Below are 56,396 nucleotides of genomic sequence, written 5' to 3'. Positions count from 1 at the left end.
CCCGGTCACCGTGTTCGCACACGGTCTGGGCAACGGCATCGCCACCACCCGCCCGTTCGGCAGCGGGGTGAACGGCCGCAAGGTGTTCTTCCAGTTCCGCGGTCACGGCCGATCCGATTCCCCGGACGGTCCGTGGGACTACCTCGACCTGGCCCGGGATCTGCGGGCGATCGCCGACCTCGGGCGGGCCAGCCGGGCGTTCGGCGCGAGCCTCGGGGCGGGTGCCCTCTGCCGGCTCCTCGCGGAGAGCCCGGAACGTTTCGACAGGCTGGTCTTCTTCCTGCCGGCGGTCCTCGACGAGCCACGCGGGCCGGCCGCCCGGGAACGCATCACCGACCTGCTGGAGGCGGTGGAGAGCGGGGACGCCTCGGCGGTCGCCGACATCGTCACGCTGGAGCTGCCCCCGGCGGTGCGCAACACCCCGGCCGGCTGGGCGTACCTGCGGCAACGGCTCGACCAACTGCTCCGTGACGGTCTGGCCGACGGTCTGGCCACGCTCACCGACCAGACGCCGCTGCGCCGGATCGGTGACCTGGCGGCGGTCACCGCGCCGGCACTGGTGATCGGTTGCGCCGGCGACGACCTGCACCCGGTCGAGGTCGCCGAGCGGCTCGCCGCCGCGCTTCCCCAGGCCACCCTGCACGTGTACGACCGGCCCGGTGTGCTCTGGTCGGAACGCGCCGACCTGCGCGAGCGCATCTCCAGCTTCCTGAACGAGTAACCTGCCCTGTCATGGGCGTCACACAGCACGGCCGGACGCACCGGCTGGACCTTGCCGACCCGACACTGCGCGAATGGACCTGCACGGTGCTGCACGCCGATGCGGAGCAGGGCATCGTGCTGGACCGTTCGGCGTTCTACCCGGGCGGCGGGGGTCAACCACCCGACCACGGCGTGCTGCTCTGGCAGGGCGTGCAGACCCGGATCGTCGGCACCCGCAAGGGCGACGACCCGTACCTGATCCCCGCCGAGGGTGACCCGTTGCCGCCGGTCGGCACCGCTGTCGTCGGCGCGGTGGAGGACGAGCGCCGTACCCGGCTGATGCGCACCCACTCCGGGCTGCACGTGCTCTGCGGTGTGGTGTTCCGCGACTTCGGCGCGCTGGTCACCGGCGGCAACATGGAGCCGGGCGAGGCCCGGATGGACTTCAACCTGCCCGAGGTGCCCCCGGACTTCAAGGCCCGCATCGAGGAGCTGGTCAACGCCGAGGTGGCCGCCGACCGCTCGGTCGCCACGCGGGTGTTGCCGCGCACCGAGGCGCTGGCCCTGCCGGACATCATCCGCACCCAGTCCAACCTCATCCCGCCGGACGAGCAGGAGGTCCGCATCGTCGACATCGTCGGGCTGGACGTGCAGGCCGACGGCGGCACCCATGTCGCCTCCACCGCCCAGATCGGCAAGGTGCAGGTGGTCAAGGTGGAGAGCAAGGGCCGCGCCAACCGTCGGGTCCGCGTCCGGCTCGTGGATTAGAACGGGTAACCGAATTCGGACGTCGGCTGTCAGGTATTCCTGACACCGTCGCAGGCATGACGCAACCGCTAACCGGAAAGATCGCGCTCGTCGCCGGTGCCACCCGGGGTGCCGGGCGGCAGATCGCCGTTCAGCTCGGCGCGGCCGGTGCCACTGTCTACGCCACCGGTCGCAGCACCCGGGCCGGCCGCTCCGAGATGGACCGGCCGGAGACCATCGAGGAGACCGCCGAGCTGGTCAGCGCGGCCGGCGGCACCGGCATCGCCGTTCAGGTCGATCACCTGGTGCCCGAGCAGGTCCGCGACCTGGTCGCCCGGATCGACGCCGAGCACGGCCAACTCGACGTGCTGGTGAACGACATCTGGGGCGGTGACCCCCTGGTCACGTGGGACAAGCCGGTCTGGGAGCAGCCGCTCGACGCCGGCTTCCGCACCCTGCGACTGGCCGTCGACACGCACATCATCACCAGCCACTTCGCCCTCCCGCTGCTGATCCGCAAGCCCGGTGGGCTGGTGGTGGAGATGGGCGACGGCACCAAGGCGTACAACGACGAGAACTACCGGCTGTCGGTCTTCTACGACCTGGCCAAGGTCTCGGTCAACCGGCTCGCCTTCAGCCAGGCGCACGAGCTGAAACCGTACGGCTGCACTGCCGTCGCGCTCACCCCCGGCTGGATCCGCTCCGAGGCGATGTTGGAGCACTTCGGTGTGACCGAGGAGAACTGGCGCGACGGCGCCGCCACCGACCCGAACTTCCTCATCTCGGAGACACCTGCTTTCGTCGGCCGGGCGGTGGCCGCGCTCGCCGCCGACGAGGACAGGGCCCGCTGGAGCGGCAGGTCCGTCGACGCGGGCAGCCTGTCCAAGGTGTACGGGTTCACCGACCTCGACGGCAGCCAACCCGAGGGCTTCCGCTACATCACCGAGGTGGTCGACGCGGGCAAACCGGCGGACGTGACCGGCTACCGGTAGAGCGCGGCGAGCCGGTCGGCGCTCTGCGCGAACAACTGCCGCAGCTCGGGTGGGTCGAGGACCTCCACCTCGGGGCCGAGCCCCAGCAGTTGGTGGTACGCCACCGGGACCGACTCGACGGGCAACCGGGCCACCACCCACCCCTGCCCGTCGGGTTCGCTGGCGGCGGCGACCAGTTCGTCGTACACGAAGGGGGCATCGACCAGGTGCCGGAGCTGGCGCAGGCCGGCGGGGCTCAGCCGGACGGCGACCTCGGCCCGTAGCATGGTCCGCAGGAACGACCCGGCCTGCTCGCGCCAGTGCCCGGCCAGGTCGAAGCCCTCGTCGCGGTCGAAGTGCTCGTCGCCCACCTCGACCCCGGTGACCCGGTCCACCCGGTAGGTGCGCACGTTCTCACCGACCCGGCCGACGAGATACCAGACCCCGCTCTTGAGCACCAGGCCGTACGGCTGCACCCGGCGGGTCACCTCCCGGTCGCCGCGTCGGTAGCGCAGCTCCACCACCCGGTCCGTCCAGACCGCCCGCGCCAGCTCGGGCAACCACTGCGGTGCCGCGGTCTCCCGGAACCAGCCCGGCACGTCCAGGTGGAACCGCTGCCCGGCGCGGGCCGGCGCGTCGCGCAGCGCGGGTGGCAGCGCGGCGAGCACCTTCAGCTCGGCGGACGCCACAGCGTCGGCGAGTCCCATCTCGCCCGCCGGCCCGGGCAGCCCGGCGAGGAACAGCGCCTCCGCCTCGTCCCTGGTCAGCCCGGTCAACCGGGTGCGGTACCCACCGAGCAGGCGGTAACCGCCGGCCCGCCCCCGGTCGGCGTAGACCGGCACGCCAGCGGCGGAGAGCGCCAGCACGTCCCGGTAGACGGTCCGCTCGGAGACCTCCAACTCCCGGGCCAGCTCGCTCGCGGTCATCGACCCGCGCGCCTGGAGCAGCAACAACAACGAGATCAGTCGGGACGCGCGCACCCGCCCATCCTGCCCGGCCCCGTTCAGCGCCCGCCGGGGGTCAGCAACCCCCTGTCGTATGCGGTGGCCACCGCGGCGGCCCGGTCGTTGACCCCGAGCTTGGCGTACACGTGCAGCAGGTGGGTCTTGACGGTGGCCTCGCTGATGAACAGGCGGGTCGCCGCCTCCCGGTTGGAGGCGCCGCGCGCCACCATCGTGAGCACCTCCAGCTCACGCTGGCTCAGCGGCTCCTCGACCGGCGCGCGCAGCCGGCCCATCAGCCGGCCGGCGACGCTCGGCGCGAGCACCGAATCGCCCCGGGCGGCGGCCCGTACCGCGCGAACCAGGTCCTCACGGGGGGTGTCCTTGAGCAGGTAGCCGGTGGCACCGGCCTCGATCGCCGGCAGCACGTCGGCATCCGTGTCGTAGGTGGTGAGCACCAGCACCCGGGCGGTGCTGCCGGCGCGGGCCAGGCGACCGATGGCGGTCACCCCGTTCATCCCGGGCATCCGCAGGTCCATCAGCACCACGTCCGGTCGCAGCGTCGCGACCAGGGCCAACGCCTCCGAACCGTCCGCCGCCTCGCCGACCACCTCGAAATCGGGGTCGCCGGTGAACATCCCCCGCAGGCCGTCCCGCACCACCGGATGGTCGTCGACGATCAGCAGCCGTATCGGGGTGGTCAACCGGCACCTCCGGGTAGCGCCGGAACGGACGCCGAGATGGCGGTGCCGCCGCCCGGCTCGGACTCGACCGCCAACTCGCCGCCGACCCGGGTGACCCGCTGCCGCATGACGGTCAGCCCGTACCCGCCAGTCGGCTCCCGGGACGTCGGTTGGTCGGTGACCGCGAAGCCGGCCCCGTCGTCGCGCACATCCAGGGTCACCACGTCGGCCATGTACGACAGGGTCAGCCCGACCCGGGACGCCGCGGCGTGCCGGGCCACGTTGGCCAGCGCCTCCTGGGCGGCCCGCAGCAGGGTCACCTCGATCTCCGGGTGCAGTGGACGGGGCGTGCCGGTGGTGGCGACCTCGGCCCGTACCCCGTGCAGGGCCGACCAGCGGCCGCCCAGCTCGACCAGGGCGTCCGGCAGCCGGGCCGTCTCCAGCGACTCCGGGCGGACCGCCCGCACCGAGCGGCGGGCCTCGGTGAGGCTCTCCCGGGCCAGCGCGAGCCCGTTGTCGACGTGCCGGCGCCAGTCGGCGGACCGGTCGCGGGTCTGCTCGGCCGCCTCCAGTTGGGTGATGATGCCGGCCAACCCCTGGGCGAGGGTGTCGTGGATCTCCCGCGCCATCCGTTGGCGTTCGTCCAGCACGCCTGCCTCCCGTGCCTGGATGAGCAGTTGGGCGTGTAGCCCGGCGTTCTCCCGGACCGTCTCGGTGAGTTGGCGGTTGGCTTCGCCGAGTTCCACCACCAACCGCTTTCGTTTGGCGTCCTCCTGTTCGGCGATCATGGCGAACCAGCTCACCGAGCCGGCCACGACCAGGTTGAAGAGCACCAGCAGCAGCCAGAGCGGCCAGTGCGACATCGCTATCGTCAGGCCACCGCCCTGCGAGGTGGCGATGAGGGTGGCTGTGGCGATCACCCCGGCGATCCGCCAGCGCCTGGGCAGGACCGGAAAGGCGTGGATGTAACCGATCCAGGCGAAGAAGCCGTACCACGGGCTGGCCACCACCAGCGCTGCGGCGAAGGTGAGCAACCCGGCGTAGTAGACCGCCATCAGCCCGCGCCGGCTCTGCCAGCCGGGGTGCACCGTGACGAACCAGGCGACCCAGCATCCGGCCGCCAGGGCGATGGCGAGGGTGGGCAGCGCGCCGAGATGGTGGGGTGCCGGTGCGACGAGGGCCAGCAGGGTGCCCAACGCCAGACCGCCGTAGGGAACCACGCGATAGAGAGTCGCCTCGTTCCTGCGCCACCTGGTCAGACGGTCGTGCTCACCGCTGCTGGCCATCGAATCCCCGATCACTCCCAGCGGAACAATTTTGCCGCGCCGGCGCCGGCCGCCATGGCGACCACCGCCATTATCCCGAGGTGCGACAGGTGTGGCGACGCCCCGGTCCACGCGTCGAGCAGCGCCTGGACCCCGGGTGGCGTGTAGTCGCCGATCCGGACCAGAAAGTCCGGCAGGAGGAATCGGGGCACGTAGACGCCACCGAAGAACATGACCGCCATGAACAGCGGCACCGCCATCGCCTGTGCCGACTTGGCCGTCCGCGCCACCGCCGCCACGAGCAGGCCGAGCGCCAGCAGGGCCCCCGTGCCGAGCAGGAGGGCAAGTGCGAAGCCCAGCGGATGCCGGGGCAACGGCACGTCGAACGCCAACCGGCCCACCGCGATGAGCAGCACCGCGCTGACCAGGATGGTGGCGAGCGAGATGAGCAGTTGGGCGGTCAACAGCGCGGCGGGGCTGGCCGGGGTGGTGGCCAGCCGGCGCAGCACCCCGCGTTCCCGGTAGGTGGCCAGCACCGTGGGCAGGATGTTGACCGCCGACATGGCGAGCGTGATCACTAGCAGTGAGGGGGCGAAGTACTGGATGAAGGACAGGCCGTCGAACTGGGTCTCCGGCTGACGTGTCGCCGGGATCAGCCCGAACACCACCAGCAGCGCGAGCGGCAACACGATGGTGGTCAGCGGGGAGCCGAAGTCCCGCAGGAAGAGTCGTGTCTCGATCTTCAGGATCTGCCCGAAGGCGTGCATGTCGGTTCTCCCTCAGGCGACGGGCCGGTGCCCGGTCAGCTCGACGAACGCGTCGTCGAGGGTGGACTGTTCCAACCGCAGGTCGGCGGCGACGATCTGGTGGCGGGCGAGCACCGAGGTGACCGCGTGCAGCAACTCGCCGGTGCCGGTCACCACCACCTGGCTGCCGGCGCGCTGCACCGCGGAGACCTCGGGCAGGTCGGTGAGGAGCCGGTCGTCGATCGGAACGGAGGGCCGGAACCGGACCCGCTGCTCCGGCGCCACGGACGCGACCAGGCCCGCCGGGGTGTCCAGCGCGACCACCCGACCCCTGTCGATCACCGCAATCCGGTCACAGAGCCGTTCGGCCTCCTCCATGAAGTGGGTGACCAGCACGATCGTCACCCCGCTGCTGCGCACCTGCTCGATGAGGCTCCAGGTGTCCCGTCGAGCCTGCGGGTCCAACCCGGTCGTCAGCTCGTCGAGGATCGCGATCTCCGGGTTGCCGACCAGCGCCAGCGCGATGGAGAGTCGCTGCTTCTGACCACCGGAGAGCTTCTTGTACGCGGTGTTCCGCTTCGCGCCGAGACCCAGCTTCTCGATCAACTCGGCCGGGTCGGCAGGATCGCGATAGAACGAGGCGTACATTTCCAAGGCCTCGGCCACCCGGAGTTGGTCCGGCAGTTGGCTCTCCTGGAGTTGCACCCCGACCCGCTGGCGTAGCTGGGCCGCGTCCCTGCGGGGGTCGAGCCCGAGGACCGACACCCCGCCCCCGTCGGGGACGCGCAGCCCGGCGACACACTCCACGGTGGTGGTCTTGCCTGCGCCGTTCGGGCCGAGGACACCGAAGATCTCACCCGCCTCCACTGCGAACGACACCTCGTCCACCGCCACCAGATCGCCGTATCGCTTGTGCAGTCTGGTCACCTCGATGACCGGCATCTCGCCGCCCTTCTGCCGCTTTTCCCGTACCCCTCAAGGGTTGTCGGGGTGGCCCGGCGGCGAATCGACCGGTCGGTGATGATCACCGGAGGCCCCGGTTGATCACATCCATCCGTCAACCGGTTGATGCGCGACGCGGGCATCGTTGCTAGCACTGCGCCCGGCGGATTCGATGGCCGCTCGTTAGGCTGCTCGATCGTGGACGTCAGCAGAATCGCCAGCCCGGTGACCGGGGCCGCCGGACGCTTCCTCGCCGGGGCCGGCCTGCTCCTGCGCGGCCTGGGCCTCTACGTTCGTAGCCCCGGTCTGATGCTGCTCGGCGTCGTGCCGGCCCTGATCTCCGGCGCGCTCTTCGTGGCGGCGTTCGCCACCCTCGTGTACTTCGTGGACGACCTCGCCGCGCTCGTCACACCGTTCGCCGACGACTGGTCGAGCACCGCCCGCAGCCTGGTCCGGGTGATCGCCGGACTGGCCTTCCTCGGAGTGGGTGGCCTGCTGGCAGTGCTCACCTTCACCGCCGTCACCCTGGTCATCGGAGACCCGTTCTACGAGAAGATCTCCGAGCAGGTCGAGCAGCGGTACGGCGGCACGCCGGGCGCGGTGGACGTGCCGTTCTGGTCGTCGCTGCGCCGCAGCGTCGCCGACTCGGTACGCCTGGTGGCGCTCACCGCGCTGGTCGGCATCCCCCTCTTCCTTGCCGGTTTCATCCCGGTGGTCGGCCAGACGGTGGTTCCGGTGATCGGGGCGGCGGTGGGCGGCTGGTTCCTCGCCGTGGAACTTGTCGGAGCGCCGTTCTACCGACGGGGAATGCGGCTGCCACAGCGTCGGGCGATCCTGAAGGCCGACCGTCCCACCGCGCTCGGGTTCGGGGTGGCGGTGTTCCTCTGCTTCTTGATCCCGCTCGGTGCCGTGCTGGTCATGCCGGCGGCGGTGGCCGGCGCGGCGTTGCTGGCCCGCCGTTCGCTCGGCCAGCCGATCGACGGTCGGCTGTCCGCGCCGGCTACCGACCGGCCGGTCGGGGAGCGCTGACATGGAGATCGTCCTGGTCGAGGGCGACATCACCGCCGAGCGGGTGGACGCCGTCGTGAACGCCGCGAACTCGTCCCTGCTCGGCGGCGGCGGGGTCGACGGTGCCATCCACCGCCGTGGCGGCCCGGCGATCCTGGCCGAGTGCCGGGCGCTGCGGGCGTCCCGGTACGGTCGGGGCCTGCCCACGGGTCAGGCCGTGGCGACGACGGCCGGTGAGCTGCCGGCCCGCTGGGTCATCCACACCGTCGGGCCGGTCTGGTCGGCCGACGAGGACCGCTCGGCGCTGCTGCGGGACTGCTATGCCAACAGTCTGCGGGTGGCCGACGAGTTGGGCGCGGTGACGCTCGCCTTCCCGTTGATCTCCGCCGGCATCTACGGCTGGCCGGTCGACGACGCGGTCCGGCAGGCGCTGTCGGTGCTGCGCTCGGCCTCCCCGGCCACCGTCACCGAGGCTCGGCTGGTGCTCTTCGGCGCCGACACGCACGCGACGGCCCGCGAGGTCTTCGAGGCGGCGTAGGCGGCAGCGTGATCACGTGATCCCGACCAGTCTCCAGTCACCGTGGGGAGCTGGCCAGCATCACTGATCGAGGATTCGACACGCGACGGGCCTCGCGCGGCGCTTCCGGTCCCGTCGCCACCGCCGGTCGCGCCGGTTTCGCCGGTCGCGCTGGTTCCGCCGGTCCGCCGGTTCTCATGGTCGCCTCCCACTGGACGTCCCTAACGTCTACCGAACGTATATCTACGGGGTGTAGCCGTCCAGCTCCGCTCGGCAGTCTTCAGGTGAGCGGCACTGCTGCTGGAGGTGTAGCCCGGCGGCGGTGTCAGCCGGGGTCGCCCCGTGGGCGAGCACTCAGGGGCGGCCTCCTAGTCCACCGGGGAGACATGGCCGCAGCACCAGGATCGACGTTCCGGGCAGGCGACCTGCTACGCCTGTCGGCCACCGCGAGCGTGCAGTTCCTGCGCCCGATCACCGTGCGGGTCATCCGCGAGTTGGAGTGGAACACGTACGACGACTGGCGGCCTGGCCGGCGTCCACGGTCAGCTCGTCCAGGCTGTTTCGCAGGATGTCGTGTGGTGGGGGCGACACCTGCACACGTCCATCTTGCCAACAGCATGTTGGTAACATGTCGACATGATGTCGATAAACTCTGTGGGTGGGCTCTGATGTTCCTCGCTATTCGTGAGCTGAACTTCGCCCGGTTGCGGTTCGCTCTGATGGGCGCGGTGATCGCGCTGATCGCCGTGCTGATGGTGATGCTGTCCGGGCTGTCGGTCGGGCTGGTCCGCGATGGTGTGTCCGGGTTGCAGAACCTGCCGGTCACGTCCTTCGCCTTCGCGCAGGACGTGCAGCGCGACTCCGCGTTCTCCCGCAGCGTGGTGGACATGACGGCGGTGGACGAGTGGGCCGCCCAGCCGGGCGTCGCCGACGCGACGCCGTTCGGCAACACACTCGTGAACACGCGTACCGATCGGGGAACCGAGGTCGACCTGGCGTTGTTCGGCGTCCAGCCCGACTCGTTCCTGTCGCCCCCGGTCGGCCAGGGTGACCGGCTGGGCACCGAGGACGGCATCGTGGTGAGCCCCACGGCGCTGGACGCGGGCCTGCAGATGGGCGACATCGTCACCATCGACCGGCTCGGCACCCGCCTGCGGGTCGTCGGCGTCACCGAACAGCAGGACACCTTCGGGCACGTGGACGTGGCGTACGTGCCGCTGGCGGCGTGGCAGGCCATCAAGTCCGGCACCGCCCCGGGCACGGCGGTGCCGCAGCGCGCCGCAACGGAGATCACTGCGGTGGCGGTGCGCGCGGCCGACGGGAAGTCCGTCGATCTGACCGCGGGGGACACCGCGGCCGGCACCGAGAGCCTGACCCTGAAGGAGTCCTACGGCGCCTCGCCGGGATACACCGCCGAGACGACGACCCTGCAACTGATCCAGGGATTCCTCTACGCGATCTCCGCGCTGGTCGCCGGAGCGTTCTTCGCGGTGTGGGCGATCCAACGCAAGCCCGAGGTGGCCGTCCTGCGGGCCCTGGGCGCCTCGACCGGTTGGGTGCTGCGGGACGCGCTGACGCAGGCGTTCGTGCTGCTGGCGGCGGCTGTGGCCACCGGCGTCGGGCTCGGTCTCGCGCTCGGCGCCCTGATCACCGGCAGCGGCATCCCGTTCGCGTTGAGCATGCCGAGCATCTCCGCCGCCGGGGTCGGCCTCGTCGTCCTCGGCCTGGTGGGGGCCGGCGCGGCGGTCATCCGCATCACCTCTGTCGACCCTGCCACCGCTCTGGGAGGAAACCGATGAGCAGCCGTCCCGCTCCGACCGCTTCGACCGCACCCGCCGAAGACGCGTCCGACCGGCTCGGGCTGGTGATGCGTGCGGTGTCCCTGCGGCACGGCAACGCCGCCGAGACCGTACAGGCGCTCGACGACGTCGACCTGACGGTGCGACCCGGCGAACTCGCCGCGGTCGTGGGTCCGTCGGGTGCGGGCAAGTCCAGCCTGCTCGCCGTCGCCGGCGGCCTGGCCCGGCCCGACCAGGGCACCGTCACCGTTGCCGGTCAGGACATGACAGTGCCGAGTCGCCGGACCCGGACGGAGCTGCGCCGCCAGCACGTGGGGTTCGTGTTCCAGTCGGGCAACCTGCTGCCGGCGTTGACCGCCGCCGACCAGGTGCGGCTGCCCCTGCGGCTGGGGTCGAGGTCGCAGCGGTCCGGCCGTGACCCGCTGGAACTGCTCGCGGACGTCGGCATGGCGGACAAGGCCGACCGGCGCCCCCACCAGATGTCGGGCGGTGAGCGCCAGCGCGTCGGGATCGCCCGCGCACTGGTCACCGAGCCCAGCGTGCTGTTGGTCGACGAACCGACGGCGGCGCTGGACCGGGCACGCAGCCACGAGATCGTGCGACTGCTGGCCCATGAGGCCCGGCAGCGGTCGGTCGCGGTGGTCATGGTCACTCACGACCACGATGTGCTGCAGTACTGTGACACCGTTTACGAGATGGTCGACGGCAAGCTCGCGGCCAGCAGCTGACCACGACGGCAGGGTGCGGGCGCAGGACCAGGTAGGTCACGCCCGTCCGGGACAAGGGGGTGGCGTGCCGAAGATCCAGGCCGCGACCGTCGCCGAGCACCGGGCATCCCAACGTGCGGCGCTGCTCGACGCGGCCCGCACCCTGCTGTCGAAACACCCCGAGCAGATCCCCGGCCTGGCCGAGGTCGCCCAGCACGCCGGCCTGGCCCGCTCCAGCGTCTATTCGTACTTCAAGTCCCGCGCCGACATGTTCGACGCCCTCGTCGCCGACACGTTCCCCCGCTGGTCGGCCTATGTCGAGAAGCGCATGGAGGCGGCCGGCACGCCCGGCCAGAAGATCCAGGCGTACGTGGACTCCAACCTGCAACTGGTTGCCCGAGGCGACCACGCGTTGGCCCGCGCGCTCGCGTCAGCCGGCAGCAGCGAGGCACTCGCCAGCTCCAGCCGGCTCATGCACGACCGCCTGGAAGCCCCGCTGCGCGCCGCGCTCACCGACCACGGCTCCTCGGACCCGGTCCGGGTGGCCGAACTGGTGCAGTCGATCGTCTACGCGCTGAGTCGAATGATCGAGGGAGGGCTCGCGCTGAACAAGGCGACCAGCCTCGCCCGCGAACTCCTCAGCCCGTACCTCGACCGCGACAGCCGCTGAGGCTCCGGCCCACCGGTCAGGTCAGCTCCGCCAGACAGGTCCACTGGGACGCCACCGGGCGGTAGCCGAGCCGGGCGTTGATCGCCAGCATCGGTGCGTTCGCCTCGTCGTTCGAGGTGTACGCGACGCGCACGCCGTTGGCGGCGGCCCGGTGCAGCGCCGCCGTCTTGGCCAGTCGGGCCAGCCCGCGCCCCCGGTACGCCGGGATGCTGCCGGTGTAGTCCGACCACATCCGGTCCCCGTCTTGCTTCACCAGACTGAACGCGACGACCTCGCCGTCGACCTCGGCGGCGACGCTGGCCGTCTTGTCCAGGCCGAGGTTGTCCCAGACGTCGTACTGCCAGCTCTGGTAGCTCTTGCTGTCGACCGGCACGTCGCCCGGCTCGTCGACGGCCGAGGCCACGTCCGCCGCGTACAGCAGGTGCGGGTCCAGGTCGGCGATCGGGTGCAGCCGTACGCCCGGCGGTGGCTCGGGCAGCGCGGGCGCCTGGTCCAGATCGAGCGCCGAGTAGCGCACCTCGCGGCTGGGCTCGTAGCCGTGCCGGCGGGCGAACGGCAGCGCCTCCGGTTGTGCGGTGGCACGCACCCGGCGGACTCCCAACGGGCGGAGGTAGTTTGTCGCGGCTGTCAGCAGCCCGCTGCCGATGCCGCGTCGCCGATGTTCCGGGTGTACGTGCAGCAGGTTGATGCCGCCGACGTTCGCTATCGACGTCGTGCCGATGCGTTCGGCGGACACCCAGCCGACCACCTGGTTGTCGACCTCGGCCACGAAGGCGGTCCAGTCCTCCTCGGGCGGCGGTTCGGCGATCATCGTGCGGGTCGACTCGACCCCGCGCACCAGGTACGGGTAGACCGTCGCCCGCAGTGCCACCACGCCCGGCGCGTCGTCGGGCCGTGCCGCCCGGATCCGCATGTCAGGCCCCCGTCCGGACGGCGGCGACGGCCTCGACCTCGACGAGCTGGTCGGTGTAGCCGAGCACCGCCACCCCGAGCAGGGTGCTGGGCGGATCGTGGTCGCCGAAGAAGTCCCGCACCACCTCCCACACGGTGACCAGGTCCTTCTGCTGCGACGACGCCACGTAGACGGTGGTCTTCACGACGTCGGTCAGCCGCGCGCCGGCCGCGTCGAGAGCGGTCGTCAGGTTCGTCATCACCTGCCGGGCCTGCGCCGCGTGATCGCCCGGCGCGACAGTGCGTCCCTCGGCGTCCAACGGGCACGCCCCAGCGGTGAACACCAGTCGGGCGGGTGCGTCGACGGTGGCCGCGTAGGCGTACTCGGCGACGTCGGAGAGGGCGGGGACGCGCAACAGCGCGACAGGTTCCGGCATGCCGCGAGGCTAACGACGATCGCGCACGGCGGCGACGCATTAACGCGCCAGGCAGCAACTTCAGTGTTGTTGCTGCCTCCCGACGCCGGGAAGCAGCAACAACACCGAAGTTGCGCGGATCTTGAAGCGGGGCGGGAGACGGGCGAAGCAGGTCACGCCGACGCGCGGCGGATGAACTCGGTGGGGAGCATGACCGCCGGCTCGATGGTCTCCCCGGCGGCCAGCCGGAGCAGTTGGCGGGTCATCCGACGGCCGAGTTCCACGATCGGCTGCCGGACGGTGGTCAGTGGCGGCTCGGTGTACGCGGCGGTCTCGATGTCGTCGAAGCCGACCACCGCCACGTCCTCGGGCACCCGCCGACCGGCCTCGCGCAGCGTCCGCAGCGCGGCGTGCGCCATCAGGTCGGAGGCGGCGAAGACGCCGTCCAGGTCGGGATGCTCGGTGAGCAGGCGCCGCATCGCCGCCGACCCGGACTCCCGGGTGAAGTCACCGATGGCGACCAACTCGGGCAGCCCCGCGTCGGCGACAGTGCTGCGGTAGCCGCTGAGACGTTCGATCCCGGCGACCATGTCCTGTGGGCCGGCGATGGTCGCGATCCGTCGGCGACCGCTGTCGATCATGTATCGGACGGCTGCCGTCACCCCGGCCACGTGGTCGACGTCGACGTACGGGACGGGCACGTCGCCGAGGGGCCGACCACTGACCACCACCGGGATGCCGAGCCGGGCCAGTGTGCCGGGCAACGGGTCGGCACCGTGCAGCGACGCGAAGAGCACACCGTCGACATGCCGGCCGGTCGTGTACCGCTCGACCCGTTGGTGCCCGGCCGGCGAGCCGGCGAGCATCAGCACCAGTTGCTTGTCGGCCGCCTCCAGCTCCTGACTGACACCCCTGATGATGCCGGGGAAGACCTGGTCGTCGGAGAAGACCCGGGTGGCGGCCTCCGGCATGACCAGGGCGACCGAGTCGGTGCGTTGGGTGACCAGGCTGCGGGCGGCCAGGTTGGGGACGTACCCCAACTCGGCGACCGCCCGGGTGACCGCCTCGCGGATCGGCTCGGCGACGGTGGTGGAGCCGTTGACCACCCGCGAGACGGTGGCGCGGGACACCCCGGCCCGCGCCGCCACCGCCTCGAGCGTCGGCCGCTGCGCCGTCGTCATCGCGCCTTCCCCCCGCTCGTCACAGCCCGTTCCGGGAGATCACCTCCTGGTACCACCGGGCGCTGGCCTTCGGTGTGCGCCGCTGGGTCAGGTAGTCGACGTGCACGATCCCGAACCGCTTGCGGTAACCCTCCGCCCATTCGAAGTTGTCCAGGAATGACCATACGAGATAACCACGCAGGTCCACGCCCCGGGAGATCGCCTCGTGCGCCGCGCGCAGGTGCCCGTCGAGGTAGGCGATCCGATCGGCGTCGATCACCTGGGCCGGGCCGTCGGGCGAGTCGGTGCCGGGCTTGTCGGGGAACGCCGCACCGTTCTCGGTGATCAGCAGCGGCACCCCGGGGTAGTCGGCGGCGATCCGCTCCAGCAGCCGGGTGAGACCCGCCGGCTCGATCATCCAACCCATGTCGGTGAGCGGGCCGGCCGGCGGCAGGAAGTGCACCGCGCCCTCGGTGCCAGGGTACGCGTCGTTGCCGGCCCCGTCGGGCCGCCCGGCCACGTAACCCGGGGCGTAGTAGTTGATGCCGAGCAGGTCGATCGGGGCGGCGATCAGCTTCTCGTCGCCGTCGCGGATGAACGTCGGCTCGACGATCCGGGCCACGTGCTCGCGGACGTCGTCCGGGTAACCGCCGGCCAGCAGCGGGTCCAGGAAGATCCGGTTGTGCAGGCCGTCCACCAGGCGGACCGCGGCGGCGTCGGCAGCGCTCTGCGGGTCGGCCGGGCGCACGTCGGCCGGGTTGACGGTGATGCCCACGCTGCGCGCGCCGGCCGCCCGCAACGCCCGCGCCGCCAGGCCGTGCCCGAGCAGAAGATGGTGTACGGCGGTGAAGGCCGCCGCCGGGTTCCGCTCACCCGGAGCGTGCACGCCGTTGCCGTAACCGAGGTAGGCCGAGCACCACGGCTCGTTGAGCGTGGTCCACACGTCGATCCGGTCGCCGAGGCGGGCGTACACCGCCGTGGCGTAGGTGGCGAAGTGCTCGGCGGTGTCCCGGTTGGTCCAGCCACCCCGGTCTTCGAGGGCCTGCGGCAGGTCCCAGTGGTAGAGGGTGACGATCGGGTCGATCCCCCGGTCGAGCAGCGTGTCGGTGAGCCGGTCGTAGAAGTCCAGCCCACGGGGGTTGGCCGGGCCGGTGCCGTCGGGCTGGATCCGGGGCCAGGCGACCGAGAACCGGTACGCCCGCAGGCCCAGCTCGGCCATCAGCGCCACATCGTCGGCGTACCGGTGGTAGTGGTCGCAGGCGACGTCGCCGGTGTGGCCCTGGTAAACCTTGCCCGGCGTACGGCTGAAGGTGTCCCAGATGGACGGACCGCGGCCGTCGTCGCGGGCCGCACCCTCGATCTGGTACGCGGCGGTGGCCGCCCCCCAGAGGAAGTGCTCGGGAAACCGGATCTCGTTGTCGTGCTTGTCGGATTGCTCGCTGTGCTCGCTCACGCCTTGACCGCACCTTCCATGATCCCGCCGATGATCTGCCGGCCGAACAACACGAAGACCAGCAGGAGGGGCAGCGTCGCGATGGCAGTTCCGGTGAACACCTGCGACATGTCCTGGTAGTACCCGTCCGACAGGGCTCGTAGGGACAGTTGCACTGTCGGATTCGCCGGATCGTTCAGCACAGCGTACGGCCACAGGAAGTCGTTCCAGGTGGTCATGAACGTGAGCAGGCCGAGCACGGCGGCGGCCGGACGCAGCGCGGGAACCACCACATGCCACCAGATCCGGGCGGTGCCGCAGCCGTCCATCCGGGCGGCCTCGATCAGTTCGTCGCTGATGGCCTGGCCCGCGTACTGCCGCATCATGAACACCCCGAACCCGGTGACCAGCACCGGCACGATGACCGCCGGCAGCCGGTCGTTCCAGTGCAGCTTGCTCATCAACAGGTAGAGCGGGATCAGGCCGAGCTGGGTCGGCACCATCATGGTTGCGATGATCACCAGCAGCAGGGCGTTACGGCCCCGGAACCGCAGCTTGGCGAAGGCGAACCCGGCCAGACTGGAGAAGAACACCACGGAGACGGTCACCGTGCTGGCGACGATCACCGAGTTGATCAGGCCGGTCGCGAAGTACGCGTCGGTGTTGTCGAACAGTCGGGCGATGTTCGCGCCCAGGTTGCCGCCGGGGGTGATCGGCGGTGGCAGCTGACCCATCGCGTCGTTGGAACGGCTGGCGACGACGAGCATCCACCAGATCGGAAAGATCGACAGGCCGGCCGCGACGACCAGGGCCAGGTAGGTGAGCGGGCTGGCCCGCCAGAGCCGGCTCATCGCGCCGCTCCCTTTCGTCCGTCGGGCCCCGACCGGCCGCCGAGCCGGCGCAGGATCAGCACGTTGACCAGCGCCACGATCGCGATGAGCGCGAAGAGCAGCCAGGCCACTGCCGAGCCGTACCCGAAGTTGTAGTGCGGGGCGAAGGCGTTCTCGAACATGTACATGGTCAGGGTCTGCGACTCCCGCAGCGGTCCGCCGCGGATCGGGTTGGTGCCGGAGTGAAACATCCGGGGCTCGGTGAAGAGCTGGAGACCGCCGATGGTGGCGATGATGGTGCAGAAGATGATCGTGGGCTTGAGCAGTGGCACGGTGACCGACCAGAACTGTCGGACCCGGCTGGCGCCGTCGATCGCCGCGGCCTCGTACAGGTCGCGGGGGATGGCCTGCATCGCGGCCAGCAGAATCAGCGCGTTGTAGCCGGTCCACCGCCAGTCGACCATGGCGGAGATGGCCACCCAGGAGGCGAACCGGTTGGACTTCCACTCGATCGCGTCCAGCCCCACCAGGTCGAGCAGCCAGTTGACCATCCCGAACTCGCGGCCGAACAGGACCCCGAACACGATCGCCACCGCGGCCGTGGAGGTCACGTTGGGGACGAGCACCGCCATCCGCCAGCCGGTGCGGGCCCGCAGGCCGCGGTTGAGCAGGTTGGCCAGCCAGAGCGCGGCGAGCAACTGCGGGACGGTCGAGATGACGAAGATTCCGAGCGTGTTGACCAGCGCGTGCCAGAAGTCCGGGTCGGCCAGCAGCCGGGTGTAGTTCTCCGCCCCGATGAAGGGGTGGTCGGCACCGAGCAGGTCCCAGTCGTGCAGCGAGACCCAGAAGGTGTACGCCAGCGGGTAGGCCCCGAAGATCGCGAAGATCAGGAAGAACGGGGCGATGTAGAGGTACGGCGAGAACCGGGTGTCGAGTCGGCTGAGCCGACCCGAGGAGCGGCGGGGGGTGCCGGCCGCCGGTGCGACCGGTGGGCGGGCGTCGAGCTGGACTGTCATGCCCGGAAACTCCTTTCCGCCGTGCGGGCGGGACTCCGGTCGCCGGAGCCCGCCCGCACGCTGGTTGGGCTACTTGGCGGCGGCCTTCTTCGCGTTGGTCACCGCGTCGGTCCAGCCCTGCGCCGGGCTGCGCTGGCCCAACTCCACGGTCCGTACGGCGTTCTCCACCTCGGTCCGGACGGCCTGGTTCTTCGGGCCCATGTAGACCGGCTTGAGGCTCTTCGCACCAGCGCCGAAGATGGTGCCCACGGGCGCGTCGGAGAAGTACGCGTTCTTCGCGCCGGTGATCGCCGGGTCGTCGAGCGCCTGCGGCGAGGAGGGCAGCGGACCCTTGGCCTTGAACGCGCCGATCTGACCCTTGGCGCTGGTGAGGAACTTGGCCAGCTCGATCGCCTCGGCCTGGTGCTTGCTCTGCTTCGGCACGGCGAGGTGCGACCCACCCCAGTTGCCACCGTTGCCGGGCACCTGGGCGATGTCCCACTTGCCCTGGGCGCCGGTGCCGGCGTTGGCCTCGATGACGCCGGTCATCCAGGCGGGGCAGGCGATTGTGGCGAACTTCGACTGCTTGAAGGCGGAGACCCACTCCTCGGACCACGATCCGTACTTTCCGGAGAGGCCGGAGTCGATGATGTCCATCGTGGTGTCCCACGCCTGCCGTACCGACGGGTTGCTGTCGACGACCAGGTTGTTGCTGGTGTCGTAGTAGCTGTAGCCGGTCGTGTTTCCAGCGGTCTGCAGCAGGATGGTGTTGAAGGTGTTGGTGGCCGCGTCGAGGAAGGACGCCCCGGTCTTGGCCGCGACGAACTTCTCGCCGGTGGCGATGTAATCCGGCCAGGTGGGCCAGAGCTTGGAGACGGCGTCCCGCTCGGTGGGCAGGCCGGCCTTCGAGAAGAGGTCCTTGCGGTAGCACATGGCGATGCCGCCGACGTCGGTGCCGAGGCCGATGAGCTGCTTGCCGTCGGCGGTCAGGCCGGCGTTCCACTTCCACTCGAGGAAGTTGCCCTTGAGGTCGGCGGCCCCGTGGTCCAGCAGGTTGACGAAGTTGTCGGGGTTGGCCTTGTACTCGACCAGCAGCCCTTCCTCGATGGCCACCACGTCACCGGCCCCCCGGCCGGCGGCGAGCCACTGGGTCAGCTTCGGCGAGTACTCGTCGAGGTTGGTGCCGGTGCCCCGCTCGACGATCTTCACGTCCGGGTTCGCGGCCATGTACTCCTGGTAGAGCTGCTCGTAGCCGAACTGGCCGAAGACGTCGACGGTCAAGGTGATCGGCCCGTCGCCCTGCTCGTCGCCGCCGCCGCAGCCAGCGGTGACGAGCAGGGCGGTGGTGGCGGCGAGGGCCACCGCGGCGAGGCGGCGGCGCGGGAAGACAGCCATGGGTTTCGACCTCTCTCAAGGCGGGCGGGTGGTGGCAGATGATTCAGAGAGCGCTCTCACGACACTGTGGTAGGTCGCTGACCCGCTGTCAAGAGAGCGCTCTCACGAGGTCACGAGGCCGGCCCCACACCGACGAGGGCGCCACCCCCGGATGGGGGTGACGCCCTCGTTCGTGACGGGTCGGTCAGCCGGTGCGCAGACCGTCCAGCAGGGTGCGGTCGCCGACGACATCAAGCGTTTCGAAACTCACCCGCCCCCACAACGCCAGCAGCAGATCGCTCGCGGTGCCGCTGACCTGGGCACGGGCGTGATGATCGTCGTGGTCGAAGATGGTCGCGGTGTCGAGCAGCGCCACCCCCTCGCCGCGCAGCCGCAGATACCACTCCTGGGCCGCGTCCGTCGCGCAGAGCTGCACCACCCCGTGCCAGTCACCCGGCACCTGCCGCCGGCCCGCCGGGAGCCAGGTGTCCAGCACCTCGCTCACCCCGTCGGCGGCGAGCTTCGCCTCCACCGGGTCACCAGCCGCGATGGCGAGCTGCGCGTCCCAGCGGTGCACAGCCGTCTCGTGCGCCATCCGACGCGGCCAGAAACCGGCCTTCTTCGGCTGGGGCGCCCAGTTCCACGCCGGTGCCTCCGGGTCGAGCCCGTCGAAGAGGGTCATCACCCGGTCGTAACCCTGCTGCCACAACTGGAGCGCGTCCACGCCCGGATCGGCCTCAAGCTTCTCCCGCCGAGGCGGCTGGCTGGTCTGGCCGGTCCCGGCAAACGACGAAACCCACTGGTAGATGCCGGCCATGTGCAGCGTGAGGTCGTTCACCGTCCAGCCCGGACAGGACAGCACCGGTGTCTCCGGCGGCGCCTCGGCCACCGCCGCGGCGAAAGCCGGACCCTCCGTCCGGAGCGCCCCGATCCAGAAATCCTTGCTGCCCTGCAGTCTGCTCATCGCCATCCTCCCGGGGGTGCCGGGCGACCAGTGGGTGCCACGGCTAATTGTCAGCCTAAGGTGAAGGGCGTGCCAGACGCCTCCGCCCAGCCGACAACCGACGCCGATCGTGCCATCCCCGGTCCACTCGCCGGCTACACCACCCTGCGAACGGGTGGACCGGCCGCGCGGATCGTGGCCGCCGGCAGCGCCGACGAGATCGTCCGCGCGGTGCGGACCGCGGCAGAGCCCGTCCTGATCCTCGCCGGGGGCAGCAACGTGGTGATCGGCGACGCCGGCTTCCCCGGCACCGTCGTCCTGGTGCGCTCCCGTGGCGTGCGGGTCATCGCCGAGGACGCCACCTCGGTCACCGTACGGGTCGACGCCGGCGAGCCATGGGACGACCTGGTGGCCACCACTGTCGCCAACGGCTGGTCCGGGCTGGAGTGCCTCTCCGGGATCCCCGGCTCGACCGGCGCCACCCCGATCCAGAACGTCGGCGCGTACGGCCAGGAGGTCGCCGAGACGATCACCGGCGTCGAGGTGTACGACCGGATCCAGGGCACCCGCCAGGTCATCCCCGCCGCCGACTGCGGCTTCGCCTACCGGGGCAGCATCTTCAAGTACGTGGACCGGTGGGTGGTGCTCTCGGTCGACTTCCGGCTCACCAGATCCCCACTGTCCGGGCCGGTGCGCTACGCGGAACTGGCCAGGGCGCTCGGCGTCGAGGTGGGTGACCAGGTGCCACTGGCGGACGCCCGGGCGGCGGTGCTGCGGCTGCGCGCGGGCAAGGGGATGGTGCTCGACGCCAACGACCCGGACACCCGCTCGGTCGGCTCCTTCTTCACCAACCCGGTGCTCGACCGGGCGACGTACGACCACCTGGTGGAACGCGCCACCGAGTTGGGCGACCCGCCCGCCTGGCCCGGCGCGGACGGCCTGGTGAAGGTGAGCGCCGCCTGGCTGATCGACAAGGCCGGCTTCGCCAAGGGCCACCCGGGCGAGGGTGGGGTGGCCATCTCCAGCAAGCACACCCTGGCGCTGACCAATCGCAGCGGCACCGCCCACACCAGCGACCTGCTCGCCCTCGCGGCCACCATCCGTGACCAGGTGCACGCCCGCTTCGGCGTGACCCTGCACCCCGAACCCGTCCTCGTCAACTGCACCCTCTGACCTGGGAGCGGGCCTAAAGCGGGCCTACCTCCGGGTCAGGGGAGGGGCCAGGGGAGGGTCAGCTCGCCGTGGCGCCAGCGGGTGCGGGTGTCGAGGATCGGCCAGCCCTCCTCGCGGAGCTGGGTCACCGCTCGCAGCCAGCGTTGGCGGGGGCCGAAGGTGGCGTACGGGGCGGCGGCCTGCCAGGCGTCGTCCAGGGCGCGGATCAGCGCGTGCACCGGCTCACCGGGCACGTTCCGGTGGATCAACGCCTTGGGTAGCCGCTCGGCCAGCTCGGCAGGGCTGCCCAGCGTGGTGAGCTTCGCGGCCAGGGTCAGCGTCCGTGGGCCCTCGGCGTCGATCAGCAGCCAGCTGGCGAGCCGCCCCAACTCGTCACACGTGCCCTCGACGAGCACTCCACCGGGGGCGAGCGCGGCGGTCATCGTCCGCCAGGCTTCGGCCACCTCGCTCTCGTCGTACTGTCGCAGCACGTTGAACGCGCGGACCAGCACCGGCCGGAGCCCGGCCAGCTCGAAACCACCCCGGGCGAACGTCAGCCCGGGTGGATCGGCGGCCGGTGCCGCAGCTGCCACCCGGGCCGCGTCGATCTCCAACCCGACCAGCCGAACGTCCGGACGCACCCCGGCCGCCAGCCGGGCGCGCAGCTCCACGGCGGTCACCGGGGTGGCGCCGTAACCGAGGTCGACCACCAGCGGGTCGTCCGCCGCCAGCAGCCGGTCGGCGCAGGTCGCGACGATCCAGTTGTCCACCCGGCGAAGTCGGTTCGGGTTCGTCGTGCCGCGCGTGACCACCCCGAACGGTCGCCGCCGCGCTGTAGGGCTCATGTCGACCTCAGGGCCAATCTCCGTTCGCGGCTGCGGGCTCGCAAACGGCTCACTCCTCGCGCTTCACTGTGCGGGTCTCTGTTCGCGGCTGCGGGGCTCGCAAACCCGGCTCACTCCTCGCGCTTCACTGGCCCACTCGGTGCACCTTGTACTGGGCCGCCTGGGCCCGTGGCCGGACCACCAGCCGGTCGACGTTGACGTGCTCAGGTCGGGTGGCGCACCAGGCGATGCAGTCGGCGACGTCCTCGGCGACCAGTGGCCCCGGCACCCCGGCGTAGACGGCGGCTGCCCGTTCCGCGTCACCCTCGAAGCGGACCAGCCCGAACTCGTCGGTCTTCACCATGCCCGGGTCGATCTCGATGACCCGCAGCGGCCGGCCACACAGCTCCAGGCGGAGCGTGCCGGCGATCGCGGTCTGCGCGTGCTTCGCGGCGGTGTAGCCGCCCCCGCCCTCGTACACGGTCAGGCCGGCGGTGGACGAGACCACCACGATGGTGCCGGAACCGGAGGCTTCCAGCGCCGGCAGCAGCGCCTGGGTGACCCGCAGGGTGCCGAGCACGTTCACGTCGTACATCCACTGCCAGTCGGCGACCGAGCCGGACTCCACCGGGTCCAGTCCGCGTGCCCCACCAGCGTTGTTGACCAGGAGGGTGACCGGCCCGGGTGCCTGCGCGGCGGCTTCGGCCAGCCGGGCCACCGACTCGTCCGAGGTGATGTCGCAGGTCACCGCGGTGGCCTGCCCGCCGGCGGCGGTGATCTCGGCGACCAGGTCGGTGAGCCGTTCGGCGCGGCGGGCGGCGGCGAGCACGTGGAATCCCTCGGCGGCGAGCCGGCGGGCGGTGGCCGCGCCGATCCCGCTGGACGCTCCCGTGACGATGGCGACTGAGGTCATCCCGACATTGTCACAGTGGGCGTGCCACCGGCCCCGACCGGGCGTGCGGCAGCCATCGGCGGGTGTCCGGGTGATGAGGTCCGTCACCCCGGGGGGCCGCGCCCGGGAATTTCCGTAGGCCGATGGGGAAGATGGCACCGGGCGTACAGGTTGACCGAGAAGCGCCGGTCGTGCGAGACGGCATCAACCGTGACGAAGGAGCGGATGTGGCGGAAATGCACACCGGTGTCGGACGTCAGCGAGGTGCCCAACCGTGGCCCCGGCCTCGCCGCATCGCCACCCTGTCGGTACACACCTCGCCCCTGCACCAACCCGGCACGGGTGACGCCGGCGGCATGAACGTCTACATCCTCGAAGTCGCCCGGCGTCTCGCCGAGGCCAACGTGGAGGTGGAGATCTTCACCCGGGCCACCTCTGGTGACCTTCCCCCGGTGGTCGAGATGGCGCCCGGGGTGCAGGTCCGGCACATCACCTCCGGCCCCCTGGAAGGGCTCACCAAGGAGGACTTGCCCGGTCAGCTCTGCGCCTTCACCGCCGGGGTGCTGCGCGCGGAGGCATCCCGCCCGCCCGGCCACTACGACCTGATCCACTCGCACTACTGGCTCTCCGGCCAGGTCGGCTGGCTGGCCAAGGAGCGCTGGGGTGTGCCGCTGGTGCACACCGCGCACACCCTCGCCAAGGTCAAGAACGCCCAGCTCGCGGCCGGTGACCGGCCGGAGCCCAAGGCCCGGGTCATCGGCGAGGAGCAGGTCGTCGCCGAGGCCGACCGGCTGGTCGCCAACACCCGGGTCGAGGCCACCGACCTGCTCGACCGCTACGACGCCGACCCGACCCGGGTCGCCGTCGTGCAACCGGGCGTCGACCTGCGCAGGTTCCGGCCCGCGTCGGGCGACCGGTCCGCGGCCGCCCGCCAGGCCCGTCGCCGGCTGGGGCTCCCGGTCGACGGGTACGTGGTCGCCTTCGTCGGTCGGATCCAGCCGCTCAAGGCCCCCGACGTGTTGATCCGCGCGGTGGCCGCGCTGCGGGAGCGCGATCCGGTAGTGGCCGACCAGGTGACAGTGGTGATCTGTGGTGGGCCCAGCGGCAGTGGGCTGGACCGGCCGACCGCTCTGATCGAGTTGGCCGCCAAGCTGGGGGTCACCGACGGGGTGCGGTTCCTGCCACCGCTCACCGGGGACGACCTTCCCGCCCTGTACCGGGCGGCGGATCTGGTCGCGGTGCCGTCGCACAACGAATCGTTCGGGCTGGTCGCCCTGGAGGCGCAGGCCTGCGGTACGCCGGTGCTGGCCGCCGCCGTCGGCGGGCTCGTCACGGCCGTACGGGACCAGGTCAGCGGGGTGCTGATCGACGGGCACGACCCCGTCGACTGGGCGCGTGCGCTGGGCAGCCTGCTGCCGAACCGGGCACTCCGGTCGGTGCTGGCCCGAGGCGCCGAGCAGCATGCCCGGCATTTCTCCTGGGACCGTACGGTCGCGGGTCTGCTCGGGGTCTACGGCGAGGCGATCGCCGCGCACCGCGCCCGGCTCGCCGCCGACCTGGCATGCGACCCGGCGCTCTCCTGCTCCTGGTGACCGACGACGTCGGTCGCCACCCGGTGCGCGGGCCGGGTCGGTCGTAGAGTGGGTCCGGTGAGCCCGAAGAGCGATCTTGCGACCCTGATCGAGTCGGTCTGTGCCGAGCGTGACCTGGCCTGGGAGTCGACCGGCCCCAACTCGTACGCGGTGACGCTGCCGGGCACCCACAAGCTCAAGACGGTCTGCAACCTGATCGTCGGCGAGCACGCGCTGCGGATCGAGGCGTTCGTGATGCGTCAGCCGGACGAGCGCCGCGAGGAGCTGTGGGCGTGGCTGTTGCAACGCAACGCCCGGATGTACGGCGTCTCCTTCTCCACCGACGCGGTCGGCGACGTGTACCTGACCGGTCGGGTCAACCCGGCCGGCGTGGACGCCGACGAGTTGGATCGGCTGCTCGGCGCTGTCCTCACGTACGCCGACGAGTCGTTCGACACGATGCTGGAGATCGGCTTCGGCAGTTCGATCCGGCGCGAGTACGAGTGGCGGGTCAAGCGGGGCGAGTCGACAGCCAACCTGGCCGCCTTCGCCCACCTCTTCGAGCCCTCCGGCGCCGGCCCCGACCCAACCTGACGCGACATCCGCGCCGTTGGTGTCGTGGATGCGGCCGTCGCGGTGTGCGGATACCGAACACCGGTAGTCCCTGGAGCGTGATCCACTCGGTTTTCCTGATAACGCGGTATCCGAGCGACGCGGATGGCGCGACTTCAAGAAAACCGAGTGGATCACGGGCGGGGCTCAACCCGCCCGACGGCCGACGCCCCTGCGCGCCGGATCCAGCATGGCGAACTGTCGGTGGTTCGGAGTGCTCCTGACGGGTATGCCGCACCGCGCGGTGCGGCAAGGGACCCCCGCGCGCCGATGACGGAGTGCCAAGGAGCGGAGCGTCCCATGGCTCAGCGGAACAGCTCAGGTCGCGGCGCGACTGCGACCAGGACGAAGCGACAGGCCGGCAACCAGACGCCGGGTACGCCAGGAGTCTCCGAGTCGGAGATCTCCCGCATGCGGGTGGACGACATCCGCGGACAGCTGCGCAAACGCGGGGTCTCCGGGATCTCCGCCCTGCGCAAGCCCGACCTGGTGAAACAGTTGGTGCGCTCGATGCGGGCCGGCGCGGGTCGGAGCAGCACCGGCCCGTCGGGTCGGGCCACCGGCACCCGGGCGTCGGCGGGTCGCGCCGCGGCCACCAAGAAGTCGGCGGCCAGGCCGGCATCGAGCCGGGCGAAGGCCGCGCCGGCGAACAAGAGCGCGCCCGCGAAGCGGGCTGCCGCAACGAAGGCGACCGCCGCGCGGAAGTCGACGGCGGCCGCGAAGAGGGCACCGGCGAAGAAGGCGACCGCGAGGAAGACGACGACGGCGTCGACGGCCGCACGTAAGACCACGACCGCGAGCAGGACGACCGCCGCCCGCAAGACCGCGGCGGCGCGGAAGACCACGGCGGCCCGTAAGACAGCGGCGGCGCGTACGGCGCCCGCGCGGAAGGCGCCGGCGAAGAAGGCACCGGCGCGGCCGGCGGCGAAGCGTGCGGCGCCGGCCAAGCGCACGGCGGCGAAGCGTGCGGCACCGGCCAAGAGCGCGACCAAGCGTGCGGCGCCGCCCAAGAGCGCGGCGGCCAAGCGTGCGGCGCCGGCCAAGAGCACGGCGGCCAAGCGCACGTTCACGCGATCGACCGGTGGCGGCACGGCGGCCGGCGGGATTCGGACCGGACGGGGTACGGGTCGGTCGGTCCGCAGTTCGCAGGTGATCTCGTCGACCATGGATCGGCCGGAGCGGCCGGGGCGGAGTCTGATCACGGCGAACCACGAGGTGATCAAGCGCTGGGCCCGGGACCGCGGGGCGAAGCCGGCGACCATCGCCGGCACCGAGCGGGATGGTCGGGCGGGGGTGTTGACCTTCAACATTCCCGGATACCGGGAAAGCAGCCGGATCCGCGAGATCACCTGGGATGAGTGGTTCTACACCTTTGACCTGCGGCGACTGAACCTGATTTATCAGGAACAGTTGCGAGACGGTCGGCAGAGCAACTTCTTCCGGACCGAGTCACCCGATCGGGAAGACGGTTGAGGTGTTTGCGGGAATGGCCGGCGGGTAGACGGCTGTTGCCAACGGACGAGGCCGGAGCAGCGGATACTCGCCAGTTGTGACCGGCGAGACAGCCGTTCTGGGTTGAATCCAGAATCCGGGCGAACTAGCTTTATTGCACCGCGCCACGTTTGGAAACGTTCGGGGGAGCGGCGGATCGATCAGATCCGCGCACCAGACGAGGCGCGAGGGGACGGGTGGAATAACCGTTGGGGGACGGTTCCCACCTGTTTGGACCGGCGGCGTGAGCGGGCGATGCTTACGGGGGTGAGTGTTGCCCGCCGCCGCCGGCCCCGCCGGCAGGCGCCCACCACGACCTCAGGGACGTGGTGGGCGCTTTGCGTCGTTATCCGGTCGGTACGCGGTCTGCGGCGTTCTTCGGTTCCGGGTCGGTGACCCGGCGCAGGGCGGCCACGTGCCGCTCCCGGGGCGGTCCGGCGAGGAGGTGCCCGAGCGCGGCCAGTAGGCCCAGCCCACCCACGATCAGCCAGTGCCGGTCGCCGAGGTGCTGAAGGCTCACCCCGCCGAGGGTGGGCGCGACGAACGCCGCGGCCGGGAAGGTCAGGTAGAAGACCGACTGGTAGCGCGCCCGTAGCTGTGGTGGTGCCAGGTCGGCGTTGATCTGTGCGTTGGGCGGGGCGGCGAGCATCGAACCGACCGTCCAGATCACCGCGGCACCCAGGTAGACGGCCAGTTCGTCGGCGATGGCGAGCGCCCCGAAGCCGAGCGCGAGCAGCGCGGTGGAGGCGGCCAGTACGACGTCCTTGCGGTGCCTGTCGATCAGTCGGGGCACGAACAGCTGCCCGACCACGATCAGCGCGCCTCCGAGCGCCACCACCAGCCCGTACGCCGATGGCCCCAGGCCGTCCGCGCGCATGGCCAGCGGCATGATCGTCGACGTCTGCATGGTGAGTACGGCCAGCACGAAGGTGAGCCCGACGAAGACCAGGAAGGTGCGGTCGGTGAGCGCGGTGTGCAGTCCCGGTCGACGCACCCGGACGGACCTCGGTGCCGCGCGGGTGGCGGGCGGAAGGCCGGCGGCCGGCTGGGCCAGCCGCAGGGTTTCCGGCACCTTCCAGGCGATCACGGCGGCGGCGGTGAGGGTGGCACCCGCGTCGACCAGGAACAGCGCCGTGAAGCTCGCCTCGGCCAGGATGCCGGCGAGCAGCGAGGCGACCGCCATGCCCAGGTTGAACGCCCAGAACTGGAGGTTGAACGCCCGCGAGCGGCGCTCGGCGGGCACCACGTCGACGATCGCGGCGACGAACGCCGGGCTGGGCATCGAGTGGACCACGCCGATCAGCGCGGAGAGCACCGCGATCAGCAGCAGTGGCCGGGTGAAGGCGAGCGCCACCATCAGGCCGACAGTGGCCAGGTGCGCGGCGAGCAGGGTTGCCCGGCGTCCCCAGCGGTCGGCGAGCACCCCGCCGAACAGGACGCCGGCCGCCCCACCGGCCCCGTACGCGCCGACCACGGTGCCGGCCAGACCTTCGCTCGCGCCGCGTACGTCGGTGAGGTAGAGCGACAGGAACAGCATGGCGAACGCGCCGGCCCGGTTGATCAGGAGGCCGGCCCAGAGGTACCAGAAGGTGGCGGGGAGCCCGCCTGCGGTGTCGTCCCACCAGCGCCGCAGGGCGTGCACCCGACCTCCCGACAGTTCAGACTGTTAACTGTTTCCACTGCACAGTAGGAAGTCCGGCCCCGACACGCCAGCCGTTAAGCCTCGGCGGGCAACGGTGACCGGGTCGCGGTGGCCGGTGCCAGTGCCTCACCGGAACGGCGCAGCGCGGCTGCCCGCCGCTCCCGGGCCGGGCCCGACACCAGGTGGGCGACAGCGGTCAGGAGGCCGAGCGCGGCGCAGCCGTACCAGAGCGTGTCATTGCCGGCATGCTCGCGGACCAGGCCACCGAGGATCGGCGCGCTGGCCCCGGCGATCTGCCACGAGAGGGAGAACACGCCCTGGTAGCGCCCGCGTAGCTCGGCCGGGGAGAGTTCGGCGATCAGCGTGGAGTTGGAGGGCGAGTTCAGCATCTCGCCGACCGTCCAGATCAGCACTGTCAGCCCGTAGAACCAAGCCGTGCCGGCGAACGCGGTCAGCCCGAACCCCACGCCCATCACCACGGAGGCCAGCGCGAGCACGTGCGAGCGGCTCCGGCCCCGGATCAGTCGGGGTACGAAGAGTTGGCCGACCACGATGAGGATGCCGTTGAGCGCGATCACCGAGCCGTAGGTGGCCGGGCTCAAACCGTCGTCGCCCATCGCGATCGGCAGCATCGAGATGTGCTGGAGGAACACCAGCGCGGCGAACAGGTTGAGCGCCACGAAGCCGAGGTAGACCCGGTCGGTGAGAATCGTGCGCAGGGCACCGCGTGGGGCAGCCTTCGTGGCGGTGGCGGGGCCGACCTGGCGGGTCTCCGGCACCTTGCTGAAGATGATCAGCGCGGTGATCAGCATGGTGGCCGCGTCGACCACGAACAGCAGCAGGTAGTTGGCCTGCGCGGCGAGACCGGCGAGGACGGCGGCGCAGGCGAAGCCCAGGTTGATCGCCCAGTAGTTGAGCGAGAAGGCGCGCAGTCGGTCCTTGGCTGGGACGACGTCGATCATCATCGCCCCGAACGCGGGCCGGGCCGCCTCGGCGAACATGCCGAGCAGCAGTGCGCCCAGCGCCACCGCCCAGAGGTCCCGGGCCAGCCCGAGCGCGAGCATCATGGCCGCCGCGCCCACGTGCGCGGTCAGCAACGTCGGTCGGCGGCCCCACCGGTCCGCGAGAGTGCCTCCGGCGGTGGTGCCGAACGCCCCGCCGACGCCCCAGAGGCCAATCACCAGGCCGGCCTGGGAGGCCGAGAAGCCACGTTCCTGGGTCAGGTAGATCGCGAGGAAGACCAGGACGAACGAGCCGAGCCGGTTGATCAGGGTGCCCGACCACAGGTACCAGAAGGTGGTCGGTAGGCCGCCGGTGGTGTCCCGGAACCAGCTCCGCATCGTCCGCATATGGCGCCCCGCTTGCAAGTAATGACCGATGTGACTGCTGCGCCTTACAACCCTAGTGGCGGGCGGATCCGCTGGTCACCCGCTTTTTCACGTGGTGGTCGTCACGACGGCTGCCCGCGTGTCCCCGCAGCGGTTGAGGCAGGATGATCCGCATGACTGCGAGCGAAGGGCCCACCATCGGGACGCTGGTCCTGCTGCGACACGGTGAGAGCGACTGGAATGCCAAGAACCTCTTCACCGGTTGGGTCGACGTCGACCTGACCGAGAAGGGCGAGGGCGAGGCGCGGCGCGGCGGCGAACTGCTGCGCGAGCACAGCCTCCTGCCGGACGTCGTGCACACCAGCGTGATGCGCCGTGCGATCCGCACCGCCGAGCTGGCGCTCAACGCCGCCGACCGGCACTGGATCGCGGTGCGCCGGTCGTGGCGGCTCAACGAGCGGCACTACGGCGCCCTGCAGGGCAAGAACAAGAAGCAGACCCTCGACGAGTACGGCGAGGAGCAGTTCATGCTCTGGCGCCGGTCGTACGACACGCCACCGCCGCCGATCGACGACAACGACGAGTGGTCGCAGGTCGGTGACCCGCGCTACGCGCTGCTGCCGACGGAGCTGATGCCGCGCACCGAGTGCCTCAAGGACGTCGTCGAGCGGATGCTGCCCTACTGGTACGACTCGATCGTGCCGGACATCCTGGCCGGCCGGACGGTGCTGGTGGCCGCGCACGGCAATTCGCTGCGCGCCCTCGTCAAGCACCTCGACCAGATCTCCGACGAGGCGATCGCGAAGCTGAACATCCCGACGGGCATCCCGCTGCGCTACGACCTCGACCCGCAGCTGCGCCCGCTGACCCTGGGCGGCACCTACCTCGACCCGACCGCTGCGAAGGCGGCGGCCGCGGCGGTGGCCAACCAGGGGCGCTGAGCTACCAGAAGGGGCCCCTCGTTCATCGCGCAGAGCGATGGCGAGGGGCCCCTTCTCGGTGCGTCAGTTTCCGCTGGGCGTGCTCTCCCCGGTGATCAGGTAGATCACGTGCTCGCCGGCGTTGACAGCGTGGTCGGCGAAGCGCTCGTAGAAGCGACCCAGCAGGGTGGCGTCGATGGCCGTCTCCACTCCGTACGGCCAGTCGTCGCCGAGCAGCACCGCGAACAGGTTCTTGTGCAGCTCGTCCATGGCGTCGTCGTCGCGGTCCAACTCACCGGCGAGGTCGGCGTCGGGCTTCGCCAGCACCGAACCGATCTTCACGGCCATCCGGTCGGCGATCTCGGACATCTCGGTGAAGACCGTCCGCAGCTCGGCCGGGACGGCCGGGGAGGGGTGCCGGCGCAGCGCGGTCTTCGCCACGTGCTCGGCCAGGTCGCCCATCCGCTCCAGATCGGCGGCCACGTGCAGCGCGGTGATCATCGCCCGGAGGTCGGAGGCGACCGGTGCCTGTCGGGCGAGCAGGTCGCAGACCCGCTCCTCGACGTGCCGGTAGAGGTCGTCGATCTCGGCGTCCCGCTCGATGACCGTCTCGGCGGCCTGCCGGTCGGCGGTGAGCAGGGCCCGGGTGGCCTGGCGCATGGCGGCGCGGACGCCCTCCGCCATGTCCACCAGCAGTTGGCTGACGATCTGGAGGTCGGCCCGGAACTCGTCGCGCATCATCACGTCCTGTGGTCGGTCGCCGCCGACGGGTGCCGGCGCAGGGGTTTTGAGCAGGTGCGACGCCAACGGTAGGGCGCGCGGACGGACCCCGGATGAACCACGGTGAACGACGCCAGACGTGGGGGTGAACACTTGTGTAAGTGAGGGTATTTCGTCCCGTTCTGTGTGGTAGCCAGGTTAACAATGACCCTACGATCGCCGGGTGGAGTGGGCAGTGGCGGTCATGGTGGTCGTGGCGTTGGTGGCCGGGATGGTCGCCGGTCTGCTGCTGCCCCGGTTCCTGCCGAGGCGGGACGACCGCTCCGCGTCGACGGGGAGCGTCAGCTTCCGCTGGAACAGGGGGAGGCCCGCGATAGCCGACGAGCAACAGGCGGGGCTCGGCCGCCGGACGATCGACTCGCTCCGGGCCGGTGTCGTGGTGCTGGACAACGACGACGTCCCCGTGTTGATCAATCCGGCCGCCCGCGCGATGGGGCTGTTGCGTACCGGCAGCACCCCCGGCTCGATCGCCGCGCACCCACTGATCCGCACCCTCGCCGGCCAGGTCCGACGCACCGGCGTGCGGCGCGAGATCGAGCTGGACCTGCCCCGTGGTCGCGACAGCGCGGGGGAGAACCCGCTCGGCGTGCACCTGCGGGCGATGGGCCTCGGCAACGGCTTCATCGCGGTCGAGGCGGTCGACGTGACCGAGTCGCACCGGCTGACCCGGGTGCGACGCGACTTCGTGGCCAACGTGAGTCACGAGCTGAAGACCCCGATCGGGGCCCTGCAACTGCTCGCCGAGGCGTTGCTGGACGCCACCGAGCCGGCGGACGCCGCGGCCTCCGACCTCCCCGAGGACCTGGTGGCCGCCCGCCGGTTCGCCGAGCGGATCCAGCACGAGTCGACCCGCCTCGGCCGGCTGGTACAGGAACTGCTGGAACTGACCCGGTTGCAGGGCGCTGAGCCGCAGCCGCCACCGGAGCCGGTCGCGCTGGACTGGGTGATCGCCGAGGTGGTCGACCGGACCCGCACCACAGCCTCCGCCCGAGGGGTCACGGTGGCCGTGGACGGTGAGCGTGGTCTCACCGCGTACGGCAGCGACTCCCAACTCGCCACTGCGGTGGCGAACCTGGTGGAGAACGCCATCAACTACTCGGGTGAGGACACCACGGTCCGAGTCACCCTGCGGGGCGACGACGAGCACGTCGAGGTCGCCGTCGCCGACCAGGGCATCGGTATCGCCCCCACCGACGTCGACCGCATCTTCGAACGGTTCTACCGGGCCGACCAGGCCCGCTCCCGTGCCACCGGCGGCACCGGGCTCGGCCTGGCGATCGTGAAACACATTGCGAGCAACCATGGCGGACGGGTCGAGGTGTCGAGCACTCTTGGTGGTGGATCGACGTTCACCCTCCGGCTGCCCGCCAGTCCACCGGATGACCTCCTGGCGACACTGCCGCCGGTTGGGATCGAGTCCGGTCCGACTGGGCTACGGCAGGTCTGACAGCAAATGGAAAGGAAATCCCCGTTGAGCCGCGTTCTCGTGGTCGAGGACGAGGAGTCGTTCTCCGACGCCTTGTCGTACATGCTCCGTAAGGAGGGCTTTGAGGTTTCGGTCGCTGCGACCGGCACCGACGCCCTCACCGAGTTCGACCGGACCGGCGCCGACATCGTGCTGCTCGACCTGATGTTGCCCGAGATGTCGGGCACCGAGGTCTGCCGGCAGTTGCGGCAGCGCTCTGCCGTGCCGATCATCATGGTCACCGCCCGGGACAGCGAGATCGACAAGGTTGTCGGGCTGGAGATCGGTGCCGACGACTACGTGACGAAGCCGTACTCGCCGCGGGAACTGGTCGCCCGGATCCGGGCGGTGCTGCGCCGGCAGAGCCCGGAGGTGGCGGAGGCGGGTGCGCCGACGCTGGCCGCCGGCCCGGTGCGGATGGACATCGAACGGCACGTGGTGACCGTCGACGGCGGTGCGGTGCAGCTGCCGTTGAAGGAGTTCGAACTGCTGGAGCTGCTGCTCCGCAACGCCGGCCGGGTGCTCACCCGAGGCCAGCTCATCGACCGGGTCTGGGGTGCCGACTACGTCGGTGACACCAAGACGCTCGACGTGCACGTCAAGCGGCTGCGCTCCAAGATCGAGCCGGAGCCGTCCGCGCCGCGGTTCATCGTGACCGTCCGGGGTCTGGGCTACAAGTTCGAGCCGTGATCGGCGTACGCGAAGGGGGCCCGCGCGCGACGCCGGCCCCCTTCGGCCTGTTCCCGCTCGGTCAGCGGACGACCTTGGTGTTGAAGTTGGCGGTGTCGAGTCACAGAGGTGTCGGTATGCAGCTCTCTCTGGACGCCCGGAGGGTGGCAGTGTGGTTGGCAGTCCTTTGGAGCTGATGTCACAAACAAATCATCCGCCGTCGCCGGCTGGTGTCTTCCGCTGATGCCATGAACGATTCAGCTCCAAAGCGCCCTCGACCCATGTCCTGTCCTCTCGTCGGCGGGGGCCGTCGCAAGGCCGTCGCGAAGTCGTCGTGCCACGGTCGCGCGGCCCCTGCGACGTCGCCGGTGTGCTGGACGGGGACCCACTGATCGCCGACGCGGCCCAGCGCAGCGCCCGCACGCTTGTCGACGACGCCCTGCGCTGATCAGCTACAGCTCGTCGGCGGGGTGCGGGGCGATCATGCCCTGCCGCGTCCGGGCCGCGCACAGCTCGGCCAGTCGCTCGTACGCGGCAGCGCCGATCAGGGCGGTCAGCTCCGGCCCGTACGACAGGTACATCGGCTCGGCGCCGACGTGCGCGTCCGTCGAGGACGTGCACCACCAGTCCAGGTCGTGCCCGCCGGCTCCCCAGCCCCGCCGATCGAACTCGGACAACGTGGAGACCAGCACCTTGGAGTTGTCCGGTCGCTTCACCCAGTCCTGATCGCGGCGGATCGGCAGCTGCCAACAGACGTCCGGCTTGTACTCCAACGGGTGCACCCCGTCGCGCAGCGCCTGCGCGTGCAGCGCGCAACCGCCCCCACCGGCGAAGTCCGCGTCGTTGAGGAACACGCACGGACCGTCGGCGCCCTGGGTGGCGGTGCGGCGGGCCGGGTTCTTGCCGTCGATGGTGTCCTCGTCGGTCCAGTTCTTGAACCCGCGCCGGAAATGCTGCCAGGTCGACGGGGTGAGCCGCCGGACGGCGTTGCGAACCCGCTTCTCGTCGTCCGAGTCGGTGAAGAACGCCCCGTGCGAGCAGCAACCGTCCGCGGCCCGGCCGGCGATGATGCCGTGGCAGCCCTTGCCGAAGATGCAGGTCCAGCGGGAGAGCAACCAGGTCAGGTCGGCCCGGATCAGGTGCGTCTCGTCGGCGGGGTCGGTGAACTCGATCCACTCCCGAGGGAAGTCCAGGGGCACCTCACGGCTACGCGGGTCACCCGGGTCGTCCACCAGCACACGGAGCTCCATCGTCACTCGGCCCAGCGTACGCGCGGTGCCGTCCGCAGGTCGGTGAGCCGCGCAAACGTGTTGCGCCTAGGGTCTTCACCATGCGACTGGGTGTCCTCGACGTCGGATCCAACACGGTGCACCTCCTGGTGGTGGACGCGCACCACGGGGCGCACCCGTGGCCGGCGCACTCCGAGAAGGTGGTGCTCCGGCTGGCCGAGCAGATCGGCCCCGACGGCGCACTGACCGAGGCGGGTGCGGACGGCCTGGTCAAGGCGGTGGGCATGGCGAAGGCGGCGGCCACCGGGCTGGCGACCGACGACCTGATCGCGTTCGCCACGTCAGCGGTGCGCGACGCCACCAACGCGGCCGAGGTGCTGGCCCGGGTCCGCGACGAGACCGGCGTACGCCTGGCGGTGCTCTCCGGCGCGGACGAGGCGCGGATGACCTTCCTGGCCGTACGACGGTGGTTCGGTTGGTCCGCGGGCCGGCTGCTGGTGCTGGACATCGGTGGTGGCTCGTTGGAGATCGCCGCCGGCATCGACGAGGACCCGGACGTCGCGGTCTCTCTTCCGCTCGGTGCCGGCCGGCTGACCCGCGAGCGGCTGCGGGTCGATCCGGCCAGCGCGGCCCCGCCGTCGGCAGAGGCCGTCGACAAGCTCCGGGAGTACGTGGACGGCCGGCTCGACAAGGTCGTCGACCAGATGACGGAGGTGGGCTGGGGCCGGGCGGTGGCCACCTCGAAGACGTTCCGGACCCTGGCCCGACTGGCCGGGGCGGCCCCGTCCGGTGCCGGGCTGTGGGCGCGACGCAGCCTGACCCGGGCCGGCCTTCGGCAGGTCATCGGTTTCATCCGGCACATCCCACCGGCGCAGTTGATGGAGCTGGAGGGGGTCAGTGCGGGTCGGGCCCACCAGTTGTTGGCCGGTGCCGTGGTCGCCGAGGCGGTGATGCGCCGCCTGGACCTGGAGTCGCTGGACATCTGCCCGTGGGCGCTGCGGGAGGGTGTCATCCTTCGTCGGCTCGATCAACTTGAGCCGATCTGACCCCACGACCGTTTTGGGACTGTTTGCCGGCGCTCGTCACGATGCCCCCGGCGTCGCCGGGCTACGCTGGCTGATGTGACTTCCCGCGTTCCCGTGCTCCTGTCCAGCTCGTCGGTCTTTCCCGAGCCGACCGCGGCGGCGTTCCAACTGGCCGCGGCGCTCGGCTACGACGGCGTCGAGGTGATGGTCTGGACCGACGTGGTCAGCCAGGACGCGGGCGCGCTGCGCGGCCTCTCCACGCACTACGACGTCCCGGTGCTCTCGGTGCACGCGCCCTGCCTACTGGTCACCCAGCGGGTGTGGAGCCCGGACCCGTGGGAGCGCCTGCGCAAGGCCGCCGAGCTGGCCGAGACGCTTGGCGCGCCGACCGTCGTGGTGCACCCACCGTTCAGCTGGCAGCGGGACTACGCGCGCAACTTCGCCGAGGGTCTGGCCACCGTCGCGGACCGGTTCACCGGGCTGCGCTTCGCGGTGGAGAACATGTACCCGGTACGCATGGCGGGCCGACAGTTCGTCCCGTACGTGCCCGGCTGGGACCCGACCGACACCGGCTACCCGTCGTACACGCTGGATCTGTCGCACTGCGCGGCGTCGCACAGCGACCCGCTGGAGATGGCCGACCGGATGGGTGCCGGGCTGGCGCACGTGCACCTCGGTGACGGCACCGGCGAGGGCCGCGACGAGCACCTGGTGCCCGGGCGCGGCACCCAGCCCTGCGGGGAGCTGCTCTCCTCGCTCGCCGGGCGGGGTTTCACCGGGTCGGTGGCGGTGGAGGTCGCCACCCGGGGCGCGAAGAGCCGCGCGGTGCGCGAGGCGGACCTGCGCGCCGCGCTGGAGTTCGCCCGCCAGCACCTGACCGCGTCGTCACCTGTCGACGCCTGACCCGTCCGCCCCGCCCGGGGCGGTGGCGGTGTCAGCGGACCGGTGAGAGGGAGTCGACGCCGGCGGTCGGCTGCGCTGCGACAGTCACCTGCTCGCCGACCGCGGCCCGCTTGCGGGCCCGGTGCGCCGCCACGTGCGAGCGGGTGGCGCACCGCTCCGAGCAGAACCGCCGGCAGCAGTTGGACGACGTGTCCAGGTAGACGTTGCCGCACCGCTCGTCGGCGCAGACCCCGAACCGGGCGCTGCCGTACTCGCAGAGCCAGACCGACAGCCCCCAGACCGCGCCGGCCAGGTATTCGGCGCTGACCGAGGCACCCCGACTGGTCACGTGCATGTGCCAGTCGCTGGAGTCGTGCCCGGAGATGCGCGGCTGCACCGGGAACGCCTCAAGCAGCGCGTTCAGCTCGGTGACCGCCTGGGCGTCCCGCCCCGAGGTGCCGTACTCGAAGACGTCGCGCAACCGCTTCTGGGCCCGGCGGAAGATCGCGACGTCCCGGTCCGCGACCTCGTCGCGCATCCAGGCGTTCTCGTCGGGGAAGAGGGCCCGCAGGTCGTCGAGGTCGTCCAGGCGGGCGTTGACCAGGTCAACGCCGGTCCGGGCGTACGCGTCGAAGTTCACGCCCTCAAAGGTAGACGACTCACGCGGCGCGTGGCGCGTCGATGTAGTGCGGCAGGAACCGCGCGTAGCCGTCGGTGATCAGACTGGCGCTCTCCCGCACCCCCACACCGGCCGACTCGCCGTCGACGATCCAGCTGCCCAGCACCATCCGGTTGCCGGCGAACTGCGGCAACGCCCGGAACTCCTGGTAGCACCAGCCCTCGTCGCCGTAGATCCCCGGGTTGGTGATCTCCTCGCCGGCGGTGACGATGCGCACCGAACCGCCCTCGCGGCCGAGCAGCGGCTTGGCCACGTACTCCGGCATGCCGCGCGGCGAGTCGAGATACGCCGGGAGCAGGTACTCGTGGCCGGGGTACAGCTCCCAGAGGACCGCGAGCAGCGCCTTGTTGGAGAGCAGCAGTTTCCACGCCGGCTCGATCCAGGTGGTGGGTGTGCCCGGGGCCAGGGCCGCCGGCCCGTACGGCTCGGCCAGCATCCACTCCCACGGGTAGAGCTTGAAACAGGTGGTCACCGGTCGGTCGTCGGCGTCGACGAAACGTCGGCCGTCCCAGCCGATCTCCTGGATGGGCTGCAGCTCGACGTCCAGGCCGGCCTGGCGGGCGGTCTCGGCGAGGTAACCGGCGGTCATGTGGTCCTCTCCGGACTCCTCCTCGTTCGACCAGAGCACGTGCACCAGCGGGTCGTGCAGCCCGGCCCCGATCTTGGCCCAGGCGCCGACCAGCCGTTCGTGCAGGCTGTTCCACTGGTCCAGATCCGGCCGGGTGTCCTCCAGCCAGTACCACTGGATGATGCTCGCCTCGACCAGCGCGGTGGGGGTGTCGGCGTTGTACTCCAGCATCTTCGGGGGCCAGGTGCCGTCGTACGCGAGGTCGAAGCGCCCGTAGAGGGTCGGTGGCGCCTCCCGCAGCGACCGGGCCACCGCCTCGGCCGCCCACTGCGGGATGCCGAACTCGGCGTACCGGTGCCGCGCCACCACGTGCTCGGCGGCGGCCACCGACATCCGGTGCAGTTCCTCGGTGGCCTCCTCCAGCCGCAGCACCTCGTCCAGGTCGAAGGCGTACGCGGCGGTCTCGTCCCAGTACGACATGATCCCGCCGTCGGGTAGTTCGGTGTCGACGTAGACCAGACCCTGGGAGCGGATGGTGGCGTCCCAGTCGGTGCGCGGGGTGACCGTCTCGCGGCGCACGTCAGCCGCCGCAGGCGGCGAGGTGGGTGCCGAACCCGCCGCGCTCGGGCAGGGCCGTCGTGGCCGGTTCCGGGGCGGTGCGGCCAGCCGCCGGGTCGCTGACCCGCATCGCCAGCGCGACGGTCCCGCCGCCGCCGACCGGCCCGAGGGCGCAGTCGTCGTCATCGTCGTCGTCCGAGGTCATGTTGCAGCCGGAGAGGGCGAGCGCGAGAGCGGTGAGCGCGCCGAGTTGCACGGAGGCCGATCGGAGCCGGCGGCGGGGGCGTTGGTCCACGGCATCGTTGTAGCCGATCGACGCCAGCGCCGCCGCCCCGCCCCGGGTCGAGGTGGCCCCGCCGCCCCTCGGCGGGGGCCCTGGCAGGGGCGTTACGCTCGGCTCATGCTCCGTTCCGTCATCCTCGCCGCCTCCCGGTCATCCCAGGTCGAGCGGCTCGTCGCGACCGCCCCGTACACCCGGGACGTCGTCCGCCGGTTCGTCGCCGGCGCCGCCACCGACGACGCGTTGCGCGCGACCCGCGGGCTCGTCGACGACGGCCTCGCGGTCACCCTCGACCACCTCGGTGAGGACACCGTCACCCCCGAGCAGGCCACCGCCACCCGCGACGAGTACCTGAAGTTGCTGAAGATGCTCGCCGGTGCGGGGCTCACCCCGGCCGCCGAGGTCAGCGTGAAGCTGTCCGCCCTCGGCCAGATGTTCGACGAGCAGTTGGCGTACGACAACGCGCGGGCGATCTGCGCGGCGGCCGACGCGGCGGGCACCACTGTCACCCTGGACATGGAGGACCACACCACCACCGACTCGACGTTGGAGGTGCTGAGCCGGCTGCGCAAGGATTTCCCGTCGACCGGCGCGGTGCTCCAGGCGTACCTGCGCCGGACCGAGTCGGACTGCCGGGAGCTTTCCTCGGCCGGGTCGCGGGTGCGGCTGTGCAAAGGCGCCTACAAGGAACCGGAGTCGGTGGCGTACCAGTCGGCCCGCGAGGTGGACAAGTCGTACGTGCGCTGCATGAACATCCTGATGTCCGGCGACGGGTACCCGATGCTGGCCACCCACGACCCGCGCATGATCGCCATCGGTGAGGACCGGGCCCGCTGGTTCGACAGGGGGCCGGAGCGCTTCGAGTTCCAGATGCTCTACGGCATCCGCCCCGAGGAGCAGGCCCGGCTGGCCGGCGAGGGCTACACGGTGCGCACCTACGTCCCGTACGGCGACGAGTGGTACGGCTACCTGATGCGTCGGCTCGCCGAGCGCCCCGCCAACCTGGTCTTCTTCGGCCGCGCCCTGGTCTCCAAGAAGTAACTTCCGCGATTCGGCCGACGGGCCGGTGGCGACCGCTCGGGTCACCGCCGGCCCGTTTCGACTGTCCGGCTTGCCAACCTCGGCTAAGTGCCTTAGCTTTAAGGCTATGACAACTAGCCAGGTGCGGCGGGACGGCGGACACATCGCGTACGAGGTGCGGGGCGAGGGGCCGTTGGTCGTCCTCGCGCACGGCATGGGCGAGAACAGGGCGAGCTTCCGGCACCTCGTGCCCCTGCTGGTGGCCGCCGGTCACCGGGTCGCCTCGGTCGACGTCCGGGGACACGGGCAGTCCAGCGTCGGCTGGCCCACGTACGCCCCGGCGGAGGTCGGCAAGGACCTGCTGGCCGTGGTCCGTGACCTCGACGCCGGCCCGGCCGTACTGGTCGGCAGCTCGTCCGCCGCGGCGGCGGTGGTCTTCGCCGCCACCGACGCACCCGAGCTGGTCACCGGCATCGTGCAGATCGGCGCGTTCGTCGGTCAGCCGAAGCTCAACCCGATGCTGCGGATGGCGATGTGGTCCGTGCTGCACAGCCCCCGACTGTTCGGGATGTTCCACAACACCCTGTTCCCGGTGCGCCGACCCGCCGACGACGCGGCCTACCGTCGCTCCATGGTGGCCAACCTGCGCGAACCCGGCCGGATGGCCGCGACCCGCGGCGTGATCGCACCGGCCGAGCCGCACTGGACAGCCCGCGCCCCGCAGGTGCGGCAACCGGTGCTGGTGCTGATGGGGTCCAAGGACCCGGACTTCCCCGACCCGGGAGCCGAGGCACGAGCCGCCCGGCGGCTCTTCGGCACCGCCGAAGCCCGGATGATCGAGGAGTCCGGCCACTACCCGCACGCCGACCAGCCGCAGCGCACCGCCGAGGAACTGCGCGGCTTCCTGGCGGTGTGCGCCGGTGCCTAGGGTCGGCCTCAACCAGCAGACCGTCGTACGGGAGGCCGCCCGGCTGGCCGACGAGGTCGGCTTCGGCCAGCTCACCCTCGCCGCGCTGGCCAGCCGGCTCGGTGTCGCGCTGCCCAGCCTCTACAAGCACGTGCGGGGGGCGGACGCGCTGGCCCAGAAGCTTGCCGCGCTGGCCACCGCCGAGCTGGCCACCGAGATGACCACCGCCGCCGTCGGCCGCTCCGGTGGCGACGCGCTCCGCGCCATGGCGGACGCCTACCGTGGCTACGCCCACCGACACCCCGGCCGCTACCCGGCCACCCAGCGGGTGCCCGACCCGGCCGACCCGGAACACGTCGAGGCCGGCGAACGCGCCGTCGGTGCCGTCGTCGCGGTCCTTCGGGGCTACGGGCTCACCGGCGACGACGCGGTGGACGCCACCCGCGCGCTGCGCAGCGCTCTGCACGGCTTCGTGACCCTGGAGGCCGCCGGTGGCTTCGGTCTGCCCCGCGACGTCAACCGCTCGTACCAGCAGTTGATCGCGAGCATGGACATCTCCTTCCGCTCCTGGCCGGGCACCGGCGCGTGAGCTGGCGGCCGGGGCGGCCTCGCCGCGTCCAGGTATTGGTCGTACCCTTCGGCGGGTGACTGACGAGGTGCAGCGGCCAGCACCACGGCGGCTCTGGCCGCTGTGGACGGTGCTCGTGGTGGTGTTCCTGCTGCTGGGCTGCGGCCTGCCGGCGGCGCTCGTCGTCGGAGTGATACGGGAGACCGGCGCGCGCCCCACCGTCAGCCGGGTCGGCGCCTCGGCTGCCGACGACCCGGCCACCGCCGTGGCCCGCGGGTTGTCCGACCGGATCACCGCCCAGCTCCACCGTCAGTCCGCGGCGCTCCTCGCCGGCGACCGCGCGGGTTTCCTCGCCGTCGCCGACCCCGTCGCCCACAACGACCTGCGCCGACGCTTCGCCGCGCTTCGCGAGCTGAAGGTGACCGGGTGGCGGGCCGAGCCGAGTGGTCTGCCCGTGCCGGTCATCGGCAAGCCCGGCGAGTGGCGGCTGCTGGTGCGCTTCCAGTACTGCTTCGTCACGCCGAACTGTCGGCCCAGCCCAGTGCTGATCGGCACCCGGTGGCGGGAGAACGGTGACCAGCCCCTGATGGTCGCCATGGAGGAATCCAAGTCGGTGGAGACCGGCACCCGACCGTGGGAGATCAGCGACCTGGCGGTCGCCGTCGGCGCGCGGACCATCGTCGCCACCACGCCGGCGCTGCGCGGCAAACTGCCCGGCCTGCTCGCCCAGGCCGAGGCGGCGGCCAAGGTCGCCGACGGGTACGCGGTGACCGGGTCACCGCCGGACCGCTACCGGATCTTCTACGCCGGGCGCACCGAGTGGCAGCGCTGGTACGGCGGGGAACGCCCAGAATGGACCGGCGGTTACGCGGTGACAGTGGGCGGCGGCCACCACGAGGTGGTGCTCAACGCCGAAGGGCTCACCAACAGCGGCACCGACGACCTGCTGCGGCACGAGCTGACCCACGCGGCGTCGTTGCCGGAGCGCGGCTACCCCGGCAAGCTCACCTGGTGGTTGGTGGAAGGGCTTGCCGAGTTCGCCGGTGCCGGCGGCCAGGCGGTCGACAGGTACGAAGGGATCGCCGACGTCCGCAAGATGGTCCGGGGCGGCTGGGACGGCAAGTTGGAGGGCATCAACCCCGCTGACGATGCCCCGGCCGAACGGGTCGCCGGCAGCTACGGCATCGGCTACCTGGCCGTTCGGCACCTCGTCGACAGGTACGGGCCGCTGCGGCTGCTCACCTTCTTCAAGACCGTGGTGCACGACGGCAGGACCCTCGACGTGGCGTCCGAGAAAGCGTTCGGCGAGCAGTGGTCGACACTGCACGACGAGTGCGTGGCGTACGTCCGCGCCACCGCCGGCTGACGCAGCTCAGAGGTGGTGCGAGGGCACGCCGTACCATCGATGGGGTGCGCCGCACCCAGTCGTCACGGCCCGCCGGCACCACGCGGCCCCGCCTGCTCGTCGCCCTGACCGCCGTCGTCGTCCTCACCGCCACCACCGCCGCGTCCTGCGGCGACGAAGGCCCCGACCTCGCGTTGGCGTCGGCCGCCCGTAACCCGGTCACCGAGGTGATCGACGCCCCGGCCACGGTCACGGCCCGCGCCGCCGCCACCCTCACCGCTCCCGCCGACGGCACCCTGGCCAGCCTGCGCGTCCAGCCTGGACAGCGGGTCAAGCGCGGACAGGTGCTGGCCGTTGTCGACTCACCGAGTGCACAACAGCGTCTCCGCCAGGCGAAGGAGGCGCTGTCCGCCGCGAAGCGCGCTGGCCGGGGCGTCGGAGCGGGCAGTCTGACCAGCAGCCGGCGCGGCACCGACAAGGCCGCCGACGAGGCGTTCGACGCGGCCCGCAAGGCCGCCGAGAAGATCGCCGACCCGCAGTTGCGGGACGCGCTGCTGACCCAGGTGACGTCCGCTCAGAAGCAGTACGCCGCTGCCGCGCGCAGCGCCGACCAGGCGGTCCGGGCGGTGCAGCGGGGGATCAACGGATTGAGCTCCGCCGTCGGCGCGCTCTCCGCGGCGCAACGGCTCCAGGCCCAGCAGGCGTACGACCTGGCGAAGGCGACTGTCGACGCGCTGACCCTGCGCGCCCCGATCGCGGGGGTGGTGCAGCCGGGCGGCACCCGGGCCGGCGGCGGCGCGAGCGCCGGTCTGGCCGGGCTGTTGGAGCAGGCCGGGGGCGCCGGCCTCGACCCGTCCGTGCTGACCCCCGGTCAGGGCGGCCCGCCCGCCGGGGTGGACGACGCGGTGGTGGTCGGCGGCCTGGTCACCGCCGGCGCGCCGGTGCTGACAGTCGTGGACACCGGGCAGTTGGGTCTGCTCGCCGAGGTGGACGAGACCGACGTGCTCCTCGTCAAGGCCGGCGTGCCGGCAACTGTCGAGTTGGACGCCGTCACCGGTGCCAGCTACGACGCCACCGTCCGGTCGGTCGACGTGCTGCCCACCAGCTCCGCGCAGGGTGGGGTCACCTATCGGGTACGGCTGGCGCTGGGTGCCGGAAAGCTGGCCGAGGACGAGCCGGCCCCGACGCCCCGCCCCGGCATGAACGCGATCGTTCGCCTGCGGGTACGTGAGGCTGTCGACGCGGTGACCGTCCCCGCCTCGGCGGTGTTTTCCGCCGACGGCCGGGACGCGGTCTGGGTGGTCCGCGACGGCAAGGCCGGCCGGGCGTCGGTGACGGTGGGCGTCCAGGGGTCCGACCTGGTGCAGATCCTCGACGGGGTGCAGCCCGGCGACCGGATCGTGGTGCGCGGCGCTGACCAGGTTCGCGACGGCCAGGAAGTCCGGTGAGCGAACCCGCCGGAGCGGGTCCGCGCGGCGACCGGTCGCACCAGGAGCGCGCCCCGGCCATCGAGGCGGTGGACGTGTCCCGGACGTACCAGCTCGACGGGGTGTCGGTGGCGGCGCTGCGCGGGGTGTCGTTGACCGTGCAGCCGGGGGACTACGTGGCCCTGGTCGGGCCGTCCGGGTCGGGCAAGTCCACCCTCATGCACCTCCTCGGTGGGCTGGACCGGCCCACGGGTGGCCGCCTGGTGATCGGCGGGCGGGACGTCAACGCCCTCGCCCCACCGGAGATGGCGACCCTGCGCAACGAGACGATCGGCTTCGTGTTCCAGGCGTTCCACCTGCTGCCGCGTACCTCGGCGGTGGAGAACGTGGCCCTGCCCCTGGTCTACCGGGGGGTGTCGGCCCGGCAGCGGCGGGAGCGGGCGGCGGCGATGCTGGGCCGGGTCGGCCTCGGGCACCGGCTGGACCACCGGCCCAACCAGATGTCCGGCGGTGAGCAGCAGCGGGTGGCGATCGCCCGCGCGCTGGTCACCGAGCCGACAGTGCTGCTGGCCGACGAACCGACCGGCAATCTGGACAGTGTCACCGGCGCCGCCGTGCTGGAGCTGTTGGAGCAGTTGAACGCGGAGTCCGGGGTGGCGCTGGTGATGGTCACCCACGACCAGGAGGTCGCGGCCCGCGCCCACCGCCGCATCACCATGCGCGACGGGGTGGTCGTGGCGGACAGCGCCGACCCGCACTCCGCCCATGATCGACCGCCGTCCGTTGATCACGGTCGACCTGCGACACTGGTCCCCGCTCCCAGCGCGGAGCCCCGGTCCGCGTCCGGAAGCGGCCCGGGGCACCCGTCCGGTGGCTCCGGTGGCGCCGCCGGAGCCACCGGGCGCCTTCCGCATGAGACCGAGCAGCCAGAGGTCGACCCGCGCGGGGCGCGCGACGCGGCTGCCGGTGAGCGCGCAGCCGAGCGTCCCGGGGGTATGGCGTGAGGGTCGCCGAGGCGTGGCGGGTGGCGTTGGATGCCCTGCGGGCCAACCGGCTGCGCAGCGCGCTGACCATGCTCGGGGTCATCATCGGGGTGGCCTCCGTGGTGCTGCTGGTGGCCATCGGCACCGGCACCAAACAGAAGGTCGAGCAACAGGTCGAGGGCCTCGGCTCCAACCTGCTGCTGGTCGTCCCCGGTCGGATCGAGGTGGGCAACGCGCCGGTCGTGTCGCCGCTGACCCTCAAGGACGTGGACGCGGTCAGCCGGGTCGTCGGTGACCCCGAGCGGGTGGCGGTCACCGTCGCGTCCGGGGCGACAGCGCGGGCCGGCGGCCGTTCCGACTTCACCACCGTGCAGGGCGTCCTGGAGACCACCCCGGCGGTGTTCACCCGGTCGCTGGCCCGGGGCCGCTACCTCACCGGCACCGACGTGGACACCAGTCGTCGGGTGGCGGTGCTCGGCGACTCGGTGGCCCGCGCGCTCTTCCCCGACCGGGACCCGCTCGGCCAGCAGGTGGCACTCGCCGGGGTGCGGTTCCGGGTGATCGGCGTCTTCGCGCCGCTCGGGCAGAGCCTCGGCGTGGATCGGGACGATGAGGTGCACGTGCCGGTGACCGCCGCGCAGCGACTCTGGGGCACCCAGCGGGTCGACGGCATCGCGGTGAAGGCACCGGACCGGGAGCGCATCGACGAGCTGGGCGAACGGATCGTCGCCGAGCTGAACCGCCGCCACCCGGACACCGAGTTCAGCGCTGTCACCCAGCAGCAGATCCTCGGCGTGCTCGGCGACATCCTCGGTGTCCTCACCGGTGTGCTGGCCGCCATCGCCGGCATCTCACTGCTCGTCGGTGGCGTCGGCGTCTCCAACATCATGTTGGTCAGCGTTCGGGAGCGGACCCGGGAGATCGGGCTGCGCAAGGCCGTGGGTGCACGTCCCCGCGACATCGGCGTGCAGTTCCTGCTGGAAGCGGTCCTGCTCACCACGATCGGCGGGGTCACCGGGATGGCGCTGGGCGTGGGAACCGCTCTGCTGGTCGACGCGCTGTCGCCGATCCCGGCCGCGATCACCTGGTGGTCGCTGGCGCTCGCCTTCGGCGTGTCGGCGGTGGTGGGCATCGTCTTCGGGGTGGTTCCCGCGCAGCGCGCCGGCCGCCTCGACCCGGTCGTCGCGCTGCGCACCGAATGAGCACCGCCGGAACAACCGGACGGTGCACGCGCGCGGGCGGATACCGGGAGCACGGATCGGGTGAACCGGCCACCGAAATATGATCAGTTGCAGGAAGGGATCGCGCCGGTCACAACCGCCCCGCTACCGTACTGGTAACACGCGCGTCGCCGGCCCGGCCCGGAGCATCCGTCGGGTTGGCACGCGCCGGGCATGGGATGGGTCGGTGAGCCATGGCCGGGTCACAGTCCGACGGACGGCTGTCGGAGGTCAAGTTCCTGACCGTTGCGGAGGTGGCGACGGTCATGCGGGTGTCGAAGATGACTGTCTATCGCCTGGTGCACAGCGGTGAGCTCACCGCCGTCCGGGTCGGCCGGTCGTTCCGGGTGCCCGAGCACGCGGTGCACGAATATCTCCGGGGTGCGTTTCAGGAAACCGCCTGAGCCACCACCACACCGCCCGCCACCGCCGGCTGACCGGCATCGGTGAGCGTACGGAGTGAGATCGCGAGCCGCGCAGTCGTGGACCTGAGGCGGTCGCGACGGGGGCGCGTTGGTCCGGCTGACGCCCTCCGGCTACCCTGGAGCCCGACCGAGACCCCACAGGTGCGCCCCGCCGCCCAGACTGGTCCGGTCCGTTGTCCGCAAGCGGTCGCCGTCGCCACCTGCGTGGTGTCATCCGGTCCGCCCCGCACGTTGTATCGAAAGGCTGTCGTATGGGCTCGGTGGTCAAGAAGCGCCGTAAGCGCATGGCTAAGAAGAAGCACCGCAAGCTGCTGCGCAAGACCCGCGTCCAGCGTCGCCGTCTCGGCAAGTGATCGCCGCCGGGCTCAGCGCCCGGCGTGCGTCGCTTGCCAAACTGTCGACCTCCGGAGGCTCAGGTGATCAGGCCGTGGTCGTCCCGGCTCGGTCCATCCTGCCGGCGTAGGTGCGTCAGATGACCCCCGGTGGCACCTCAGGTGCTCCGGGGGTCGTCGTCGTCACCGGAGTGGGTCGTTACCTGGGTGCCCACGTGGCGGCCCGACTGGCCGCCGACCCCCGCATCGAACGGGTCATCGGGGTGGACGCACCGGACGCCGGCACCGAGTTCACCGATCTGCTGGACCGGGTCGAACGGATCCGCGTCGACAGCGGAGCGCTCGGTGGCCTCCTCGCCGACCTGGACGTCGACGCGGTGGTACACCTCGCGCTGGTCACCTCACCCGACCCGCAGCACGGCGGCCGGTCCGCGATGAAGGACCAGAACGTCATCGGCAGCATGCAGATGCTCGCCGCCTGCCAGCGGGCACCCCGGCTGCGCAAGCTCGTGGTCCGCTCGTCGACAGCCGCGTACGGGGTGTCGTTCCGGGATCCGGCGGTGTTCACCGAGGAGACCGAGCCCCGCGAGGTGCCGCGCGGCGGTTTCGGCCGCGACATCCTCGACCTGGAGGGGTACGTCCGTGGCTTCCGGCGCCGCCGGCCCGACGTCACCGCCACCGTGCTGCGCTTCGCCCCGTTCATCGGCTCGACCGCCGACACCACGCTGACCCGTTACTTCTCGCAGCCGTTCGTGCCGACGGTCTTCGGCCGTGACCCCCGCCTGCAGTTCCTGCACTTCGACGACGCGTTGGAGGTGCTGCACCGCTCGATCGTGGAGGACCATCCGGGCACGTACAACGTCGCTGGCCCGGGGGTGCTGTCGCTGTCCCAGGCGATCCGGCGGGCCGGCCGGGTCGCCGTGCCGGTGCTGGAGCCGGGTCTGTCGGGGGCCGCCGCGCTGGCCCGCACCATGGGCTTCGGTAGCTACGGCCTGGACCAGGTCGACCTCTTCGTGCACGGCCGGGTGGTCGACACCACCCGGCTTGAGCAGGAGTACGGCTTCACGCCCCGGTCGACAGCAGCCGCTTTCGAGGACTTCATCCGCGCCCATCACGGTGGGATGGTGGTCACCCGGGGCCAGCTGGCCGCCGCCGAGAAACTTGTCCTGGACGGCATCCGGCAGGTCCGATCAGCCATGCGGGAGCGGTCATCATGAGCGCGAGGAGTGAGCCGGGTTTGCGAGCCCCGCAGTCGCGAACAAAGGTGGCCCAGTGAGCGCGAGGAGTGAGCCGGGTTTGCGAGCCCCGCAGTCGCGAACAAAGGTGGCCCAGTGAGCGCGAGGAGTGAGCCGGGTTTGCGAGCCCCGCAGTCGCGAACAAAGGTGGCGCTGTGAGCGCACCGGAGGAGGGGCGCGACCCGCAGTCGGTCGGGCGTTTCGACGTACCCCAGCAGGTGCCCGGACCGGATGCGGAGCCGGCGCGGCGCAACGGACACCGGCCGGCCGCGCAGGCCGCGCCGACCCCGACCCCGACAGCGCCCCCGACTCCGGCCGACCGGGTCGACGACGGGCTGCCCGCGGGCACCGGGCCGGCGGTGGCGGACCGGCCCGGGGACCACTGGGACCGCAAGGTCGCGAACGGGCTGGCGTTTCTGCGCCGGCGGCTCGCCGGTGACTACGAGGTCGACGAGTTCGGGTTCGACTCGGAGTTGACCGACGCGGTCTTCCACCCGTTGCTGCGGCTGCTCTACCGGGACTGGTTCCGCACCGAAGTCAGCGGAGTGGAGCATGTGCCAGTGGACGGGCCGGCCCTGGTGGTCGGCAACCATTCCGGGACGGTGGCGCTGGACGCCCTGATTCTCTCCGCGGCGCTGCACGACAAGCATCCCGCCCACCGTTACCTGCGGTTGCTCGGCGCCGACCTGGTCTTCCGGATGCCTGTCGTCTCCGAGCTGGCCCGCAAGACCGGCGGCACGGTGGCCTGCAACCCGGATGCGGAGCGGCTGCTCGGCGGCGGCGATCTGGTCGGGGTGTTCCCGGAGGGTTTCAAGGGCATCGGGAAGCTCTACGCCGACCGGTACAAGCTGCAACGCTTCGGGCGGGGCGGGTTCGTCTCGGCGGCGCTGCGCACCGGCACCCCGATCGTGCCCGTCGCCATCGTCGGCGGCGAGGAGATCTACCCGATGCTCGCCGACATCAAGCCGCTGGCGCGGCTGCTCAAGCTGCCGTACTTCCCGGTCACGCCGACGTTCCCGCTGCTCGGCCCGCTGGGCATGGTGCCGTTGCCCAGCAAGTGGCTGATCGAGTTCTGCCCGCCGATCCCCACCGCCCACCTGACCGACTCGGCGGATGACCCGCTGGTGGTCTTCAACCTCGCCGACCAGGTGCGGGAGACCATCCAGCAGACCCTGCACACGTTGCTGGAGCGACGGCCCGACCCGTTCGGCCCGTAGCCGGCGGTCCTCAGCCGGCGCGCCGGCGACGCTGCAGGGCCAGGCCGGCGGTGACCGCGCCGGCGACCAGCCCGGCCGCCGCAGTCGACGGTACGGCGATCTTGACCGCTCGCCGGCCGGTGCGGAAGTCCCGTACCTCCCAGCCCTGCTGGCGGGCCTGCCGCAGCAGAACGCCGTCCGGGTTGACGGCGACCGCCCGCCCCACCACGGAGAGCAGCGGTAGGTCGTTCGCCGAGTCGCTGTAGGCCGCGCAGCGGGTCAGGTCGAGCCCTTCCACAGCGGCGAGCTGGGTGACCGCCTCGGCCTTGGCCGGCCCGTGCATCAGGTCACCCACCAACCGTCCGGTGTACGCCCCGTCCACCACCTCGGCCACCGTGCCGATGGCGCCGGTCAGGCCGAGCCGGGCGGCGATCACCCGGCCGATCTCGACGGGGGCGGCGCTGACCAGCCAGACCCGCTGACCGGCGTCCAGGTGACGCTGCGCGAGCTGGTGGGTGCCGGCCCAGATCCGGGGCGCCATCAGCTCGTCGAAGATCTCCTCGGCGAGGTGTTCGACCTCGTTGACCCGCCAGCCCTCGACGAAGGCCAGCGCCGCCTCCTTGGCCAGTGACATGTCACCGGCGTGTTCCCGGGCGAGCAGCCGGAAGCGGAGCTGCTGCCAGGCGAACCGGGCCAGGTCGGCGGTGGTCACGTAGTTCCGGGAGGCGAGCCCACGGGCGAACCAGTAGATCGAGGCGCCCTGCATCATCGTGTTGTCCACGTCGAAGAACGCCGCGCCGGTCCGGTCGGGTGCGCTGACCGGGGCCAGGTCGGTCTCCGCCCAGCCGGCGGTGTGCCCCTCGGCGTCGGTGCTGACCGTCACCTTACGGCTGCGCGCCACGCGGTTCCCTTCCTTCCCGGTGTGACTGATGCTCCCTGGCGAGGGTATCCGCCGCAGACGGTCGACCGGCCGGGCACACAGCGAACTGTGGCGCGGCCGGTCGGACGTGCGGTATAGGGGCGCGGGTCAGCGATCGCCGGGGCAGGCGCTCGGGGCCGGGCCGAGGGCGTCGCTGGCGGTCGGTGCCGGCAGGCCGCAGGCGATTGCCGCGCGTAGGTCGTCCGAGCGTTCCCGGATGCTGTCCAGCAGCAGCAGCGATCGGTGGGTCCGGTCCCGGTCGACGCGGGTGCTCCCGTCGAGCAGGCCGCGCACCGCCCGGCGCTGGCTCGACACGAACGTGTTGAGGGTGTCCAGGCTGCCGGGCTCGGCTCGTTGCACAGCGGCCGAGGTCAGCAGACGAACGCCCTGCCGGGTGTCGGCGTCCATGTCGTCGAGGACCGCGCTGTAGCCGATCCGGTCGCCGCGCAGCTTGGCGGCTTCGCCGAGTCTGGTCCGGGCGAAGTCCAGGAAGAGCTGCCCTCGACTGATGTCCGAGCTGGCCAGGGCGAGCTGTGCCCGTTCGGTGGAGCGCTTCATGCCGTACAGCGCGTCACCGGGCACCGCGTTCTCGCTGGCGGCGGATATCCCGGAGACGGCGATCGCCCCGGCGGCGATGCCGACCAGGATCGCGCCCCGGGCTCGGGCCCGCCGGGCGGTGACCGCCGGCAGCAGCCGTCCTCGGGTGATGGTGAGCCGCCCCCGGGTGGTCGTGGTGGCCGGTTCGCTGGCCGTCACCGGTGCGCTGCCCAGCCCTTCCCGCTCGGCCGTCGCGAGCAGCATCGCCCGCAGGCCGGTGCGGAAGTCCTGGTCCACCTCGACAGCCGGGGGGTCGACGCTGAGCCGCTGACCCACTGCGACGAGCGGCGCGAGGTGGCCGTCCGCCCGGGATCGCACGTGGTGTCGCCGAGCGCCGTTGGCCTCGTCGAGAAGCTGCGCGAAGCGCTCCGCGCGCCGGCGGGAGAAGAGGGTGTTGTCCACCGCAGGCACCTCCTCTCGCTGGTCACGGCCGGTCGGCCGCCGTCGTTGCCAGCGACCGGGCGGCAGTGTGACACCACGGAGGTGAGGTGCCGCCGGCATGCCGGTCGGACCTCGGTGACCCGGGCCTGCCGGGACATCCACCGGTCGCACCCGGAGAAACGCGGCGGGCCGGGCACGGGTTACGGGCCTGGCGGAGCGGAAATTACAGAAAGTGATGGTCATCACCCGGCGGGACCGACTCTGAGCTGCGCGGACGTTGATCGACGCCCGTCGGTCCCGCCGTAACAACCTACGGCTGGAAGCCGTCGGGCAGCAGTCGGGCCAGGGCGCGGACGGCGCGGTACTGGAGGGCCTTGATGGCTCCCTCGTTCTTGCCCATCGCGCGGGCCGTCTCGGCGACCGAGAAGCCCTGGAGGAAGCGGAGCACTATGCACTCCTGCTGCTCGGGGTTGAGCTGCTTGACGGCGGTGAGCAGCGCGACGTTGGTGATGTGCTCCACCACCGCCGCCTCCGGGCTGCCCTCCGGGCCCCGGTCCTCCCGGTCGGCGTCGAGCACGTCGCCGGTGGTGACCTCCAGCCGGTACCGGCCCGACTTGAAGTGGTCAGCGACCAGGTTGCGGGCGATCGTCACCAGCCAGGCGCCCAGGTCGCGGCCCTGCCAGGTGAAACTGCCGATCCGCTTGAGCGCGCGCAGGAAGGTGTCCGAGGTGAGGTCCTCGGCGAGTTGCCGGTTGCCGACCCGGAAGTAGACGAACCGGAAGACGGTGTCCACGTACCGGTCGTAGATCAGTCCGAACGCCTCGGACTCGCCGGCCTGGGCCCGCTCGATCAGCGTCCACACCTCGGTTGCCGGGTCGGACGGGTCCGGTCGGCTCGGGAAACCGGTCGGGGTGGTGGCCGTGGTGGCGGTGGTGGCCGGCACCGCCGGGATCACCGCTGTCTCACCCGCAGCCGGGTCGGTGGTGACCGCCGGTGTGTCGCTTACCCGACGACCCTGCACGGGCATGATGGGCCGCTGCGGTACGGCCACCCGGCCGCCGGCCGGCTTCGCGTTCCCGCCGGGCACCGCGGGTCGCGGTGGTGGCTCGTTGTGATGTGGCCGGCTGCGGATCCGATTCGCCGCGCCGTCACCCCGGACGCCGCCGGGCTGCTCGTCCAGCGGGGCGCGGGCAGCTGGCCGCTCGTTGACATGGGAGCGGGCCGGCTGACCGGTCAGACCGACCGGGCGTTCCGCGTAACCGAAGGTGGTCACCGTGTTGCCCCCATCCCGTCGGTTGCCGGCCGGGCCGGTCTGGGTCTCGTCGGGGCGGACCGACCGGGTGACCGGTCGGGCAGGACGGTCGCGGGAACTGCCGACGGGCGGCAGTTCCGTTGGAGGTGCTGGTCCAATGCGCTCACAGGCACGGGGGCCTCCTCGGGCTGAGGGGTGTCGACTCACGGCAAATGGGGTGACCCGACCCGAGTGATGATAGGGCCAACGTCACCCGCGCGTGGCAAGTCCGTTACACAAGGCGGAAGTATTTCCCGCTCCGTCGCACCGATGGCGGACCGGTTGTCCGTCGTGTGCGATTGACTTTCCGTCGGCACGGTGTTCCAGGATGGATGCCCAGGTGAGAGGCGTCCCAGCCGTTCGGTTGGCCCGACACGCCGGCCGGTCGGGCGGCGGCGACCGAACTGCCCCTGATCGGCGTCGCACGTCCCATCGACAGGACCTGATCGGATCGCCGATGGCACACCGGACAGTCCCGTACATGGGACTGTCGCGGTGCCGCCCCCGCGGGTCCGTCCCGACCGCCGGGCGTGGTCCGTGGCCGTGCGCTGTGCCAGACTCGACCATCGTGCCGGACCTCTCGGAAAGCCCCGCGCCGAACCTCGCCGACCGGGTCCGCCGGGCGGCCCACGACCGGGCCGACCGGCCCGCGCTGCACTGGCACGAGCACACCCTGAGCTGGTCCGAACTGGACGCCGCAGTGGACACCGCAGCCCGCGGCCTGTCCGCCGCCGCACCACCCACCGCCCCCGGTGCCACCCCGCCACGCGTCGCCATCGCACTGCCCAACACACCGGACTTCGTGATCGCCTGGCTGGGTGCCCTCCGGGCCGGGCTGGTGACCGTGCCGGTCAACCCCGGCCTCACCGCACCGGAACTCCGACACGTGCTGGCCGACTCCGGCGCGTCGGTGCTCGTCGCCACCGACCACGTTCGAGGTCTGGTCGCCGACATCGCCGCCGACCTGCCCGCGCTCACCTCCGTGCACGGCACGCCACCGACCGCCGACGCACCCGGGCCGGCACCCCGCCCTCGACAGGGCGGCGCGGACCTGGCGGTGCTGCTCTACACCTCCGGCACCGAGGGGCGACCCAAGGGAGCGATGCTGTCGCACCGGGCGCTGCTCGCCAACCACGAACAGGCCGCGCAGATCGAGCCGCCGGTGGTCGGGCCGACGGACACCGTTCTCCTCGCGTTGCCGCTGTTCCACGCGTACGGGCTCAACTCAGGGCTCGGTGCTGTCGTGCACCACGGCGCCACCGGCGTGCTGCTCGACGAGCCGGGGCCGACGGCGGGGCTGGACGAGATCGCGCGGCACCGGGTCAGCGTGCTGGTCGGCGTACCGTCGATGTTCCTGACCTGGGCCGGCATGGCCGCGGCCCGGGCGGCGACCGCGTCGGTGCGGGTGGCGGTCTGTGGCGCGGCACCGCTCGAACCCGCTGTCGCGGCGCGCTTCACCGCTGTCACCGGGCATCAGGTGCACATCGGGTACGGCCTCACCGAAACCGCGCCGGTACTCACCTCCACCCTGGTCGGCGGCGTGGCCAAGCCCGGTTCGATCGGCCGCCCGTTGCCCGGTGTGCGGCTCCGCCTGGTCGACGCCGACGGGGTGGAGCTGTGGCGCGAGGGGCTGGCAGTCCCCGACGACGACCTGGATGAGCTGGACATCTCCGACGTCGCGCCGGGCACCGACCCGGGGCAGATCGTGGTGTCCGGCCCCAATCTCTTCACCGGGTACTGGCCCGATGGTCGGGGCGGCCCGGACGCCGACGGGTGGTGGGGCACCGGCGACATCGCGTACGCCGACGAGGACGGCGACCTCTTCCTGGTCGACCGGCTCGGCGATCTGATCCTCGTCAACGGGTTCAACGTCTATCCGCACGAGGTCGAGCTGGTGCTCGCCGGACATCCCGGGGTGGCCGAGTCGGCGGTACTGGGTGTGCCGCACCCGCGAACCGGCGAGACTGTCCGGGCGTACGTGGTGCCGGCGCAGGGCCAACCGGTGACCAGTGAGGAGCTGCTCGCCCACTGCGCGCGGAACCTGGCCCGGTACAAGTGCCCGACCGCCGTCGAGTTCGTCGACGCCCTGCCACACTCGGCGATCGGCAAGGTACGCAAGACCCAGCTCCGGTCGGCGACGCCGACCGACCGCACGGAGGTAACCGATGGCAACTGACGCCCGGCTCGCGCTGATCACCCGACCCGGCTGCCACCTGTGCGACGACGCGAAGGCGGCGCTCGACCGGGTCGTGGCGGTCACCGGCGACAAATGGGTCGAGTGGGACGTCACCGGCGACGAAGGGCTGGAACGGGAGTACGGGGACCGGCTGCCGGTGGTGATGCTGGATGGCAAGGAGCACGGCTACTGGCGGGTCGAGGAGGACCGGCTGCTGCGGGACCTGACCACCCCGCAGCTCTGAGGGGTGCCTATGGTGCTCTGATGACCCCTGCGCCCCCGCACCTCGTCTGGGACTGGAACGGCACCCTGCTCAACGACCTGAGCCTGGTGGTGTCCGCCACCAACGTCGTGTTCACGAGCCTGGGCGGCCCGACAGTGACCCTGGACGAGCACCGGGTGCGGTTCCGCAGGCCGATCGCCGAGTACTACGCCGAGGTGCTCGGGCAGGCCGTCGACGACGACCAGTTCGGCCGCCTCGACAAGATCTTCCACGAGGCGTACCGCACCGGGTTGACCACCTGTGAGCTGGCCGCCGACGCGCGTGCCGCGATGGCCGCGTGGCCGGGCAGCCAGAGTCTCCTGTCCATGTGGTTCCACGAGGAACTGGTCCCGACCGTGCACACGTACGGGCTGACCGGCCACTTCACCCGCGTCGACGGGCTGCAGGCCACGGTCGGCGGCGGCAGCAAGACCGAACCGCTCCAGCGGCACCTGGCCGAGCTGGGCGTGGACGGTGCCTCGGTGGTGCTGATCGGCGACTCCATCGACGACGCGGACGCCGCGGTGGCGGTCGGCGGTCGGGCCGTGCTCTACACCGGCGGGTTCACCGACCCGGCCCGGCTGCGCGCCTCCGGCCACCCGGTGGCCGACACCCTCACCGATGCTGTCGCCCTGGCCCGGGAGGTCAGTTCCGCAGGTAGGTGAGGACGGCCAGCACCCGCCGGTGCTGTTCGGTGTCCGGCGGCAGGGTCAGCTTGGTGAAGATGTTGCGCACGTGCTTCTCCACCGCGCCGTCGCTGACCACGAGGGCACGCGCGATGGCGGTGTTCGAGCGCCCCTCGGCCATCAGGGCGAGTACCTCGCGCTCACGGGGGGTCAGCTCGCGCAGCGGGTCGTCGCGGCGACGCCGGGCGAACAGCTGGCCCACCACCTCCGGGTCGAGCACCGTGCCGCCGCCCGCCACCCGGCGCAGCGCGTCCAGGAACTCGTCGATCGCCGCCACCCGGTCCTTGAGCAGGTAGCCGATCCCGCCGCCGGCACCGCCGGTGGTGGCGAGCAGATCATCGGCGTACGAGACCTCGACGTACTGGGACAGCACCAGGATCGGGGTACGCGGCACCAGCCGCCGCGCCTCCACCGCGGCCCGCAGCCCCTCGTCGGTGTGTGACGGCGGCATCCGGACGTCGACGATCGACACGTCGGGCCGGTGCTCGACCACCGCCTCGACCAGGGCGTCACCGTCCCCGACAGCGGCCACCACCTGGTGCCCGCTCTCGGTCAGCAGCCGGACCAGCCCCTCCCGGAGCAGGACGGCGTCGTCGGCGATCACGATGCGCATGGCTGTGTTGTCTACCACGTCGGGGCTGCCTTGCGACGTTTCACAGTATTTCCTTTGTTCGCGACTGCGGGGCTCGCAAACCCGGCTCACTCCTCGCGCTCACAGGGGCAGTTCGGCGCGGATCTCGGTGGGGCCGCCGGTCGGGCTGACCACCACCAGTTCGCCACCGGCGGCCCGGACCCGGTCGGCGATGCCGGCCAGACCGTGGCCCTTCGCCAGGTGCGCCCCACCCTGCCCGTCGTCGCCCACCCGTACCTGCAGGTGGGTGCCCTGCCGCACCACGGCCACCGTGGCCTCCGTGGCCCGGCTGTGCTTGGCGACGTTGGTGAGCGCCTCGGACACCACGAAGTACGCGGTGTTCTCCACCGCCGGGTCGAGCCGCCCGGCGGCGGTGCCGAGCTGCGGGTCCACCTGGAGCTCGATCGGGATCAGCCCGCGCCCGGCGAGCGCCGCCAAGGCGCTGGGCAGACCCCGGTCGACCAGGATCGGCGGCGCGATGCCCCGGGA

58 protein-coding genes (2 of these 58 cut by a window edge) are annotated in these 56,396 nt (G+C 71.6%); 31 read left to right on the top strand and 27 right to left on the bottom strand.

From position 1 onward, the window contains the following. The 3 genes in view from QSK15_RS27035 to QSK15_RS27025 are tightly spaced (at most 56 nt apart) and all read left to right on the top strand, a layout consistent with a single transcriptional unit that may run on beyond the window. Positions 1-721 carry the 3' portion of an alpha/beta fold hydrolase gene (locus tag QSK15_RS27035; protein WP_285796900.1) on the top strand. It extends 167 nt beyond the left edge of the window, so 721 of the gene's 888 nt are visible here — the last part of the coding sequence; the start codon falls outside the window, past its left edge; it ends in the stop codon at positions 719-721. Between the two features lie 11 nt (positions 722-732). Beyond that, positions 733-1,470, top strand: coding sequence for an alanyl-tRNA editing protein (locus QSK15_RS27030; protein ID WP_030327752.1), 738 nt, complete (start codon positions 733-735; stop codon positions 1,468-1,470). A gap of 56 nt (positions 1,471-1,526) precedes the next feature. After that, complete coding sequence (locus QSK15_RS27025; RefSeq protein WP_285796899.1) at positions 1,527-2,441, top strand: SDR family oxidoreductase; 915 nt, start codon at positions 1,527-1,529, stop codon at positions 2,439-2,441. Here the strand turns inward: QSK15_RS27025 and QSK15_RS27020 are convergent. From QSK15_RS27020 to QSK15_RS27000, 5 genes are all read right to left on the bottom strand, one after another. Next, entirely contained in the window at positions 2,432-3,400 is a 969-nt protein-coding gene (locus tag QSK15_RS27020; protein WP_285796898.1) for a helix-turn-helix transcriptional regulator, read from the bottom strand. The two genes, QSK15_RS27025 and QSK15_RS27020, sit on opposite strands and share 10 nt — an antisense overlap. Positions 3,401-3,423: 23 nt before the next feature. Continuing rightward, positions 3,424-4,065 (bottom strand): response regulator, encoded by a 642-nt coding sequence (locus tag QSK15_RS27015; protein WP_285796897.1) that lies wholly within the window; start codon positions 4,063-4,065, stop codon positions 3,424-3,426. Next, positions 4,062-5,264 carry a sensor histidine kinase gene (locus tag QSK15_RS27010; protein ID WP_285796896.1) on the bottom strand — a complete coding sequence of 401 codons (1,203 nt, stop codon included), beginning with the start codon at positions 5,262-5,264 and terminating at the stop codon, positions 4,062-4,064. Before QSK15_RS27010 ends, QSK15_RS27015 begins: the two co-directional genes overlap by 4 nt. Before the next feature lie 77 nt (positions 5,265-5,341). Beyond that, entirely contained in the window at positions 5,342-6,076 is a 735-nt protein-coding gene (locus QSK15_RS27005) for an ABC transporter permease (RefSeq protein WP_285796895.1), read from the bottom strand. Positions 6,077-6,088: 12 nt separating this feature from the next. Further along, positions 6,089-6,997: an ABC transporter ATP-binding protein gene (locus tag QSK15_RS27000; protein WP_285796894.1), complete on the bottom strand. Its 909-nt coding sequence runs from the start codon at positions 6,995-6,997 to the stop codon at positions 6,089-6,091. Between the two features lie 198 nt (positions 6,998-7,195). Between QSK15_RS27000 and QSK15_RS26995 the strand changes: the two genes are divergently transcribed. The 5 genes from QSK15_RS26995 (at position 7,196) to QSK15_RS26975 (ending at position 11,698) form a co-directional block, all read left to right on the top strand. Beyond that, positions 7,196-8,026, top strand: a complete 831-nt coding sequence (locus QSK15_RS26995) for an EI24 domain-containing protein (protein ID WP_285796893.1) — start codon at positions 7,196-7,198, stop codon at positions 8,024-8,026. A gap of 1 nt (position 8,027) precedes the next feature. Then, positions 8,028-8,543 (top strand): O-acetyl-ADP-ribose deacetylase, encoded by a 516-nt coding sequence (locus QSK15_RS26990; protein ID WP_285796892.1) that lies wholly within the window; start codon positions 8,028-8,030, stop codon positions 8,541-8,543. Positions 8,544-9,190: 647 nt separating this feature from the next. Further along, a complete protein-coding gene (locus tag QSK15_RS26985) occupies positions 9,191-10,321 on the top strand; it encodes an ABC transporter permease (protein WP_285797149.1) in 1,131 nt (376 codons plus the stop codon). Next, positions 10,318-11,049 (top strand): ABC transporter ATP-binding protein, encoded by a 732-nt coding sequence (locus tag QSK15_RS26980; protein WP_285796891.1) that lies wholly within the window; start codon positions 10,318-10,320, stop codon positions 11,047-11,049. Before QSK15_RS26985 ends, QSK15_RS26980 begins: the two co-directional genes overlap by 4 nt. Before the next feature lie 64 nt (positions 11,050-11,113). Beyond that, positions 11,114-11,698, top strand: coding sequence for a TetR/AcrR family transcriptional regulator (locus QSK15_RS26975; RefSeq protein WP_285796890.1), 585 nt, complete (start codon positions 11,114-11,116; stop codon positions 11,696-11,698). Between the two features lie 16 nt (positions 11,699-11,714). Here the strand turns inward: QSK15_RS26975 and QSK15_RS26970 are convergent, their stop codons facing one another. The 8 genes from QSK15_RS26970 to QSK15_RS26935 form a co-directional block, all read right to left on the bottom strand. Next, a complete protein-coding gene (locus tag QSK15_RS26970) occupies positions 11,715-12,611 on the bottom strand; it encodes a GNAT family N-acetyltransferase (RefSeq protein WP_285796889.1) in 897 nt (298 codons plus the stop codon). A gap of 1 nt (position 12,612) precedes the next feature. Further along, positions 12,613-13,026, bottom strand: coding sequence for a RidA family protein (locus tag QSK15_RS26965; protein ID WP_285796888.1), 414 nt, complete (start codon positions 13,024-13,026; stop codon positions 12,613-12,615). Between the two features lie 152 nt (positions 13,027-13,178). Beyond that, positions 13,179-14,186 carry a LacI family DNA-binding transcriptional regulator gene (locus QSK15_RS26960; protein WP_285796887.1) on the bottom strand — a complete coding sequence of 336 codons (1,008 nt, stop codon included), beginning with the start codon at positions 14,184-14,186 and terminating at the stop codon, positions 13,179-13,181. 19 nt (positions 14,187-14,205) lie between these two features. Continuing rightward, a complete protein-coding gene (locus QSK15_RS26955) occupies positions 14,206-15,618 on the bottom strand; it encodes a GH1 family beta-glucosidase (protein WP_285796886.1) in 1,413 nt (470 codons plus the stop codon). Continuing rightward, positions 15,615-16,448 (bottom strand): carbohydrate ABC transporter permease, encoded by an 834-nt coding sequence (locus QSK15_RS26950; protein WP_285796885.1) that lies wholly within the window; start codon positions 16,446-16,448, stop codon positions 15,615-15,617. Before QSK15_RS26950 ends, QSK15_RS26955 begins: the two co-directional genes overlap by 4 nt. Next, positions 16,445-17,443 (bottom strand): carbohydrate ABC transporter permease, encoded by a 999-nt coding sequence (locus QSK15_RS26945; protein WP_285796884.1) that lies wholly within the window; start codon positions 17,441-17,443, stop codon positions 16,445-16,447. The genes QSK15_RS26950 and QSK15_RS26945 overlap by 4 nt, the downstream gene beginning before the upstream one ends. A gap of 69 nt (positions 17,444-17,512) precedes the next feature. Next, positions 17,513-18,817: an ABC transporter substrate-binding protein gene (locus tag QSK15_RS26940; RefSeq protein WP_285796883.1), complete on the bottom strand. Its 1,305-nt coding sequence runs from the start codon at positions 18,815-18,817 to the stop codon at positions 17,513-17,515. Positions 18,818-19,001: 184 nt separating this feature from the next. Further along, the gene (locus tag QSK15_RS26935; RefSeq protein WP_285796882.1) at positions 19,002-19,760 is read right to left on the bottom strand and encodes a maleylpyruvate isomerase family mycothiol-dependent enzyme; all 759 of its coding nucleotides are present in this window, start codon (positions 19,758-19,760) and stop codon (positions 19,002-19,004) included. A gap of 114 nt (positions 19,761-19,874) precedes the next feature. Here QSK15_RS26935 and QSK15_RS26930 point away from each other — a divergent pair, with 114 nt between their 5' ends. Next, on the top strand, positions 19,875-20,912 hold the full coding sequence (locus QSK15_RS26930; protein WP_285797148.1) for a UDP-N-acetylmuramate dehydrogenase: 1,038 nt from the start codon (positions 19,875-19,877) through the stop codon (positions 20,910-20,912). A 35-nt stretch (positions 20,913-20,947) separates the two neighbouring features. On the opposite strand, the gene QSK15_RS26925 is transcribed toward QSK15_RS26930, so the two are convergent. Together QSK15_RS26925 and QSK15_RS26920 are read right to left on the bottom strand one after the other, a co-directional pair. Next, positions 20,948-21,736: a class I SAM-dependent methyltransferase gene (locus tag QSK15_RS26925; RefSeq protein WP_285796881.1), complete on the bottom strand. Its 789-nt coding sequence runs from the start codon at positions 21,734-21,736 to the stop codon at positions 20,948-20,950. Positions 21,737-21,860: 124 nt separating this feature from the next. Further along, positions 21,861-22,628 (bottom strand): SDR family oxidoreductase, encoded by a 768-nt coding sequence (locus QSK15_RS26920; RefSeq protein ID WP_285796880.1) that lies wholly within the window; start codon positions 22,626-22,628, stop codon positions 21,861-21,863. A 206-nt stretch (positions 22,629-22,834) separates the two neighbouring features. Here QSK15_RS26920 and mshA point away from each other — a divergent pair, with 206 nt between their 5' ends. The 3 genes from mshA (at position 22,835) to QSK15_RS32555 (ending at position 26,263) form a co-directional block, all read left to right on the top strand. Beyond that, positions 22,835-24,199 carry a D-inositol-3-phosphate glycosyltransferase gene (mshA, locus tag QSK15_RS26915; RefSeq protein ID WP_285796879.1) on the top strand — a complete coding sequence of 455 codons (1,365 nt, stop codon included), beginning with the start codon at positions 22,835-22,837 and terminating at the stop codon, positions 24,197-24,199. Between the two features lie 57 nt (positions 24,200-24,256). Then, positions 24,257-24,772: a type III secretion system chaperone family protein gene (locus QSK15_RS26910; RefSeq protein WP_030329687.1), complete on the top strand. Its 516-nt coding sequence runs from the start codon at positions 24,257-24,259 to the stop codon at positions 24,770-24,772. 528 nt (positions 24,773-25,300) lie between these two features. Continuing rightward, positions 25,301-26,263, top strand: a complete 963-nt coding sequence (locus QSK15_RS32555) for a hypothetical protein (RefSeq protein WP_352232235.1) — start codon at positions 25,301-25,303, stop codon at positions 26,261-26,263. Between the two features lie 364 nt (positions 26,264-26,627). Here QSK15_RS32555 and QSK15_RS26895 read toward each other — a convergent pair whose 3' ends face one another. Together QSK15_RS26895 and QSK15_RS26890 are read right to left on the bottom strand one after the other, a co-directional pair. Next, on the bottom strand, positions 26,628-27,923 hold the full coding sequence (locus QSK15_RS26895; RefSeq protein WP_285796877.1) for an MFS transporter: 1,296 nt from the start codon (positions 27,921-27,923) through the stop codon (positions 26,628-26,630). Between the two features lie 74 nt (positions 27,924-27,997). Next, entirely contained in the window at positions 27,998-29,272 is a 1,275-nt protein-coding gene (locus QSK15_RS26890; RefSeq protein WP_285796876.1) for an MDR family MFS transporter, read from the bottom strand. Between the two features lie 152 nt (positions 29,273-29,424). On the opposite strand from QSK15_RS26890, the gene QSK15_RS26885 reads away from it, so the two are divergent. Then, positions 29,425-30,192, top strand: a complete 768-nt coding sequence (locus QSK15_RS26885) for a phosphoglyceromutase (protein WP_030329691.1) — start codon at positions 29,425-29,427, stop codon at positions 30,190-30,192. A gap of 63 nt (positions 30,193-30,255) precedes the next feature. On the opposite strand, the gene phoU is transcribed toward QSK15_RS26885, so the two are convergent. Next, positions 30,256-30,909, bottom strand: coding sequence for a phosphate signaling complex protein PhoU (phoU, locus tag QSK15_RS26880; protein ID WP_030329692.1), 654 nt, complete (start codon positions 30,907-30,909; stop codon positions 30,256-30,258). A gap of 205 nt (positions 30,910-31,114) precedes the next feature. Between phoU and QSK15_RS26875 the strand changes: the two genes are divergently transcribed. Together QSK15_RS26875 and QSK15_RS26870 are read left to right on the top strand one after the other, a co-directional pair. After that, positions 31,115-32,398, top strand: a complete 1,284-nt coding sequence (locus QSK15_RS26875) for a sensor histidine kinase (protein ID WP_285796875.1) — start codon at positions 31,115-31,117, stop codon at positions 32,396-32,398. A 24-nt stretch (positions 32,399-32,422) separates the two neighbouring features. Further along, positions 32,423-33,106, top strand: coding sequence for a response regulator (locus tag QSK15_RS26870; RefSeq protein ID WP_030329696.1), 684 nt, complete (start codon positions 32,423-32,425; stop codon positions 33,104-33,106). 431 nt (positions 33,107-33,537) lie between these two features. Here the strand turns inward: QSK15_RS26870 and QSK15_RS26865 are convergent, their stop codons facing one another. Continuing rightward, positions 33,538-34,335: a DUF3109 family protein gene (locus tag QSK15_RS26865; RefSeq protein WP_285797147.1), complete on the bottom strand. Its 798-nt coding sequence runs from the start codon at positions 34,333-34,335 to the stop codon at positions 33,538-33,540. Positions 34,336-34,415: 80 nt separating this feature from the next. Between QSK15_RS26865 and QSK15_RS26860 the strand changes: the two genes are divergently transcribed. Both QSK15_RS26860 and QSK15_RS26855 read left to right on the top strand, forming a co-directional pair. Further along, positions 34,416-35,360 carry a Ppx/GppA phosphatase family protein gene (locus tag QSK15_RS26860; protein ID WP_285796874.1) on the top strand — a complete coding sequence of 315 codons (945 nt, stop codon included), beginning with the start codon at positions 34,416-34,418 and terminating at the stop codon, positions 35,358-35,360. A gap of 75 nt (positions 35,361-35,435) precedes the next feature. Continuing rightward, positions 35,436-36,242, top strand: a complete 807-nt coding sequence (locus QSK15_RS26855) for a sugar phosphate isomerase/epimerase family protein (protein WP_285796873.1) — start codon at positions 35,436-35,438, stop codon at positions 36,240-36,242. A 31-nt stretch (positions 36,243-36,273) separates the two neighbouring features. On the opposite strand, the gene QSK15_RS26850 is transcribed toward QSK15_RS26855, so the two are convergent. Genes QSK15_RS26850 through QSK15_RS26840 form a run of 3 tightly spaced genes read right to left on the bottom strand, consistent with a single transcriptional unit; the run spans position 36,274 to position 38,321 of the window. After that, a complete protein-coding gene (locus QSK15_RS26850; protein WP_285796872.1) occupies positions 36,274-36,861 on the bottom strand; it encodes a CGNR zinc finger domain-containing protein in 588 nt (195 codons plus the stop codon). 19 nt (positions 36,862-36,880) lie between these two features. Continuing rightward, entirely contained in the window at positions 36,881-38,047 is a 1,167-nt protein-coding gene (locus QSK15_RS26845) for a glutathionylspermidine synthase family protein (protein ID WP_285796871.1), read from the bottom strand. Position 38,048: 1 nt separating this feature from the next. Then, a complete protein-coding gene (locus QSK15_RS26840) occupies positions 38,049-38,321 on the bottom strand; it encodes a hypothetical protein (protein WP_279519873.1) in 273 nt (90 codons plus the stop codon). 105 nt (positions 38,322-38,426) lie between these two features. Between QSK15_RS26840 and QSK15_RS26835 the strand changes: the two genes are divergently transcribed. The 11 genes from QSK15_RS26835 to QSK15_RS26785 all read left to right on the top strand — a co-directional run bounded on the left by QSK15_RS26835 (position 38,427) and on the right by QSK15_RS26785 (position 48,985). Further along, complete coding sequence (locus tag QSK15_RS26835; protein WP_279519872.1) at positions 38,427-39,347, top strand: proline dehydrogenase family protein; 921 nt, start codon at positions 38,427-38,429, stop codon at positions 39,345-39,347. Positions 39,348-39,453: 106 nt separating this feature from the next. After that, positions 39,454-40,254 carry an alpha/beta fold hydrolase gene (locus QSK15_RS26830; protein WP_285796870.1) on the top strand — a complete coding sequence of 267 codons (801 nt, stop codon included), beginning with the start codon at positions 39,454-39,456 and terminating at the stop codon, positions 40,252-40,254. Beyond that, entirely contained in the window at positions 40,247-40,822 is a 576-nt protein-coding gene (locus QSK15_RS26825; RefSeq protein WP_285796869.1) for a TetR/AcrR family transcriptional regulator, read from the top strand. The genes QSK15_RS26830 and QSK15_RS26825 overlap by 8 nt, the downstream gene beginning before the upstream one ends. Before the next feature lie 55 nt (positions 40,823-40,877). Further along, positions 40,878-42,167, top strand: a complete 1,290-nt coding sequence (locus QSK15_RS26820) for a hypothetical protein (protein ID WP_285796868.1) — start codon at positions 40,878-40,880, stop codon at positions 42,165-42,167. 35 nt (positions 42,168-42,202) lie between these two features. Beyond that, complete coding sequence (locus QSK15_RS26815) at positions 42,203-43,594, top strand: efflux RND transporter periplasmic adaptor subunit (RefSeq protein ID WP_377631694.1); 1,392 nt, start codon at positions 42,203-42,205, stop codon at positions 43,592-43,594. Then, on the top strand, positions 43,591-44,577 hold the full coding sequence (locus QSK15_RS26810; protein WP_285796866.1) for an ABC transporter ATP-binding protein: 987 nt from the start codon (positions 43,591-43,593) through the stop codon (positions 44,575-44,577). The genes QSK15_RS26815 and QSK15_RS26810 overlap by 4 nt, the downstream gene beginning before the upstream one ends. Then, positions 44,574-45,758, top strand: a complete 1,185-nt coding sequence (locus QSK15_RS26805) for an ABC transporter permease (protein WP_285796865.1) — start codon at positions 44,574-44,576, stop codon at positions 45,756-45,758. The genes QSK15_RS26810 and QSK15_RS26805 overlap by 4 nt, the downstream gene beginning before the upstream one ends. A 212-nt stretch (positions 45,759-45,970) precedes the next feature. Next, on the top strand, positions 45,971-46,180 hold the full coding sequence (locus tag QSK15_RS26800; protein ID WP_007465625.1) for a helix-turn-helix domain-containing protein: 210 nt from the start codon (positions 45,971-45,973) through the stop codon (positions 46,178-46,180). Between the two features lie 272 nt (positions 46,181-46,452). Further along, the gene (locus tag QSK15_RS26795) at positions 46,453-46,554 is read left to right on the top strand and encodes a 30S ribosomal protein bS22 (protein WP_007465623.1); all 102 of its coding nucleotides are present in this window, start codon (positions 46,453-46,455) and stop codon (positions 46,552-46,554) included. Positions 46,555-46,673: 119 nt separating this feature from the next. Beyond that, positions 46,674-47,750: an NAD-dependent epimerase/dehydratase family protein gene (locus QSK15_RS26790; protein WP_285796864.1), complete on the top strand. Its 1,077-nt coding sequence runs from the start codon at positions 46,674-46,676 to the stop codon at positions 47,748-47,750. Positions 47,751-48,103: 353 nt separating this feature from the next. Continuing rightward, positions 48,104-48,985, top strand: a complete 882-nt coding sequence (locus tag QSK15_RS26785; protein WP_285797146.1) for a lysophospholipid acyltransferase family protein — start codon at positions 48,104-48,106, stop codon at positions 48,983-48,985. A gap of 10 nt (positions 48,986-48,995) precedes the next feature. On the opposite strand, the gene QSK15_RS26780 is transcribed toward QSK15_RS26785, so the two are convergent. The 3 genes from QSK15_RS26780 to QSK15_RS26770 form a co-directional block, all read right to left on the bottom strand. After that, the gene (locus tag QSK15_RS26780) at positions 48,996-49,865 is read right to left on the bottom strand and encodes an HAD family hydrolase (protein ID WP_285796863.1); all 870 of its coding nucleotides are present in this window, start codon (positions 49,863-49,865) and stop codon (positions 48,996-48,998) included. 126 nt (positions 49,866-49,991) lie between these two features. Beyond that, entirely contained in the window at positions 49,992-50,882 is an 891-nt protein-coding gene (locus tag QSK15_RS26775) for a DUF5667 domain-containing protein (RefSeq protein ID WP_285796862.1), read from the bottom strand. A gap of 289 nt (positions 50,883-51,171) precedes the next feature. Next, positions 51,172-52,134 carry an ECF subfamily RNA polymerase sigma factor, BldN family gene (locus tag QSK15_RS26770; RefSeq protein WP_285796861.1) on the bottom strand — a complete coding sequence of 321 codons (963 nt, stop codon included), beginning with the start codon at positions 52,132-52,134 and terminating at the stop codon, positions 51,172-51,174. 499 nt (positions 52,135-52,633) lie between these two features. On the opposite strand from QSK15_RS26770, the gene QSK15_RS26765 reads away from it, so the two are divergent. Genes QSK15_RS26765 through QSK15_RS26755 form a run of 3 tightly spaced genes read left to right on the top strand, consistent with a single transcriptional unit; the run spans position 52,634 to position 55,255 of the window. Beyond that, complete coding sequence (locus QSK15_RS26765) at positions 52,634-54,328, top strand: AMP-binding protein (protein WP_502889654.1); 1,695 nt, start codon at positions 52,634-52,636, stop codon at positions 54,326-54,328. After that, on the top strand, positions 54,318-54,572 hold the full coding sequence (locus QSK15_RS26760; protein WP_030329740.1) for a glutaredoxin family protein: 255 nt from the start codon (positions 54,318-54,320) through the stop codon (positions 54,570-54,572). Before QSK15_RS26765 ends, QSK15_RS26760 begins: the two co-directional genes overlap by 11 nt. Positions 54,573-54,592: 20 nt before the next feature. Continuing rightward, positions 54,593-55,255 carry an HAD family hydrolase gene (locus QSK15_RS26755; RefSeq protein ID WP_285796859.1) on the top strand — a complete coding sequence of 221 codons (663 nt, stop codon included), beginning with the start codon at positions 54,593-54,595 and terminating at the stop codon, positions 55,253-55,255. On the opposite strand, the gene QSK15_RS26750 is transcribed toward QSK15_RS26755, so the two are convergent. Both QSK15_RS26750 and QSK15_RS26745 read right to left on the bottom strand, forming a co-directional pair. Continuing rightward, the gene (locus QSK15_RS26750; protein WP_030329744.1) at positions 55,236-55,889 is read right to left on the bottom strand and encodes a response regulator transcription factor; all 654 of its coding nucleotides are present in this window, start codon (positions 55,887-55,889) and stop codon (positions 55,236-55,238) included. The genes QSK15_RS26755 and QSK15_RS26750 overlap by 20 nt on opposite strands. Before the next feature lie 99 nt (positions 55,890-55,988). Beyond that, positions 55,989-56,396, bottom strand: partial view of a sensor histidine kinase gene (locus tag QSK15_RS26745; protein ID WP_285796858.1) — the 3' end only. 897 nt of this gene lie beyond the right edge of the window; 408 of the gene's 1,305 nt are visible here — the last part of the coding sequence; its start codon lies beyond the right edge, outside the window; the stop codon is at positions 55,989-55,991.

The organism is Micromonospora sp. NBRC 107095 (genome assembly GCF_030269705.1).
Lineage (GTDB): Bacteria > Actinomycetota > Actinomycetes > Mycobacteriales > Micromonosporaceae > Micromonospora > Micromonospora parva.
The sequence above is the reverse complement of the archived record's forward strand: the minus strand, read 5'-3'. Positions and strand labels throughout refer to the sequence as shown.

Coding starts and splice junctions, on each gene's coding strand:
- QSK15_RS27030 (WP_030327752.1), top strand. CDS start 733: ATGGGCGTCACACAGCACGGCCGGACGCACCGGCTGGACCTTGCCGAC.
- QSK15_RS27025 (WP_285796899.1), top strand. CDS start 1,527: ATGACGCAACCGCTAACCGGAAAGATCGCGCTCGTCGCCGGTGCCACC.
- QSK15_RS27005 (WP_285796895.1), bottom strand. CDS start 6,076: ATGCACGCCTTCGGGCAGATCCTGAAGATCGAGACACGACTCTTCCTG.
- QSK15_RS27000 (WP_285796894.1), bottom strand. CDS start 6,997: ATGCCGGTCATCGAGGTGACCAGACTGCACAAGCGATACGGCGATCTG.
- QSK15_RS26990 (WP_285796892.1), top strand. CDS start 8,028: ATGGAGATCGTCCTGGTCGAGGGCGACATCACCGCCGAGCGGGTGGAC.
- QSK15_RS26985 (WP_285797149.1), top strand. CDS start 9,191: ATGTTCCTCGCTATTCGTGAGCTGAACTTCGCCCGGTTGCGGTTCGCT.
- QSK15_RS26980 (WP_285796891.1), top strand. CDS start 10,318: ATGAGCAGCCGTCCCGCTCCGACCGCTTCGACCGCACCCGCCGAAGAC.
- QSK15_RS26970 (WP_285796889.1), bottom strand. CDS start 12,611: ATGCGGATCCGGGCGGCACGGCCCGACGACGCGCCGGGCGTGGTGGCA.
- QSK15_RS26965 (WP_285796888.1), bottom strand. CDS start 13,026: ATGCCGGAACCTGTCGCGCTGTTGCGCGTCCCCGCCCTCTCCGACGTC.
- QSK15_RS26960 (WP_285796887.1), bottom strand. CDS start 14,186: ATGACGACGGCGCAGCGGCCGACGCTCGAGGCGGTGGCGGCGCGGGCC.
- QSK15_RS26950 (WP_285796885.1), bottom strand. CDS start 16,448: ATGAGCCGGCTCTGGCGGGCCAGCCCGCTCACCTACCTGGCCCTGGTC.
- QSK15_RS26945 (WP_285796884.1), bottom strand. CDS start 17,443: ATGACAGTCCAGCTCGACGCCCGCCCACCGGTCGCACCGGCGGCCGGC.
- QSK15_RS26940 (WP_285796883.1), bottom strand. CDS start 18,817: ATGGCTGTCTTCCCGCGCCGCCGCCTCGCCGCGGTGGCCCTCGCCGCC.
- QSK15_RS26935 (WP_285796882.1), bottom strand. CDS start 19,760: ATGAGCAGACTGCAGGGCAGCAAGGATTTCTGGATCGGGGCGCTCCGG.
- QSK15_RS26925 (WP_285796881.1), bottom strand. CDS start 21,736: ATGAGCCCTACAGCGCGGCGGCGACCGTTCGGGGTGGTCACGCGCGGC.
- QSK15_RS26920 (WP_285796880.1), bottom strand. CDS start 22,628: ATGACCTCAGTCGCCATCGTCACGGGAGCGTCCAGCGGGATCGGCGCG.
- QSK15_RS32555 (WP_352232235.1), top strand. CDS start 25,301: ATGCGGGCCGGCGCGGGTCGGAGCAGCACCGGCCCGTCGGGTCGGGCC.
- QSK15_RS26890 (WP_285796876.1), bottom strand. CDS start 29,272: ATGCGGACGATGCGGAGCTGGTTCCGGGACACCACCGGCGGCCTACCG.
- QSK15_RS26885 (WP_030329691.1), top strand. CDS start 29,425: ATGACTGCGAGCGAAGGGCCCACCATCGGGACGCTGGTCCTGCTGCGA.
- phoU (WP_030329692.1), bottom strand. CDS start 30,909: ATGCGCGACGAGTTCCGGGCCGACCTCCAGATCGTCAGCCAACTGCTG.
- QSK15_RS26865 (WP_285797147.1), bottom strand. CDS start 34,335: ATGGAGCTCCGTGTGCTGGTGGACGACCCGGGTGACCCGCGTAGCCGT.
- QSK15_RS26860 (WP_285796874.1), top strand. CDS start 34,416: ATGCGACTGGGTGTCCTCGACGTCGGATCCAACACGGTGCACCTCCTG.
- QSK15_RS26835 (WP_279519872.1), top strand. CDS start 38,427: ATGCTCCGTTCCGTCATCCTCGCCGCCTCCCGGTCATCCCAGGTCGAG.
- QSK15_RS26830 (WP_285796870.1), top strand. CDS start 39,454: ATGACAACTAGCCAGGTGCGGCGGGACGGCGGACACATCGCGTACGAG.
- QSK15_RS26800 (WP_007465625.1), top strand. CDS start 45,971: ATGGCCGGGTCACAGTCCGACGGACGGCTGTCGGAGGTCAAGTTCCTG.
- QSK15_RS26795 (WP_007465623.1), top strand. CDS start 46,453: ATGGGCTCGGTGGTCAAGAAGCGCCGTAAGCGCATGGCTAAGAAGAAG.
- QSK15_RS26790 (WP_285796864.1), top strand. CDS start 46,674: ATGACCCCCGGTGGCACCTCAGGTGCTCCGGGGGTCGTCGTCGTCACC.
- QSK15_RS26765 (WP_502889654.1), top strand. CDS start 52,634: ATGGGACTGTCGCGGTGCCGCCCCCGCGGGTCCGTCCCGACCGCCGGG.
- QSK15_RS26760 (WP_030329740.1), top strand. CDS start 54,318: ATGGCAACTGACGCCCGGCTCGCGCTGATCACCCGACCCGGCTGCCAC.
- QSK15_RS26755 (WP_285796859.1), top strand. CDS start 54,593: ATGACCCCTGCGCCCCCGCACCTCGTCTGGGACTGGAACGGCACCCTG.
- QSK15_RS26750 (WP_030329744.1), bottom strand. CDS start 55,889: ATGCGCATCGTGATCGCCGACGACGCCGTCCTGCTCCGGGAGGGGCTG.